This is a genomic window from Sorangium sp. So ce381 (assembly GCF_051473845.1).
Taxonomy (GTDB): domain Bacteria; phylum Myxococcota_A; class Polyangia; order Polyangiales; family Polyangiaceae; genus Sorangium; species Sorangium atrum.
The window spans coordinates 7020198-7077868 of sequence record NZ_CP150336.1; the positions used below are offsets into that span (position 1 = coordinate 7020198).

The 57671-nt window shown below is 71.8% G+C and carries 39 protein-coding genes (2 of these 39 cut by a window edge); 17 read left to right on the top strand and 22 right to left on the bottom strand.

The window, feature by feature from the left end; translation table 11 throughout:
* The 3 genes from WMF29_RS26195 to WMF29_RS26205 all read left to right on the top strand — a co-directional run.
* Window positions 1-344, top strand: partial view of a hypothetical protein gene (locus WMF29_RS26195; protein ID WP_437322869.1) — the 3' portion only. The gene continues 163 nt to the left of window position 1, outside the view; 344 of the gene's 507 nt are visible here — the last part of the coding sequence; its start codon lies off the left edge, out of view; it ends in the stop codon at window positions 342-344.
* Window positions 341-3208: an ATP-binding protein gene (locus tag WMF29_RS26200; RefSeq protein WP_437322870.1), complete on the top strand. Its 2868-nt coding sequence runs from the start codon at window positions 341-343 to the stop codon at window positions 3206-3208. The genes WMF29_RS26195 and WMF29_RS26200 overlap by 4 nt, the downstream gene beginning before the upstream one ends.
* Window positions 3209-3315: 107 nt before the next feature.
* Entirely contained in the window at window positions 3316-3492 is a 177-nt protein-coding gene (locus tag WMF29_RS26205; protein ID WP_437322871.1) for a hypothetical protein, read from the top strand.
* 23 nt (window positions 3493-3515) lie between these two features.
* On the opposite strand, the gene WMF29_RS26210 is transcribed toward WMF29_RS26205, so the two are convergent.
* The 7 genes from WMF29_RS26210 to WMF29_RS26240 all read right to left on the bottom strand — a co-directional run bounded on the left by WMF29_RS26210 (window position 3516) and on the right by WMF29_RS26240 (window position 15257).
* Window positions 3516-6017, bottom strand: coding sequence for a hypothetical protein (locus WMF29_RS26210; RefSeq protein WP_437322872.1), 2502 nt, complete (start codon window positions 6015-6017; stop codon window positions 3516-3518).
* Between the two features lie 21 nt (window positions 6018-6038).
* A complete protein-coding gene (locus tag WMF29_RS26215) occupies window positions 6039-10340 on the bottom strand; it encodes an RHS repeat-associated core domain-containing protein (protein WP_437322873.1) in 4302 nt (1433 codons plus the stop codon).
* A gap of 339 nt (window positions 10341-10679) precedes the next feature.
* Window positions 10680-12215 (bottom strand): sensor histidine kinase, encoded by a 1536-nt coding sequence (locus WMF29_RS26220; RefSeq protein ID WP_437322874.1) that lies wholly within the window; start codon window positions 12213-12215, stop codon window positions 10680-10682.
* Between the two features lie 12 nt (window positions 12216-12227).
* Complete coding sequence (locus WMF29_RS26225) at window positions 12228-12920, bottom strand: response regulator (RefSeq protein ID WP_437322875.1); 693 nt, start codon at window positions 12918-12920, stop codon at window positions 12228-12230.
* Window positions 12917-13606, bottom strand: a complete 690-nt coding sequence (locus WMF29_RS26230) for a hypothetical protein (protein ID WP_437322876.1) — start codon at window positions 13604-13606, stop codon at window positions 12917-12919. Before WMF29_RS26230 ends, WMF29_RS26225 begins: the two co-directional genes overlap by 4 nt.
* Window positions 13603-14541: a hypothetical protein gene (locus WMF29_RS26235; protein ID WP_437322877.1), complete on the bottom strand. Its 939-nt coding sequence runs from the start codon at window positions 14539-14541 to the stop codon at window positions 13603-13605. Before WMF29_RS26235 ends, WMF29_RS26230 begins: the two co-directional genes overlap by 4 nt.
* Complete coding sequence (locus tag WMF29_RS26240; protein WP_437322878.1) at window positions 14538-15257, bottom strand: hypothetical protein; 720 nt, start codon at window positions 15255-15257, stop codon at window positions 14538-14540. Before WMF29_RS26240 ends, WMF29_RS26235 begins: the two co-directional genes overlap by 4 nt.
* A 357-nt stretch (window positions 15258-15614) precedes the next feature.
* On the opposite strand from WMF29_RS26240, the gene WMF29_RS26245 reads away from it, so the two are divergent.
* The 4 genes from WMF29_RS26245 to WMF29_RS26260 all read left to right on the top strand — a co-directional run bounded on the left by WMF29_RS26245 (window position 15615) and on the right by WMF29_RS26260 (window position 20731).
* A complete protein-coding gene (locus WMF29_RS26245) occupies window positions 15615-16796 on the top strand; it encodes an LLM class flavin-dependent oxidoreductase (RefSeq protein WP_437322879.1) in 1182 nt (393 codons plus the stop codon).
* Window positions 16797-17059: 263 nt separating this feature from the next.
* Entirely contained in the window at window positions 17060-18751 is a 1692-nt protein-coding gene (gene leuA / locus WMF29_RS26250; protein ID WP_437322880.1) for a 2-isopropylmalate synthase, read from the top strand.
* A gap of 205 nt (window positions 18752-18956) precedes the next feature.
* Window positions 18957-19163, top strand: coding sequence for a hypothetical protein (locus tag WMF29_RS26255; RefSeq protein WP_437322881.1), 207 nt, complete (start codon window positions 18957-18959; stop codon window positions 19161-19163).
* Window positions 19160-20731 carry a glycoside hydrolase family 43 protein gene (locus WMF29_RS26260; protein WP_437322882.1) on the top strand — a complete coding sequence of 524 codons (1572 nt, stop codon included), beginning with the start codon at window positions 19160-19162 and terminating at the stop codon, window positions 20729-20731. The genes WMF29_RS26255 and WMF29_RS26260 overlap by 4 nt, the downstream gene beginning before the upstream one ends.
* Before the next feature lie 239 nt (window positions 20732-20970).
* Here the strand turns inward: WMF29_RS26260 and WMF29_RS26265 are convergent, their stop codons facing one another.
* The gene (locus tag WMF29_RS26265) at window positions 20971-23055 is read right to left on the bottom strand and encodes a TonB-dependent receptor (protein ID WP_437322883.1); all 2085 of its coding nucleotides are present in this window, start codon (window positions 23053-23055) and stop codon (window positions 20971-20973) included.
* 337 nt (window positions 23056-23392) lie between these two features.
* Here WMF29_RS26265 and WMF29_RS26270 point away from each other — a divergent pair, with 337 nt between their 5' ends.
* The 4 genes from WMF29_RS26270 (at window position 23393) to WMF29_RS26285 (ending at window position 28682) form a co-directional block, all read left to right on the top strand.
* Complete coding sequence (locus WMF29_RS26270; RefSeq protein WP_437322884.1) at window positions 23393-24139, top strand: RNA polymerase sigma factor; 747 nt, start codon at window positions 23393-23395, stop codon at window positions 24137-24139.
* Between the two features lie 28 nt (window positions 24140-24167).
* Window positions 24168-25229 carry a hypothetical protein gene (locus WMF29_RS26275; protein ID WP_437322885.1) on the top strand — a complete coding sequence of 354 codons (1062 nt, stop codon included), beginning with the start codon at window positions 24168-24170 and terminating at the stop codon, window positions 25227-25229.
* Window positions 25226-28102: a CHAT domain-containing protein gene (locus WMF29_RS26280; RefSeq protein ID WP_437322886.1), complete on the top strand. Its 2877-nt coding sequence runs from the start codon at window positions 25226-25228 to the stop codon at window positions 28100-28102. The genes WMF29_RS26275 and WMF29_RS26280 overlap by 4 nt, the downstream gene beginning before the upstream one ends.
* 349 nt (window positions 28103-28451) lie before the next feature.
* The gene (locus tag WMF29_RS26285; protein ID WP_437322887.1) at window positions 28452-28682 is read left to right on the top strand and encodes a hypothetical protein; all 231 of its coding nucleotides are present in this window, start codon (window positions 28452-28454) and stop codon (window positions 28680-28682) included.
* A 185-nt stretch (window positions 28683-28867) separates the two neighbouring features.
* Here WMF29_RS26285 and WMF29_RS26290 read toward each other — a convergent pair whose 3' ends face one another.
* The 5 genes from WMF29_RS26290 to WMF29_RS26310 all read right to left on the bottom strand — a co-directional run bounded on the left by WMF29_RS26290 (window position 28868) and on the right by WMF29_RS26310 (window position 41382).
* Window positions 28868-30523, bottom strand: coding sequence for a LamG-like jellyroll fold domain-containing protein (locus WMF29_RS26290; protein WP_437322888.1), 1656 nt, complete (start codon window positions 30521-30523; stop codon window positions 28868-28870).
* A gap of 260 nt (window positions 30524-30783) precedes the next feature.
* Window positions 30784-32265 carry a cytochrome P450 gene (locus WMF29_RS26295; RefSeq protein ID WP_437322889.1) on the bottom strand — a complete coding sequence of 494 codons (1482 nt, stop codon included), beginning with the start codon at window positions 32263-32265 and terminating at the stop codon, window positions 30784-30786.
* Between the two features lie 94 nt (window positions 32266-32359).
* A complete protein-coding gene (locus WMF29_RS26300; protein ID WP_437322890.1) occupies window positions 32360-33907 on the bottom strand; it encodes an SDR family oxidoreductase in 1548 nt (515 codons plus the stop codon).
* Between the two features lie 30 nt (window positions 33908-33937).
* Window positions 33938-34672: a 4'-phosphopantetheinyl transferase family protein gene (locus WMF29_RS26305; protein WP_437322891.1), complete on the bottom strand. Its 735-nt coding sequence runs from the start codon at window positions 34670-34672 to the stop codon at window positions 33938-33940.
* Window positions 34669-41382, bottom strand: a complete 6714-nt coding sequence (locus WMF29_RS26310) for an SDR family NAD(P)-dependent oxidoreductase (RefSeq protein ID WP_437322892.1) — start codon at window positions 41380-41382, stop codon at window positions 34669-34671. Before WMF29_RS26310 ends, WMF29_RS26305 begins: the two co-directional genes overlap by 4 nt.
* 413 nt (window positions 41383-41795) lie before the next feature.
* Between WMF29_RS26310 and WMF29_RS26315 the strand changes: the two genes are divergently transcribed.
* Window positions 41796-42317 carry a MarR family winged helix-turn-helix transcriptional regulator gene (locus WMF29_RS26315; protein WP_437322893.1) on the top strand — a complete coding sequence of 174 codons (522 nt, stop codon included), beginning with the start codon at window positions 41796-41798 and terminating at the stop codon, window positions 42315-42317.
* A gap of 60 nt (window positions 42318-42377) precedes the next feature.
* Here WMF29_RS26315 and WMF29_RS26320 read toward each other — a convergent pair whose 3' ends face one another.
* Window positions 42378-44264 (bottom strand): hypothetical protein, encoded by a 1887-nt coding sequence (locus tag WMF29_RS26320; protein ID WP_437322894.1) that lies wholly within the window; start codon window positions 44262-44264, stop codon window positions 42378-42380.
* A 518-nt stretch (window positions 44265-44782) separates the two neighbouring features.
* On the opposite strand from WMF29_RS26320, the gene WMF29_RS26325 reads away from it, so the two are divergent.
* Both WMF29_RS26325 and WMF29_RS26330 read left to right on the top strand, forming a co-directional pair.
* On the top strand, window positions 44783-45400 hold the full coding sequence (locus WMF29_RS26325) for an ECF-type sigma factor (RefSeq protein ID WP_272093784.1): 618 nt from the start codon (window positions 44783-44785) through the stop codon (window positions 45398-45400).
* A complete protein-coding gene (locus WMF29_RS26330; protein WP_437322895.1) occupies window positions 45384-46976 on the top strand; it encodes a serine/threonine-protein kinase in 1593 nt (530 codons plus the stop codon). The genes WMF29_RS26325 and WMF29_RS26330 overlap by 17 nt, the downstream gene beginning before the upstream one ends.
* An 87-nt stretch (window positions 46977-47063) precedes the next feature.
* Here the strand turns inward: WMF29_RS26330 and WMF29_RS26335 are convergent, their stop codons facing one another.
* The 8 genes from WMF29_RS26335 to WMF29_RS26370 all read right to left on the bottom strand — a co-directional run bounded on the left by WMF29_RS26335 (window position 47064) and on the right by WMF29_RS26370 (window position 55279).
* Complete coding sequence (locus tag WMF29_RS26335) at window positions 47064-48224, bottom strand: homogentisate 1,2-dioxygenase (protein ID WP_437322896.1); 1161 nt, start codon at window positions 48222-48224, stop codon at window positions 47064-47066.
* On the bottom strand, window positions 48224-49375 hold the full coding sequence (locus tag WMF29_RS26340; protein ID WP_437322897.1) for a 4-hydroxyphenylpyruvate dioxygenase family protein: 1152 nt from the start codon (window positions 49373-49375) through the stop codon (window positions 48224-48226). The genes WMF29_RS26335 and WMF29_RS26340 overlap by 1 nt, the downstream gene beginning before the upstream one ends.
* 37 nt (window positions 49376-49412) lie before the next feature.
* Window positions 49413-49535: a hypothetical protein gene (locus WMF29_RS26345; protein WP_437322898.1), complete on the bottom strand. Its 123-nt coding sequence runs from the start codon at window positions 49533-49535 to the stop codon at window positions 49413-49415.
* Window positions 49532-50509: a fumarylacetoacetate hydrolase family protein gene (locus WMF29_RS26350; RefSeq protein WP_437322899.1), complete on the bottom strand. Its 978-nt coding sequence runs from the start codon at window positions 50507-50509 to the stop codon at window positions 49532-49534. The genes WMF29_RS26345 and WMF29_RS26350 overlap by 4 nt, the downstream gene beginning before the upstream one ends.
* 291 nt (window positions 50510-50800) lie before the next feature.
* Entirely contained in the window at window positions 50801-52135 is a 1335-nt protein-coding gene (locus WMF29_RS26355; RefSeq protein WP_437322900.1) for a hypothetical protein, read from the bottom strand.
* Window positions 52136-52193: 58 nt separating this feature from the next.
* Complete coding sequence (locus WMF29_RS26360) at window positions 52194-52640, bottom strand: DUF3237 family protein (protein WP_272093791.1); 447 nt, start codon at window positions 52638-52640, stop codon at window positions 52194-52196.
* Entirely contained in the window at window positions 52637-53863 is a 1227-nt protein-coding gene (locus WMF29_RS26365; protein WP_437322901.1) for a flavin-dependent oxidoreductase, read from the bottom strand. The genes WMF29_RS26360 and WMF29_RS26365 overlap by 4 nt, the downstream gene beginning before the upstream one ends.
* A gap of 216 nt (window positions 53864-54079) precedes the next feature.
* Window positions 54080-55279 carry an MFS transporter gene (locus WMF29_RS26370; protein ID WP_437322902.1) on the bottom strand — a complete coding sequence of 400 codons (1200 nt, stop codon included), beginning with the start codon at window positions 55277-55279 and terminating at the stop codon, window positions 54080-54082.
* 346 nt (window positions 55280-55625) lie between these two features.
* Between WMF29_RS26370 and WMF29_RS26375 the strand changes: the two genes are divergently transcribed.
* The 3 genes from WMF29_RS26375 to WMF29_RS26385 all read left to right on the top strand — a co-directional run.
* Window positions 55626-55823 carry a hypothetical protein gene (locus WMF29_RS26375; protein WP_437322903.1) on the top strand — a complete coding sequence of 66 codons (198 nt, stop codon included), beginning with the start codon at window positions 55626-55628 and terminating at the stop codon, window positions 55821-55823.
* Window positions 55824-55948: 125 nt separating this feature from the next.
* The gene (locus WMF29_RS26380; RefSeq protein ID WP_437322904.1) at window positions 55949-56332 is read left to right on the top strand and encodes a hypothetical protein; all 384 of its coding nucleotides are present in this window, start codon (window positions 55949-55951) and stop codon (window positions 56330-56332) included.
* 689 nt (window positions 56333-57021) lie between these two features.
* Window positions 57022-57671 carry the 5' portion of a hypothetical protein gene (locus tag WMF29_RS26385; protein WP_437322905.1) on the top strand. It continues 1261 nt past the right edge of the window, so the window shows 650 of its 1911 coding nt (coding positions 1-650); its start codon is at window positions 57022-57024; the stop codon falls past the right edge of the window.

Here is a 57671-nt window from a genome sequence, read left to right on the forward strand (position 1 = left end):
TCATCGAGGTCAAGGACTACCGGATCCACGCGCGCACGAAGCCGTCCGCGCTCGACGACGAGGTCGCGGGCAAGGTCGTGGATACGCTCTCCGCGATGCTTCCGGCGAAGATCAATGCCAACGACGCCGAGGAGGCGGACGTGGCCAAGGCCGTGCTCGGCGCGAAGAAGCTGCGGGTCGTGCTCCATCTGGAGCAACCCAGCAAGCACTCGACGCTGCGACCGCGCGCCATCAATCCCGCGGATGTTCAGCAGGCGCTGCGGCGCCGGCTCAAACCCATCGACGCCCACCCCTTCGTGGCGGAGACGAGCCGCATGGGCTCCCTCGCCTGGAGAGTGACATGACCCCCACAAAGCCCTGGCGCGAAGTCGCGGTCCCCCACCCCGACGTGCTGCAAGGCACGTTTCAGCAATCCGAGTTCGCGGCGGACATCTCCGCCGTGCGTGACGGCAAGGCGTCACACGAGTACCAAAACGCGGCGGCATTCTTCCAGCGCACCTTCATCACGGAGGGCATGCGCCTCCTGCTCACGCAGGTCGCGCAGCGGCTGAACGGCAAGGGCGGCGAGCCCGTCATCCAGCTCCAGACCGCATTCGGCGGCGGCAAGACGCACACGATGCTCGCCGTCTACCACCTCGCCACGCGCCGCGGGCCCCTCAAGGAACTCGCCGGCATCCCCGCGCTGCTCGACCAGGCCGGGCTCATGGATGTGCCAACGGCCCGTGTCGCCGTGCTGGACGGGTCGGCTCGAGGTCCCGCAGAACCCTATACATGCGGGCAAACGCGCATCCATGCCCTCTGGGGCGAGCTCGCGTTCCAGCTCGGCGGCGACGACGGGTACGCCCTCGTCCGTGACTCCGATCTCTCCGGGACCTCGCCCGGCAAGGCGGCGCTGCGCGCCCTGCTGGAGCGGTTCGCACCGTGCGTCGTGCTCGTGGACGAGCTCGTCGCCTATATCCGGCAGTTCTCGGACGCCACACCGCTCGCGGGCGGCACCTACGACAGCAACCTCTCGTTCGCGCAGGCCCTCACCGAAGCGGCGAAGCTCGTGCCGACGGCCATCGTGCTCGCCTCGCTGCCCGAATCGGAGGTCGAGGCGGGCAGCTCGCGGGGCGTGGCCGCCCTGAAGGCGCTCGAGAAGACGTTCGGGCGTGTCCAGGCACTCTGGAAGCCGGTCGCGGCGGAGGAGGCGTTCGAGATCGTCCGCCGCCGTCTCTTCGAGCCCATCCGCGACATGGAGACGCGCAACGCGGTCTGTCGCGCGTTCTCGAACGCCTACGCGGCGGAGGCGAAGCTCCCCTCCGAGACGCATGAGGCCCGTTACCACGACCGGCTGGTGCGGGCCTACCCCATCCACCCGGAGGTCTTCGATAGGCTCTACGAGGACTGGACAACGCTCGAGAGCTTCCAGCGGACGCGCGGCGTCCTGAAGCTCATGGCGCGCGTCATCCATCGGCTATGGCAGGGGCAGAACCAGGATCTCATGATCTTGCCTGGCAGCATCCCGCTCTCCGACAGCGGCACACGCGACGAGCTGATGTATCACCTCCCGCCGGGATGGGATGCCGTCATCGAGCGGGACATCGACGGGTACGACGCGGAGACGGCGGCGCTAGAGCGGAGGGAGCCGCGCTTCGGCGCCGTGAACGCGGCCCACCGCGTCGCCCGGACGGTGTTCCTCGGCAGCGCGCCGTCCTCCGGAAGCACACACAAGGGGATCCGAGGCGTCGAGCGCGCGCGCGTGCTGCTGGGATGCCTCCAGCCCGGACAATCGGCGTCCACGTTCTCCGATGCGCTCAACCGGCTGTGCGACAGGCTGCATTATCTGAACAGCTCCGGAGACAAGGAGCACGACGCCACGCGGTTCTGGTTCGACACCCGAGCGAACCTGCGCCGGGAGATGGAGGACCGGAAGAACCGTTTCGACGATCGCGTGGAGGTGCGCGCTGCGATCGCCGAGGCCCTGAAGAAGCTCGTGGCAGGAGCGAGCCTCTTCGAGGCGGTGCACGTCTTCACGCCGAGCGGCGACATCCCCGACGACAGCGCCCTCCGGCTGGTGGTCTTGCCTGTCGAGAAGGCGTTCAGCAAGCAGGAGGCCAGGACGGCGGAGGCCGAGGTGCTCGAGATCGTGCGCACGAACGGCTCGAAGCCGCGCTACCGAGGCAACCGACTGGTCTTCCTGGCGCCGGACCAGGGCGCGCTCGCCCGCCTGCGCGACTGCGTTCGTACGGCGCTGGCCTGGAATTCGATCGTGGCCGACATCGGGGCGGGGCGGCTGAACATCGATCGCCTCCAGGAACAGCGGGCGAAGGAGGAGCTTCACAAGGCCGGGCAGGCGGTGCCGGGGGCGGCCCGGGAGTGCTTCAGGTGGCTGCTCTGCCCTGTGATGGCGTCGCCCACGGACCGGGAGGGCTCGGTCGAGGCGTACGCGCTCCCCACGAGCAGCGGCACGTTCGCGGACGCGGTGGAGCGGGTGTGCGGAGAGAACGAGCTCGTCATCTCGGTGTGGTCTCCGATCCACCTGCGGAGCAAGCTGCAGGAGCTGTACTGGAAGGAGGCGACCGTCGCGGTGCGCGCGGCCTCGGTCTGGGAGGATATGCAACGCTATCTCTACATGCCCCGGCTGAAGCGTCGCGCGGTGTTCGAGCAGGCGATCGCCACGGGCGCGGGAAGCAGAGACTTCTTCGGCACCGCGTACGGCCAGAGCGGAGACCAGCTGGAAGGCTTCAAGCTGGGTGACGCGAACGTGCAGTTCGACGATACGCTGCTGCTCATCGAGCCCGCGGCGGCCGTGGCGTACGAGTCGGCGCAGCAGAGGCCCGCCTCGGTCCCGCCAAGCGCAGGGGGCGCGCGCGGTCAGGGCGGCCAGAGCGGTGACAGCACGGCCACGGCGGGCGGTGGGAGCAAGACCTCCGGCACCGGCGGCGTAGCCCCACGGCCCGAGCCGGGCGGAGCGCAGCCAAGCCCCGCGGCCTCCCGGCCGAAGGCGTTCTTCGGATCGGTCGACGTGAACGCGACGACCGCGAAGATGAAGCTGGTCTCCATCGCCGAGGAAATCATCGCGGTGCTCGCGGGGGATCCGAACGCGAGCGTGAAGGTCACGGTGGAGATCTCCGCCGAGTTCCCGGCAGGAGCATCGGAACAGACGAGGCGCGCAGTCTGGGAAAACGCGACGGCGCTCGGATTCAAGAGCAAGTCATGGGAGTAGAGGCGTTGTTAGCCGCCACAGCGGCTAGCTCACCGGAGGGCGTCGACGACCGGGGCGGATTCTCGCATGGGGTCATTCCCGGCCCCCCCTGGAGCTAGACTCGGAGCATGGCCGAACCTCTGGAGCCTCCCGCCGAGGAGCGGGACGACAGCCCCTACGACAAGAACGGGGTAGACCGCTCCCTCGTCCGCTGGATGCTCAGCCTGTCCCCTACGGAGCGGCTGGCGCAGGTGCAGGGCGCGATCGATCTGATCATGAGCGTGCGCGAGCCACCCGCGCCCTGACCTGACCTCCGTATCCGGGGGCATCAAGCAGCGGACTCGTGTCGAAGGCCGACGAGCATGCGCCCGAAGTCGCAGAGCGCCGAGGCGCCGCCGAGGCGCAGGATGAGCTGGAGGACGGCCTCGGCGTGGAGGTAGTGCTCCGACGGCAGATAGGCGAAGAGGGCGGGATCGCTGACGTCGATGGTGCGTCGCCACGCGTCGGCGCGTGCGCGCGCCGACCAGATCGCCCGGAGCGCGGCGTCGGGTAGGCTCGCCATTGTGTCGCAGAGCACGCCATCCTTCGCGTCCGGCTGCGCGAGAACGGCGCGCACGGCGGCTTCGATCTCCGACGCGCTGGCCGCGCGCTCGGCCTCGGACAGCGACACCGCCACGCGAGCCCAGCCGCGGAGCCGCTCGTCGGGCGACAGTTCCCCTCCTCCCCCTCCGCCGTCCGCCGGGGCGTCGCTCGGACACTCCGCAGGGTCGCCCGCGCGCGAGGACGGGGCCGCCTCAACCTGCGCTTCGAGCATCGCGCGCACCTCGCGCGGCAACGTCTTCTGCATCCAGGACGTCCACTCGAAGAACTCCGCCCCTTCCTCCAGCGCCCAGCGCAATCCCGGCTCCCACCGGGACGCGGGCAGCATGGCCCACACGGGGTCGGGAATGGCCATCAGCCGATCGCCCGCCTGTGTCCTGCCGATTTGGCCTTCCGCAACCGCGTCGAGCACCCTCCCAGCGAGCGGCACGGCGCGCTCCGCCGGCACCAGCGGCAACACCGCCGCGATCGCCTCGACACGATCCTCTTCGTCGAGGTCGTCGCCCCCTTCCACCGCGGCCAGCGTCTCTTCGATGAGCGCCGCGCGCGGGTCGCCCTCGGCGAGCGTCGCAGCGGTGAAGATCCCCCTCAGCCGCACACGCCCGGCGCGCGCACGCACCTCGTCGAGGTAGAATGAGAGGAGAACGCCGCGCGGCGCGCCGTCGGCGAGCTGCGCGGCGCGCTCGAGCGTGTAAAGAATCTCCACGCTGACCGGCCGCTCGTAGCGCGCGAGCTCCGCCCGCAGGTGCTCCCGTTGCTCCTCCGGGGAGAATAGCTCGGCGAATCCGGGGGAGTCGTAGAGCACCCCGCCGCTCCGCAGCAATGCCCGCGCGAGCCGGGCGCGCCGCTCGCCCTGGAGCGTGCGCGCGAACTCCATCACAAGCGCAAGCTCGTCGCCAGCCGCGTGGTGCTCGGCGAAGTCCAGCAACGTGCCGAAGCCTCGATCCGTGGCGATCGCCGCTGCGTGCTTGGGGCCGAACAGCAGCCACCCAAGCCGCGACTCCACCGCTTCGACAGGTGGTGTCGTCCCACGCTCTTCGGCCGCAATCGCCGCTTGCGCCATGCGCCCGCCCAGCGCCGCGCGTTCGCCCTCCGTGAGCGATGGTGCGTGGTCCACTGCCCAGTCCGCAACCCACTCGAGCGCGTCCGAGGCGGCGTCGCCGAGCGGCTCTATCCGGCGAAACGCCTCGTGGAACAGCGCCGATACACGCGGCTCTCCGAGGTGCTCCGCGACGCGCAGGAGGGCGTCTGCACCCACGATCGGATCCCCCTCGCCGCGCGCGCACGCGATCGCCTCGTCCGCGAGCGCCGGACACACCGCCACGACGTCCGCGAGCGCCGCGGGCAAATACCGGCTCGTCCGGGCCCGCTCAAGCGCGAGCCGCGCGAGCCGCGCGCGCGACTCGCCCGGGTGCTCGCACGCCACGGACAGCAAGTCATCGACGTCCTCGAGCCCCTGGCACTCGGCCTCCGATGTCTCGAGCATCCCTGCGCTCACGAAGGCGTGTGCCGCACGCTTGCGCGCCCAGAGCCCGCCGGGCGACCCCTCCTCCGCCCCTCCGGCCTCCAGCGCCGCGCGCAGCCGTACGATCTCGCCGCGTGCCCGCTCGCGATCTCGAGCCGGCACGAGCGGCAGGAGATCGCACCACGCGAGGAGCGCCACGACGGGCTTCGCCCCGGGGATCCACGCTTCGAACTCCGACAGGGCGCGCGCGATCTCCGCCGCAGAAAGATACGGTGAGCACGATCGCAGCGCCTCCCCGCGGCGCGCGCTCAGCGCGCGGATCGCATCGAGCGCGGCGTCCTGCTGTCCGGCACGCGCGAGCCGTACAGCGACCGCGGCCACCGCCCCCTCGTCGACGAACCATCCCGATCCATCGCCTGGCTGAGGCCGCCCGATGAGCGAAAGCACGGCGCCGAGCGAGGCATCGGGAAATACCCCGAGGTGGTGGAGCACGAACGCGTGACGGCTTGCGAAGTCCACGCACCGGAGCCGCTCGACCGCTTCCTCGGCGCTCCACGACCCGAACTCCAGCGCCTTGGCGCGCAGAATGAAGGGGATCGCCCTCTCAGCCCAGGACGCCCGCTCCGCGATCTCCCTCGCACGGAGCTGCCGTATCATCGCCTCGGCGCGCGCCCGCTCGGCCTCGGCCTCATCGAACGACCGGTCTGCGAGGCGCCACTCGTCGAGCGAGCGTGCTAGCACATCTTTACCTGCCGAGATCTCCATGGGCGATTGCCTCCCGCGCGCCTACTTCTTCCGCTGGTGCTTGTCACGCGGGCCGATGTAGTTGCCCTGCTCGTCGTAATATGGATTGCCGCCGGAGCCCCCTCCTCCGCCGCCACCGCCGTCTCCCGGCCCCGGCCAGGCGCCCTTGGGTCCTTCCGGCGGATAGCCGCCTGGGGGCGGGTTTTCCGGCGGGTAGTACACCCCCTGGTTCTTTCCGGTCCTCGGATCTCGCTGCGTGACCTGCTTTCCATCTCCGTCGGTACGAGGCACGACGGCTGTCTCCGACGTCTCCGTCCTGGGGCTCCCCTGGCCATGCACCTTCTTGCCGTCCCACGGCGCATTATCGTGGTACACGCCGCCAGTGGCCTTTGGCTGCTCCTTGCCCTTTCTGACGTCCTTGTTCGGGTCCGCGTTGATATTGTCCGGGTGAATGCCAAGCTCGCGGAACACCTGCGCGCAGAACTTGCACGGCGGGATCGGGTTCCCTTCCTTGTCGTATGCCTGGATCTTCGCTCCCTTCCGGTACTGCTCGCGCAGTTCGTTGCGGACCTTGGCGTTTTGCTCCTCTTTCGAGAGCTTGTCCCACCCGGGCTTCTTCTGAAGATCGCCTCGGATCTCCTTCGCCTGCCTATCGAGCGCCTCGATCTCGGCGCACTTGCCCGCCGTGTTAGGGAGCCTCTCCTTGCTAGGATCCTTCAGCTTCCTGGTCTTCGGATCCTCCTCGGTGAACTTGCCCTTCGCGTTGTCGACCGCCTCCTGAATGGCAGGGTCGTACTTGGGGTTTCCTTGCGCATCGCGCGGTTTGTCGGGTTCATGCGGTGGTCGTGGCTGGCCTTCGGAATAGCCCCAGGTTTCCTTCTTCCTGTCGGCGCCCGGCTGATCCCAGATCTTGGCCTTGGCCATCAATCCTAGCGGATCGACGAATCGTGTAGGCTGACTTTCGGCATAGGCAAAGGCGTTGAATCCTGAGATCAACCCCACGGGATCGGCGCTGATGTAGCGCCCAGCCTCCGGATCATAGTACCGGTGCCGATTGTAAAACAGGCCGGTCTCTTCATCGTGATACTGGCCCTGATAGCCGAGCGGTGTGGTCGTGACGGCGCCGGGCGCGACCTCGAACCGTCCCCAGGCGCTACGCCGGATCTCGCAGACAACCGACCCGTCGGACGACACCAGCTTCTCCGGCGTACCGATATCGTCGGTCAGGTAGTGGTAATAGCCGCTCGCTGTTCGATGCCCACGCTCGACGCGCACATCCTTGTGCGCCCATGGGAAGCCCCGGTCGTCGTAGCAGTATGTCCGCTCTTCTACGACCGGGGCGTCGTGGCCAAACATACGCTGGGTGATCTCGTGCACGAGCTCATCGCCGTCCCACACGTACCGCGTGGTCGATTCAACGGACGGCTGCGCGCCGGGCGAAACACGGACCACCGTCTTTTGGACCCGCCGGGCGAACGGATCATAGGCGAAGGTGATGCGCACGCCGTCTGAGCGCTCCACGGCCTCGAGCAGGCCGTTCGCTGCCCAGCAATAGCGGACGGTGTGCTCGCCGTCGCCCGCGGCAGCGCGCACCTGAACGAGGCGAGCGTCGTCGTCAAAGGTGTAGTGCTTGCCACCGCGCTGCACGAGACGATTGCCCTGTCCGTATTGCCGCTCGACTCCATACCGCTCGTATAGGTTTCCGGTTGCGTCGTAGGCGAAGCGCTCGATGTTCCGCTCGTCGGTGCCGGCGGCGACCAGGCGCCCCACGGCGTCGTGCTCGAAGCGCCGCGAGCCGGAGGCACGATCGTACGCCTCCAGGAGCTCGGAAGCCGGAGAGTACCGGTACGCCTGCTCCACGGTCGGCGCTCCGGCTGGAGCGGCATGCCATGCAGGCTGCCCCAGCGTGGGTCTGCTCTCCGTGGTCACGCGACGCTGCACGAGACGATCACGCTCGTCGTAGGCCGCGTCGATCCGGCCGCCGGCGGGCAAAAGGCGCGCGACCTCGCGGCCGAGCACGTCATGGATCGGCTGAATCTCCTCGAGTTCGTCGAGCACCGCGCTCGTGCACTGACCCATGATGTCGCGGTGCCAGACCTGGGAGTGGCCCAGCGACGTCGAGCGCCGTACAACGTTCCCAACGAGATCGCGCTCGACGTCGATAACGACGGTCTGCCCGTTGACCGTCTGGCTCTCGCGCACGACCCACCCCAGCGCGTTCCTCTTATACTCGAATGCGCCGCTCGGTCCGTCCGCCCACACAACCCGACCGAGCTCGTCGTACTCGAATTTCTCTACCCGATCATCGTCGTAGCGTTGCTCGATGAGCTGGCCCGCCAGATCGTACTCGTACCAGGTCTTCTGGCGAAGCCCGTTCTCGGCCATGATGAGCCGACCCTCGGAGTCGTACTTGTAATGCAGCTGCCGGCCGTCGAACGTACGCTCGGAGAGGACCATGCCGGCTAGATTCAAGCTGATGGAGTGGACCTCTCCCTTCGGGTTGATCACTTCCACAAGCCGGCCCTCGCGGTCGTACTTCATCCGCGTCGTCGACCCGTCCGCCTCATGTATCTCGCAGAGCTTGCGGAACCCGCCATGCACATAGCGTGTGATGCGCCCGTTCTCGCCCATCACGCTCGTCCGCTGCCGGATGCCGTCGTACTCGTACCGGACAACGCTGCCGTCCGGTTTGCGCTCGGAGAGCAGATCGCCCCGCACACTGTAGGCGTAGTAAAACGTGGCACCGGTCGGGTCCTGCTTGGCCGTGCACCGGCCCCAGTAGTCGTAAGCCCAGCGGGTGACGTGACCGAGCGCGTCGACCGTCTCCACCAAGTTGCCGTGGCTGTCGTGGCGGTACTGAGTGCGTCCCCCGTTCGGACCGATCGTCTCCACGACGAGACCACGGTCGTCGAAGCGGCTCTCGAACGACGCGCCGATCGGATCGGTCCAGGCGATACCTCCGGCAAAGCGCACCACGCTGGTCACTCCGCCAGCGGCGTCGACTCTCCGGCGGATGTGCCCGTCCGCATCGCGCTCGTAAGTCGTCGAGCGGCCGAGCGGGTCGATCTCCTGGACTACGCGGCCGCGGGGGTCTAGCTTCCACTGGGTCGTCGCGCCGAGCGAGTCGGTGTACGAGACGAGATTCCCGCCCTCGTCATACCGGCGCTCGACCACCGCGCCAGCCGAGACGGCCTTGTCAAGCTTGCCGTGCTCGTTCCCGAAGTACCGGTGAATGGTGATAGAGTCGATCGCCTCGGAGTAGCCGTTCCCATCGTAAATGAACTTGCAGTGATAGATCCCTTTCGCACGGGTCTCGCCGTCAGCCAGGAGCGCGGGAACGCCGGCCGAGAGGCTCCTGTCCTCGGCGCCTTCGTACGCTCCCCACGTCTCTACGCAGCGCTTCTGCTCGTCGTAACGGAAATGGAAGGTGAGGCCGACGGGCGAGGTATGCGCGAGCAAGAAGTGGTCTTCGTCGTAGGCGTACCGGGTGACGTAATCCTCCGCGTCGCGCGCCTCGATCAGGTTGCCGCGCTCGTCGTAGGCGAAGCGGCCGAGGGCGACCCAGCGGCCCTGTTCCGGCGCGTTCTTCAGCTCCCACGCAGCGATGCGGCCGTCGTCATCGCGGCGAACCCTCACGACCCGTCCGACGCTGTCGTGCACCTCAGCGAGCCGCCCGCCGGCGTAGACGAGTGAGATGGTCTGGTCGAAGGTATCGCGGATGGCCGACAGGAGCCATCGCTCCTCATGGCGCGCCTCGAATACGAGCCACCTGCCCTCACCGGTGTCGAGCACGAAGCCCTTTGCGCCGCGCACGAGAACCATCCCTTCGGGCCCTGTCGTGCCTTCGCCCTCCTCGATGAGGTCGAACTCCAGGCCGAGGCCCTGGTCGCTCCACACGGTGATGGATCGCCGGCCGATCTCGACGTCCCACGCCAGCGAGTGGCACCACCCGAAGCCGAGGCCGACGTCGCGCTCGGTCGACGTGGAGTAGTAGGCGCGCGCGATTTCGAGCGGGAGCGGGCCCGGAAGATCGACGTCGAGCACGGGATTCGTGAAGACGTTTCCCGTGACGACATCGACCGGATCGCCCTTGGAGGCCTTGCCGCTCTTCTTGCCTTTGTGGTGCTTCGGGCATGAGCCGCCATTAGGATCACCGGTCCCATTGCCGCACGCGCCCTTGCCGCCGCCGCCCGCGCCCTTGCCGCCGTTCTTACCCTTGGCCTTCTGGTTGCCCTTCCCGCCCTTGCCGCCGCTGCCCCCTCCGCCTCCGCCGCCGCCGAGGACGAAAACGCCGGGGTTCATCCCGGGAATCGCAGGGATATTGGGGACAGGTGCCGTGCGCATGCGCTCCCGCTTACGGCAGCACGCGCCGTGCGTCAAACCACCCGCCGGCGCGCGAACCCGAGCCGCAAGGCTGCACCCCCCGCAGATCTTCGGTACGGAACTGGCTTGCGTCCGGTCTCGATCCGTCGAGTGCGCGCCGCGTATCGCCGGGAGGCTTTCTTAGCCCCTGTCTCCGCCCCGCTGTCGACGAGCGCCAGGCACGTGGACCAAACGACGTGGGCAGCGTCGAACCGTTCCCCACCCAAGGATCGGCTCGACCGGGAATGGGAAAGCCGCCGGATGCCGCTCGCGAATGCGCGTCCTCGCGGCGCGGCACGAGCATCCCTTCCCCGCCCCCTCCTACTGCCGCACCGGCAGCTCCACCACGAAGCTCGCCCCCTCCCCCGGCGCGCTCTCCACGGTCACCGCCCCGCCGTGCGCCTCGACGACGCTCTTCACGATCGCCAGCCCCAGCCCCGTCCCGTCGCGGCCCTCGTCGGTCGTGAAGAACCTGTCGAAGATCCTCGGCAAGTGCTGCGGCGGAACCCCCGGCCCCCTATCGCGCACCGAGATCCTCGCCGTCCTCTCCCCTTCCCGCCCCTCCCCGCCCTCGACGGTCACCACCACCGGCTCCCCCGGCGGCGAGAACTTCACCGCGTTGTCCACGAGGTTCAAGAGCGCCGTCTCCAGGTCCGTCTGCCGCGCCCGGAGCAGCCGCGTCGGCATCTCGTACCGCAGCACCACCGGCTGCCCGGGGCTCGCGCGCCGCTCCACGACGCGCGCCACCAGCGCCTCCAGATCGAGCACCGTCATCGCCTCGCTCGAGGCCTCGATCCGGCTCAGCTCCAGCAGCCGCGACACGAGCCGGTCGAGCCGCGCCACGTCGAGCTCGATGTTCCGCAGGAAGCGCCGCCGCGCCTCGAGATCGTCCGCCGCCCCCTCGTCGAGCAGCTCGGCGGCGCCCCGGATCGACGTCAGCGGCGACTTGAACTCGTGCGCCACGTCGGCCGCGAAATCCGAGATGTACCGCAGCCTCGCCCCCAGCCGCTCGTTCATCGCGGCGAACGACTCGCCGAGCTCGCGGATCTCGCCGGTCCCCGACACGGGCACCACGACGTCGCGCTCGCCGGCCGCGATCCGCTTCGCCGCGCGCGACAGCTTGCCGAGCGGCCTCGAGATCGACCACGCGAGCGCCAGCGTGACGAGGCCGGTGAACAGGCTCGCGACCACGAGGACCTTGGTGAGTCCCGAGCGGATCCGGTAGAGCTCGACGAGCACCGGCTGCGTGGAGCGGACCACGTAGACCGCGCCGACCACCTGGCCGCCCCACCGGATCGGCTCGGCCAGGAACAGGAACACCGCCAGCTCCTGCTGCCGGACACGCGTCCGCGCCGCGCGGCGCCCGGCGAGCGCCTCGCGCACCTCCGGACGATCCGGGACCTCGGACCAGCGCTCGCGCGCGCCCTTTCCGATCGGCTGCACGTTGTCGGCGAGCTCCCGGAAGTCCGCCGAGCTCGGGCGACGGCCTGCCGTCGGCATGAGCGCGGGGGCCGCCGGCTCGGGCCCCTCGGGCGGGCCGTTCTCGTGCGAGTCCACGACGACCGCGCCCGCCCTGTCGAGGATCCGGACGCGCGTGCGCGTGTGCGTCGCAGCCTGGGTCAAGACGTAGCGGTGATCGAGCGCGCCAAGCTCGACACCCCGGTCGAGATCCGACCCGAGCATCGCCGCGACCAGGACCGCCTGGTTCGCCATGTCGCGCTCCAGCGAGCCGAGCAGCTGCCGCTCGTAGAGGCGCGCGAACTCGAGCCCCGCCACCGGCACGAGCAGCACCACCAGGTTCACGACCAGCAGCCGGACGCGGATCCGGCCGAGCTCCCAGCGCAGGCGCTCGATCATGGCGAGACCCGGTTACGCCCCCTGCAGCTTGTAGCCGACGCCGTGGACGGTCGCGATCGGATCGCCGCCAAGCACGCGGAACTTCGCGCGAATCCGGCGAACGTGCGTGTCGATGGTGCGCTCCGTGATCAGGTTGTCGTAGCGGTAGGCCCGCTGCATGAGCTGCCCGCGCGAGAGCACCACCCCGGGCCGCTCGAGCAGCGCGCCGAGCACGCCGAGCTCCGTCGCCGTGAGCGACACCGGCTGGCCGAGATACCGCGCCTCGTGACGCTCGGTGTCGACCTCGATCGGGCCGTGGCGGAGGACCGCGGCGCGCGCGTCCACCGGCGCGGGCGGGGGCGCCTCGGTCCGGCGGAGCAGCGCGCGCACACGCGCCACGAGCTCGCGCGGCGAGAACGGCTTCGTGAGGTAGTCGTCGCCGCCGAGCTCCAGGCCGACGATCCTGTCGACCTCGTCGGCGCGCGCCGACAGGAACAGGATCGGCGTCCTGCTCCCGGCGCGCAGCCGCCGGCACACCTCGAGGCCGTCGAGCTCGGGGAGCATCACGTCGAGCACCACGAGGTCCACCGTGCCCGCCCCCGCCGCCTCGACGGCGGCGCGCCCGTCGGCCACCGCCGTCACGGCGTACCCCTCCTTTTGCAGGGCGTAGAGCAGCACCTCGCGGATGCGCGCCTCATCGTCGACGACCAGGATGTGCTTGCTCACGTCGCGATCGGTCCCTCTGTTCCGGCGCCGTGCGCGTCGATCGCCGCGCCGAGGCCCTCCACGCGCGCCCAGACCTCGGACACGATACCACCGACGCCCTCGACCGAGGATCCGGCGAAGCGCGCCAGCACGAGCTGCGTGCGCAGCGCCTGGACGAGATCCGCGAGCTCCTCGAGGGCGCGGGCGTCGCGGTCGCGCATCGCCCGCAGGCGCCGGATGTTCTCGAGGTGGAGGTGCGCCGTCGCCAGCGACCGCGCGCCCGCGCCGCCGCCCCGCTCGATCTCCGCGACGCGCGCCGCGGCGGCGCCCTCGTCGAAGCCGCTCTGGCGCAGCAGCGCGTCGAGCTCCGCGTGCCGGGCGGCGGCGCGCGCCACCTCGGCCTCGATCCGCGAGGCCGCCTCGCGCGACAGGAGCGCCTCGAACGAGGTGCCGGCGCAGGCGCTGACCCCCTCGCGCAGCGCGCCCTGGACGCGAGCGGCGGCCTCGCCAGCGGCGCCGCTCACGCGCTCGCCTCCCTCCCCGCGGCCCGCCGTGAGCGCGATGGGCGCCCAGATAGGCCAGAGCGGCACGCAGAGCGCCGCGGAGAGGGCGGCGCGGCGGCGTCCTTCGGGGGAAGCGCGGTACACCGCGACGGCGCACGCGAGCCCAGCGATCAGGTACAGCACCGAGAGATCGCGGAGGCTCATTGCGCCTCCTTCACCCGGTCGCCGCGCTCGGCGCCCCGATCGAGGCCGTCCAGGCCCGCGCCGTCCACCGACCGGATCTCCCGCCGGGTCGCGCCATCCGCCGGCGGGACCTCCCGCCGGGTCGCGCCGTCCGCCGACGGGATCTCCCGCCGGGTCGCGCCATCCGCCGGCGGGACCTCCCGCACGGTCGCGCCGTCCGCCGGAGGGTCATCGACCGGAGCCACGCCATCGCGCCAGGGTCCCTCCCATGGGCGCAGCCCGCCGTGCGAGCGCAGATCGTCGTCGTAGGTGAGCGCGGAGCGGAAGCTCCTCACGAGCGCGTCGGAGAAGCTCCCCTCGCGGGCGCGCAGGAACGGGACCTCCTTCTCGCTCGGCCGCCCGAGGTAGGGCCGGAGGATCCACGCGGCCTGGCCGCCGACAGCGAAGAAGACCGCCATGAAAGCGGCCGCGGTGAGCCAGCGGCCCCGGCCCGCGCCGATGCCCCGCACGAGCACGCCGAGCGCCGCGAGGCCCGCGACGGCGTAGGCGAGCCAGGCGGCGACCGACGACGCGTGGTAGCCGAGCCCCACGTCGATGGCCAGCCAGAGCACGGGCGCGAACGCGAGCAGCACCAGCGACGAGCGGCCCGCCGACGCGAGCGCGAGGGCGATGACGGACCGCATGGGCCACGGGCGCCCGAGCACGGCCGAGAACGCGTGGAGCGCCGGGACCGACAGCGCGAGCGTGATCAGCATCGCCAGCGGCACCTTGACGGCCGCAAAGACGATCTGCTCGCTGCCGCGGAAGCTCCCGATCACGCCGCCGAACACGGCCGAGCCGAGGGCAATCGCGCCGAGCGACGCGAGCGCGATGGCGCGGATGTCCCTGTCTTCTCGGCAGCTCGCGGCCACCTCGGAGGGCGCCCGGAGGAGACGGCTCAGGACGGAGGCGCTCACAGGGCACCCCCCTTCAGGATCGGGAGCATCCCCCACCACACGCGCAGCGCGAGCACCACGGCGAACGCCGCGAACACGACGAGCGCCGCGGTCGACCGGGACACGCCGGCGAGACCGCCCTCGCGCTGGAGCACCGCGCCGAGGTCGCGCAGCAGGATGCAGATGCCGACGGCGCCGCCCACCGCGAGGCCGAGCAGCCCCATGAGCGCCGCGGTCGCGTCCGCCCCGCTCGTCACGACGAAGAGCGCCGAGGCGGGCGCGAGGCCGCCGAGCACGAGGCCCGTCGCAGCGGCGGCGCGCGCCGTCGCCGACAGCGCGCGCGGCGGGTCGAGCGGCGCGTCGAAGAGCGTCAGCACGATCGTGAGCGCCGGAACGCCGACGCAGGCGACGGCGATCATCGCCGCAGGGACGCCGGCCGCGTGGCGGACGAACGACACCCCGCCCTGCCGCGCGCCGAGCGAGAGGCCGTACAGCGAGGCAAGGCCGAGGCCGACGCCGAACCGGGACAGCTCCTCACGGAACGAGACCGAAGGCCGCTCCGCCAGGAGGGCAGCCGTCCAGCTGCGGTGTCCGGCGCCTCCGGTCGGCTCCGCGGCGGGGCGGGGCACGGGGGCCGCGGGGGCGTCGTCTCGACGCGCCGCGGGCTCTTCTGCGCCGGCGTCCGTGCCGGCCTCGGGCGATGACGTTACGGGGAGACAGGTAGCTTGCGCCTGCACGAGGACCTCCATCGGGGTGAGCGCTGCGCGGCCTGGTCACGGCCGCCGCAGACCTCCATGGGCGTACCCCCCGGGTGAGGCGCACCCGCGCGCCCGACGAGGAACAAACACGGAGAGGTTGTGGCGAAGATGTGGCGGTCGCCCGCGGCCTCCGGAGCGCCCCGTGGCCCGGTTCGCCGGCCCCGAGGAGCCCTCAACAGGAGGTCTCCCGCGACGGTCTACACGCACATCACAGCTCCTGGGCGCCCGACTCCGGCCATCCATCGACATGTACATCAGTGTGCGGCAAACCACACATTGCCGTTTTGTACGCGACGGATCGATGCTTGGCGCGCAGCAATCGCGAGGGAGGAAGTAATGAAGATCGACCTGTTCACAGAGATGCAGAGTCCCCGTCCGTGGTCGGAGGACCACGAGCACCGGGTCATCATGAACACCCTCGAGCAGGCGAAGCTCGCCGATCGGCTCGGGTACGGCTGCTGGTGGCAGGTCGAGCACCATACGGCCGAGGAGTTCAGCTACTCGTCGGCGCCGGAGGTGATGCTCGCGGCGATCTCGCAGCACACGACGTCGATACGGCTCGGGCACTCCTCGGTGCTGTCGCCGTTCCGGTTCAACCACCCCATCCGCGTCGCCGAGCGCGCGGCGATGCTCGATCACCTGAGCGGCGGGCGCCTGGAGCTCGGCCTGGCCCGCTCGACCATCCCGGAGTGGCGCACGTTCAACATCCCTCCGGACCGGACGCGCGATCAGATGCAGCAGGCGTTCGAGATGATCCCGAAGATGTGGACGCAGGAGCGGTTCTCCTGGAAGAGCGAGGACGCCGAGATCAACAACGTGCCCATCATCCCGAAGCCGTACCAGAAGCCCCACCCGCCCCTCTGGCAGGCCTGCTCGAGCCTTGCCTCGTTCGAGCAGGCCGGGCGCAACGGGGTGGGCGCGCTCGGCGTCACGCTGTGGGCGCCGCCCGACCAGGTGAAAGAGTGGATCGGCATCTACCGCGAGGCCATCCGCCGGTGCGAGCGGCCCGTGGGCGCCTTCATCAACAACCAGGTCGGGTTCTTCACGTTCGCTCACTGTGCCGAGACGGACCAGCAGGCGATGGAGAACGGCGCCGCCTCCGCGGCCGCGTGGTACACGAACGGGTCCTTCACGTTCTTCGAGGCGAAGGAGCACTTCCTGCGGACCCACGCCGAGGAGCAGGCGCTGGCCAAGGACCCGGCGGGCGGCGGCCTCGTGGGCCAGCTCCTCCGCGACCGCGCGGGGAAGACGCCGGCCGAGACCAAGGCCAACGCGGTCCTCGCCCGCATCATGCAGAACGAAGACGTCCCGAACGAGGAGGTGTTCGACGCCCTGAAGGAGCAGAACTCGCTCATCGTCGGCAGCCCGGAGACGTGCCGGCAAAAGATAAAGTTCTACCAGGACCTCGGCATCGATCGCCTGCTGAGCTTCCAGCAGGTCGGGCGCCTGACGCACGAGCAGGTCATGAGCAGCATCCGCCAGATCGGCAAGCTCATCCCCGAGTTCGACAAGCCCTGAAGCGGCGGTCACCCGCTCTCCTCTCGTATCGCGGCGCTGGACAGGCGCGCGAATGTTCGCTAGGCTGCACCTCGATGTCCGTCCCTCGCGCGCGCTCCCTACGCCCCTGCCTAGGCCTACGGCCCGGGGGCCTTTGCGCGCGCTGCTGACGACGTCGCTCCTCGCAGTACGGCCCCCCTCGGTTTTCTTGGTCCCGATGGGGGTCCCCCGCATCGTCGTCGTGTCGTGACGACTCCCATCGCTAGCTTTCAGGGAGTCCTGTCATGTCCACGATGCCTGTCCACAAGTACAAGCCCTTTCAGCCCATCCATCTGCCCGATCGCCGCTGGCCCGGCCGCATGATCGAGAGAGCGCCGCGCTGGTGCAGCGTGGACCTGCGCGACGGCAACCAGGCCCTGGTCGAGCCCATGGGCCTCGAGCGCAAGCTCCGTATGTGGCACGAGCTGCTGCGCATGGGGTTCAAGGAGATCGAGGTGGGCTTCCCCAGCGCGTCTCAGCCCGACTTCGACTTCGTGCGCTGGATCATCGATCAGGGGCTCATCCCGGACGACGTGACGATCCAGGTGCTCACCCAGGCGCGCGCCGAGCTGATCGAGCGCACGTTCGAGGCCATCCGCGGGGCGCGCCGCGCCATCGTCCACCTCTACAACTCCACCTCCACGCTCCAGCGGCGCGTGGTGTTCGGCCTGGACCGCGCGGGCATCGCCGAGATCGCCGTGCGCGGGGCCCGGCTGGTGAAGGAGCTCGCGGCGCGGTTGCCCGAGACGGAGGTCGTGCTGGAGTACTCCCCCGAGAGCTTCACGGGCACCGAGCTCGATTTCGCGAAGGAGATCTGCGAGGCCGTGATGGACGTCTGGGAGCCCACCCCATCACGGAAGATCATCCTGAACCTGCCCGCCACCGTCGAGATGTCGACGCCCAACGTCTACGCGGATCAGATCGAGTGGATGCACAGGAACCTGAAGCAGCGCGACAGCATCGTGCTGAGCGTGCACCCGCACAACGACCGCGGCACCGCCGTGGCCGCGGCGGAGCTGGCCGTGATGGCGGGCGCCGATCGCGTCGAGGGCACGCTGTTCGGCAACGGCGAGCGCACGGGCAACGTCGACGTCGTGACGCTGGCGCTCAACCTGATGTCCCAGGGCGTGGATCCCGAGCTCGAGATCCATGATGTCCAGTCGATCAAGGAGACGGTCGAGCACTGCAACCGCCTGCCGGTCCACCCGCGCCACCCGTACGTCGGCGAGCTCGTGTACACGGCCTTCTCCGGCTCGCACCAGGACGCGATCAAGAAGGGGTTCAAGGCGCTGCGCGAGGGCGGGAGCCCGCTCTGGGAGGTGCCGTACCTGCCCATCGATCCGCAGGACGTCGGGCGCAGCTACGAGGCGGTGATCCGCGTGAACAGCCAGTCGGGCAAGGGCGGCGTGGCCTACGTGCTCGAGCACGACCACGGCTACACGCTGCCGAGGGGGCTCGCCGTCGAGGTGAGCCAGGCCGTGCAGCGCAGGGCGGAGCGGACCGAGGGCGAGGTGCAGAAGGCCGAGATCCTGGCGATCTTCGAGCGGGAGTACGTGAACCGCGCGGGGCCGCTCCGCGTCACCCGGCACCGGCGCGTCGGCCAGGGCGCGGACGAACGACACGAGTTCCATGTGCAGATCCGAGGTGTCGCCCACGCGCTGAGCGCCGCCGGCGGCACCCCGGTCGAGGCGTTCGCGAGCGCGCTCTCGCGCCACGCGGGGATCGCGATCGCGGTGGACGAGCACGCGGCGCACGCGCTCCCGAGGAGCGCCGGCGACGAGACGGCGGCGTATGTGGCCATCTCGGTCGGGCGCAAGCGCAGCTTCGGGGCGGGGACGCACAGGGACGCCGACATGGCGTCGCTCGCCGCCGTGGCGTCCGCGTGGAACCGCGCGCGGCCGGCGGACGCGGCGCAGCTCGCGACGGCAGCGGAGTGAGCTGGCGCGCGGTCGCTCGACGCGCTCGACGCGCTCGACCCCACCGGAGGCGCCCGCGCAGCAGGACGAAGCGTCTGGACGTGGGCGCGCACGGTGCTACCCTCGCGCGCCGACGGCGGAGCTCCTCCGGCGGGTCCCGCTGCGCGGCCACGGACCGCAGATGCGGGAACCAGCAGGGGCGACGTTGCAGACGCCACGTTCCCCTATGATGCCTTCTCCCCCCACGCCGCATCCCGAGCTCGCGCTGCACCCCGAGCTGCCTGTGGCCACGCACCTCCTGTGCCTCACGCCGACGCGCGAGCGGTGGGGCATGGGCGGGGCGCGTCCCCACGATGCCGAGCGTATCCGTCGAGCGCTGGAAGCAGGACTGGCTGCGCTGGAACACAACGAGACAATCAAGGTGAGTGAATGAGCAAGGTTGAAAATCCGGCACTGAGAGGGTTCAACCCCGATCCGTCGATCGTGCGCGTGGGGGACGACTACTACATCGCGACCTCGACGTTCGAGTGGTTCCCGGGCGTCCAGATCTCCCATTCGAAAGACCTCGTCAACTGGCGGGTGGTCGCGCGGCCGCTGGAGCGGTACTCGCAGCTGGACATGCGCGGCAACCCGAACTCCGGCGGGATCTGGGCGCCGTGCCTGACCTACGCAGACGGCTTGTTTCACCTCATTTACACCAATTCGCGACGCTGGGCGTCGTCGTTCAAGGACGTCCACAACTACCTGGTCACCGCGCCTTCCATCACCGGTCCGTGGTCGGAGCCCATCTACCTGAACAGCTCAGGGTTCGATCCTTCGCTGTTCCACGACGACGACGGCCGCAAGTGGCTCGTGAACATGGTGTGGGATCACCGGCCGGGCAACAACCCGTTCGGTGGGATCTTGCTCCAGGAGTACAGCCCCAAGGAGCAGAAGCTCGTGGGGCCGGTGGAGAACATCTTCCGAGGCACCGCGCTCGGGCTCGTGGAGGGGCCGCACCTCTACAAGCGAGATGGCTACTACTACCTGCTGACCGCGGAGGGGGGCACGTTCATCACGCACGCCGCGACGGTGGCCCGCTCTCGCTCGATTCACGGCCCCTACGAGGTCATGCCGAACAATCCGCTCATCTCCAGCGCGTCCCGCCCCGATGTGCGGCTCCAGAGCGCCGGCCACGGTAGCTTCGTGGAGAACAAGGACGGCTCGTGGGCGTTCGCGCACCTGTGCCGTCGCCCGTTGCAGAATGGCCGGTCGACGCTGGGGCGTGAGACGGCGCTGCAGGGGATCACGTGGGTCGAGGGGTGGCCGCGGCTGACGTCGGGCGGGCAGGTTCCGCTGGACGTTTACGAGGGGCCGAACCTGGCTCGCCACGAATGGCCGAAGACACCCGAGCGCGACGACTTCGATAAGCCGACGCTGGGCATCGAGTGGCAGTCGCCGCGCGTGCTGCCGGCCGACGTGAGCAGCCTCGCCGCCCGACCCGGGTACCTGCGCCTGATCGGACGCGAGAGCATCACCTCGAACTTCGAGCAGAGCCTCGTCGCGCGGCGCCAGCAGGCCAAACATGTGCAAGCGACGACGTGCATGCAGTTCGCCCCTCAGCACTTCCAGCAGATGGCGGGCATCGTTGCGTTCTACAGCACGGACTCGTTCTACTATCTCTACGTCTCACGGGCGGATCACGCCGAGAAGGCCCTGGCGCTCATGAAGTGCGAGCGGGGGAACCTGACGTTCCCGATCGAGAAGGAGTACGTGCTGGACGGGGCCGAGAACATCTACCTGCGGCTCGAGATCAAGGACGATCGGATATCGTTCTTCTACTCCCGGGATGGCGTCACCTTCCACGCGGTGGGGTGGGAGCACGACGCGTCGATCCTGTCGGACGAGCACGCGGTGCCCTGTGGGTTCACGGGCAATTTCGTCGGGATGGCGTGCCAGGACCTGGCCGGAACACGCCTGCACGCCGACTTCGATTGGTTCGATTACCGCGAGATCGGGTGACGTCCGAATAGGGAAACAGCCTGAGGAATCGCCTCTAATTCTTCAGAAAATTCACAGGGAGGCGGGGAGACGGGGAGTATTTGAAGATTTCCCTCCCTGTCTCCCCGCCTCCCTGTTCAATTTCTCCGCTGAAAAGGGCTGTGAAATGAGGGAATTCCTCCGAGAGACAGCAGCAGCCTCGCGCGGGGCTAGCGGCTGAGCCCGTATCCCACGAACCTGCACCCCGCTCCGGCAGCCGGCTAATAGGCCGGCTCCGGCTCGCGCTCCTTGCCGCGGAGGTGAATCTGGAGCGTCAGCATCCACGCGATCGGCGCCGCGACGAGCACGTGCGGCGACGGCAGCGGGGGCGCGCTGTCCTTCACGAAGCTCGAGGCGTAGACGTACTGCGCGTCATAATACTGGAGGCCCAGGAGGTTCGTGCCGTTCAGGGCGAGCTCCATGCCGCGCCACCCGACCGCGGCGACGGCATCGAGGCTGACCGCGTCCTTGCCGTCCCGCCCGCCCGGGAGGGAGCGACCCGCCATGCCCTCGACGCCGGCGCCCACGCGGACCGTCACCTCCTTGCCGGAGAGCCGGCCGACGACCCCCGAGGCGAACACGTCGTCGCGCAGGACGAACGCCGGCGCGTAAGGCACCGGGTCGCCCTCCGCGAAGCGCGCGTCGGAGCCGGTGAAGCGAGCGTGGGTGTACGTCCCGCTCAGGTGCGCGCCGAACGGGCCGGAGCGCGCGCTCATCACGACCTGCGCGCCGGCGCGCACCGACGGCGGGGCCTCGATGTTCTGCCGCGACGCCGCGTCGAACACGCGGTCATTGCCGAGCCATGAGCCGAACCCCACCACGGAGCCCTGGAAGGTCTTGCCCTCCTTGAGCCGGACGCCGGCCTCGACGCTGCGCACCTTGGTGAACGGCACGCGCTCGCCCTCGTCGAGGTCGCGCGCCTGCGGGGAACGGAACCCCTCGCCGTAGCTCGCCACGAGGTGCACGCCGCCGCTGACCGCGATGTCGGCCATGGCCTTGCTCGACACGACGAAGCCCTGCGCGGTGCGCTCGAGCCCGGCGTTGCTTGTGCGATCCCGCACGCTGTACGAGAGCGAGTCGAGGCGCGCGCCGCCACGGACGACCACGCGCCGGATCGGGTAGAGCGAGAGATCGGCATAGGCGGCGACGTTCGTGGCGTCGATCGTCGCGTCGACGAGCGCGGCGTTCTTCGTGCCGTCCTCGAACAGGCGGGTGTCGGTCTGGTCGACCGAGTCCACACGCGCGTAGGCGCCCATCTCGATGGAATCGCGCTTCGACGTGATCTCGACGCCATGGCGGTAAAGCACCGTGAGGCCGAACGTCGAGGCGTCGTTCACCATCTCGCTGTCGTCGCTCTCGACGATCGGCTCGCCGGCGAGCTGGTCGAGCGCGTACCCGGTGAGGTTCTGGTGAAACGTCGTCTTGGTCTTTCCCGCGAAGCCGCCGATGCCCATCGTGCCCTCGCCGAGGCTCCACAGGACATCGGATCCTACGAGCGCCTGCGATGTCCTATCGCGGCCGAGCGGCCGCTGCGCCGCGTAGGGGTAGGCGCCCCGCTCCACGGGGCCCTGCGGCAGGTAGCCGGGAAAGTCGAAGCGCGCCGATCCGATGGCCACCGTCGCGCGGAACTGGACCTGGTTGGTGCCCCCGCCGAGCTGCCCGACGAAGGAGCTGCGCTCGCCGCCGCGCGCGCCGCCCGGCCCGTCCATGGCGTCGGTCTCGAAGGCCGCGAACGTGTCCATCATGTCGTCGTGCTCGGGCGCAAACGCGATGAGGAGACGCCTCGTCCCGAACGAGCCGACTCCCCCCTTCAACCAGAAGCCCGGCGCCTCCAGGCCGAGATCCATGTGGAGCGAGCCGGCGACGCCGAAATCGCCTTGCCTCGGATCGTGAGGGCCGCTGGCGATCCGGATCGACCGGACCACCTCCGGCATGATGAGGCGCATGTCGGCATAACCAGGAGCACGGATGTGCGAGACCTGGTTCATCGGGATGTTGCCGGCGAAGATCTCGACGTCCTGACCCGAGGTGCCATCGAAGCCACGCAGCGACAGGTGCGGCGCGCGACCGGGCAGGCCGCGATCGCTCACGAAGACGCCCGGGAGGACCCGCAGCACGTCGGCGCCCGAGCCGTGCGGCGCCGCGGCGAGGACCTGCGCGTCCGCCTCGACGTCGGAGGCGCTCCGGGCCGGCGGCTTCGCCCGCACCCTCACCTCGATGGGCTCATCCTTGGGGGCGCAAGCGTCGATCTCGGCCTGCGTCGCCGCCTCGCGGACGCACCGCTCGTAGCTGTCGGCGCGGGCCACCGCCGGCCATGACGAGGCACAAAGGAGCGGGACGGCGGCGGCCAGCGGTCCTGCCGGCCCGAGCCGCCGTGATGGCCATCCCCTCGAGCCCCGACCCCGGCGGTGCCGCATGAGGAGATGATACAGACAGCGAGGCCGGAACTTGGGTGGGAAGCGTGGGAAGCGTGGGAAGCGGGAAGCACCCGTCGTGATCTTGCGACCTTGCGCTTCGCCCGACGTCGCGGGTGGAAGCGTCGGACGGCGGGCGATCGATTGATTTTCGATATCGGCTGACAGCCGGCGCGGCGAAGACGTGGCCGGATTGACGGGCGTGTGGCGCGCGTTTATCCGTGCCCTGATGGCCCCGAGCTCTCCCTTGCCCGCGCAGCCGCGGACGATCGATGAGGACGCGCGGCGGGGATCGGCGGGCGCCGCTGCCCCGAGCCCGGAGGCCGCGCTCATCGCGCGGGCCGTGGCCGGGGAGCCGGCCGCGGTGAGGGCGCTCGTCGATCTGCTGACGCCCACCATCCAGGAGCGGGTGATGCGGCCGCTGCTCCGCCGGCGGCGCGCGGCGGGGCACCGCGACGTCCGGCAGGAGGTCGAGGACCTGACCCAGAGCGTGTTCCTCGCGCTCTTCGCGGACCGCGGGCGCACGCTGCGCCAGTGGGACGCCGGCCGGGGGCTGCCGCTCGCGAGCTTCGTGGGGCTCGTGGCGGAGCGTGAGGCGTGCTCGATCCTGCGCAGCCGCCGCCGGAACCCCTGGACCGAGCAGCCCACCGAGGACGACGCGCTCGAGCGCGTGGACGGCGCCTCCGTGTCGCCGGAGCCCGCGGCGATCTCGCGCGAGCTGCTCGCGGCGATCGCCCGGAAGCTCCGCGATCGCCTGAGCGAGCGCGGGGTGGAGCTCTTCTATCTGCTGCTCGTCGACGAGCGCTCCACCGAGGAAGCCTGCACCATCACCGGCATGACCGCGGACGCCGTGTACGCGTGGCGGAGCCGCATCGCCCGGCTCGTCCGGCAGATCGCCGCGGAGCTCGCGGCCGAGGCGGAGCCGAGAGGACACGGCGCCTCGCCGAGCGCCGCGAGCCCGGGAGGGGGACGATGAAGAGCGCTGCGAGCCCCGGAGGGGGACGATGAACGACGACGATCTGCTGAAGGCGCTGGCGCGCGTCGCGCGCGAGCAGGACCGGGCGAGCGATCCGCGCTGGTCGGCGAGGGCGCTGGGGACGCTCGCGGCCGGCGAGCGCGATGCGCTGGAGGCGGAGGCGCCGCGCACCCCGGAGGACCGCGAGGCGTGGGAGGCGTCACGCCCGCTGGACGGCGAGGCGCGAGCGCGGATCGCGGACCGGATCCTGGCCGGGCTGCAGGGGAGCGCGGGCGAGCGAGGCGCGGAGACGGCAGGCGCCGCCGCGGCGACTGACGCGGAGACGGCAGGCGCCGCCGCGGCAACTGGCGCGGGGACGGCAGGCGCCGCCGCGGCGGCTGGCACCACGGCGGCAAGCGCGGAGGCGGCAGGCCCGCCACCTCCGGGACAGCACACGGCGGCGGCGCGCGGCGGCGAGGTGCTCCCGCTCCCGCGAAAGCCGGGCCGGGCGCCCTGGCGGACCGCCGCGACGGCCCTGGCCGCGGCCGCCGCGGCGGTCCTCGTCGTGCGGCTCTCGCTGGAGGGCGACAAGCACCACCCGCGCGGCCTGCTCGACGATCCGGGCGCGCTGGCCATGCTCCCGGTGCCCACCTACGCCATGACGCTCGCCGGCGGCGAGGTCAGCGAGCGCTCCGCCTCCAGCGGCGCCGACGCGACCGCGCGGCTCGGGCCCGGATCGAGGCTCGAGATCACCCTGCGGCCCGCAACCCGGGTCGACGGCCCCGTCGCGGTGCGCGCCTTCCTGATCCAGGGCGAAACGGCGCGCCCCTGGGACGTGCACGCCGACCTCTCGGAGCAGGGCGCGGCCCGCATCGAAGGCGACACGGAGACACTCTTCCCCGGAGTGCCCGAGGGCGAGTGGGAGATCGCGATCGCGATCGGACGGCCAGCGGCGCTGCCAGACAGCGCGGCCGGGCTGGCGGACCCACGGCCGTCTGAGAAAAAAGATAAACCATTCCGAATCTTACGCTTCAAAGTGCTCCTCCTGCCGCGCGCAGCGCCGCTCCCCCTCCCCACCGCCCGACCCGCAGCGCCCTCCAAGGACCCGTGACGCGCTGGCGAGCGCTCCGGCCCGCGCTGGGCGCAGCGATCCTCGGCGCGGCGGCGCTGGCGCCGGGATGCGACGCGCGACGCCCGACGGGGACCTCAGCCCCGGCGACCTCGGGGGCGTCCGTGGCCCCGGCGACCGCCGCGGCGCCCGCGCCGCCCCTCGAGGTGGAGTTCGCCGGCTGCAGCGCCGTGCACGCCGGCCCCGCCTGCGCGCTGCCGGACGACCGGACCCTCCGCATCTGGGTGAAGGCCCCCGCGGACGCCCGCGTCGCGATCGCCGTCGACGCGGCCGTCGTCGCGGACGCCCCGCTCGCCTCGCTCGATGGAGCGCGCGTCCAGGGAGGCGTGCTGGCGCGCGTCCCCGTCGCCGAGGGCGCCCGCGCCCTCTCCGTGACCGCCGAGCGGGGCGGCGGGCGCGCGTCGCTCCGCCTGGAGCTCCGCCCGGCCGTCGACGCGCCCCGGCTGAAGGAGGCCGAGGCGCTGCGCCGGCGCGGCGATCTCGACGCGGCGTCCTCGGCGCTCGACGCGCTGGCGTCCGACGCGGACCCCGCCGTCCAGGCCCTGGCGATCGGCAAGCGCGCGCGCGTGGACCTCGCGCGCGGCAGGATCCCGGAGGCGATCACGGGCTTCGAGGCGTCGATCCGGGCGCACCGGGAGGCGGGGCGGATCTCCGACGAGTTCCTCGACCGCTTCGCGTTCTCGTACGCGCTCCTCTTCAACGGGCGCAGGTTCGCGGAGGCGCGGGCGGCGCTCGACGCGCTCGGGCCGCTCGAGGCGAGCTACCCCGAGGGGCGCGCGGTGAAGCCGTACTACGCGGCGCTGCTCTCGTCCGAGGCGGGCGATCTGCGCGCGGCGCTCCGGCAGCTGGACGCGTCGGCGGCGGGCGCGGAGCGCCTCGGCCTGAGCGACCACCGGCTGCACGTGCTCCAGGAGCGCGCCGACGTGCTCCAGACCCTGGGGCGACCGCTGGAGGCGCGGGCGCTGCTGCGCGATGTGCAGGCGTCCTCCCCCGCCGGGAGGGCCCCGTGCGAGCGAGCCTCCCTGCTGAACGACCTCGGCTGGAACGCCCTGCAGGTCGCGTGGGCGAGCGGCGGGTCCAGCGAGCCGCGTGCGGGCGCCGAGCGGCCTCGAGCCCTCGCGGACGCCGAATCGCCGCTCATGGCCGCGCTCGAGCTGTACGGGGCCGCGTGCCCGAAGCCGGCGAAGCGCGCGAACGCGCTGACGAACCTGGCCCTCGCCAAGCTGGAAGCCGGCCAGGCGGACGCGGCGCGCGCCCTGCTCGACGAGGCCCGGCGGACGGACGCGCGCCCCGACGCCGGCGTGGCGATGTACTGGCTCGAGATCGAGGGGCGCGTCGCGCTGGGCAGCGGCGATCCCGCGAGAGCGCTCCAGATCTACGGCCGGCTCGCGCGGCTCGCGGACGCGAGCGAGCTGCCGGAAGGACGCTACCGCGCGGCGCTCGGCCGCGGGCGGGCGCTCGAGGCGATGGGGAGGCTCGACGCGGCCGCCCTGGCCTACGAGCAAGCGGAGGAGCTGCGGGGCGATCTCGGCGCGCTCGTGCCCCTCGGGCAGGGCCGCGGCGGCTACCTCGGGCGCCTCGAGGAGAGCGCGCGGCGGCTCGTCGACCTCCTGCTCCGGCGCGATCCGCGCCGCGCCGTGCGCGCCGCCCGACAGTCGCGCGCGCGGGCGCTCGCGACGCTCCGCTGGATCGACCGCATCGAGGCGCTCGGCAGCGAGGAGAGGGCGCGCTGGGAGCGCGCCCTCGCGGCGTACCGCGACGCGCGGGCGGCCTTCGACGAGGAGGGGCGCGACGACTGGCGGCTCTCGTCCGACGAGCTCGATGCGGTCCGGGTGGCCCGAGCTGCGCACGGGCGGTCGATCCGCGCGCGGCTAGAGGAAGCGCTGCTCCTTGTGCGACAGGGGGAGCCCGCGGCGGTGGAGGTCGAGGCGGCGCCGGCGCTGGAAGAGGGCGAGATGATGCTCGTGCTCCATCCGATCCCCGAAGGATGGGCCGGCTTCGCAATCACCCGCGACGGCGTCGTGGCCCAGCGGCTGCCGGCGCTCGACGCCTCCGCCCCGGCCGCGACGCTGGCCCCGCGGCTGCTCGCGCCGTTCGACGCGCAGCTGCGCGCCGCGACGCGCCTCCGCGTCGCCGCCCATGGCGAGCTCGCTCGCGTCGACTTCCACGCCCTGCCCTGGGACGGCGCGCCGCTCGTCGCGCGCATGCCGGTGACGTATGGCCTGGATCTCCCCAGGCGCGGCGCGCGGCCCGCCGAGGGCGCCGGCGCGGGGCAAGCGCCGGAGCGCGCGCTCGTCGTCGCGGATCCGCGGCGCGATCTGCCGGCCGCGCGGCGCGAGGCGGACGCTGTCGCGGCGGCGCTCTCCGGGAAGGGGCTGCGCGTCGAGCGGCTGTCGGGCGGGCTCGCTACGCGCCGAGCGGTCGCCGACGCGCTGGAGGAGCCCGAGCTCGCGCTCTTCCACTACGCGGGCCACGGCGTCTTCGGGGGCCTCGACGGCTGGGACAGCAGCCTCGCGCTCTCCGGCGGGAGCGAGCTCGCCGTGGGCGACATCCTGGCGCTGCGCCGGGCGCCCGCGCGGGCGGTCCTGTCCGGCTGCGACACGGCGCGCACGGAGGCCGCGTCCGGGGCGCGGGGGCTCGGGCTCGGCCTGGCCCAGGCGCTGCTGATCGCCGGCGCGCGCTCGGTGATCGCGGCGACGCGCCCGGTCGACGACGCGCTGGCAGAGCGGGTGATGGCCGCGCTCTACGCCGGCGAGCGAGGAGAGCCGGGCGAGCAGCTCCGCGAGGCGACCCTCGCGGCGCTGCGCGCGGATCCGTCGAGCGACTGGGCGAGCTTCCGGGCGCTCGTCCCCTGACAGATCGGGCGAGGGATCGAGCTCTGTCTGTCAGAGGCCGGAAGACGACGGCGAAGAACAGATCGACCCCGGAAACGGTATACGGAGGATCTGAACGATGCGTACCTCGATTCTTGGTCTGAGCGCCCTTGTCCTCACCGCGTGCGGTCCCTCGATGGATGCCACGCCTGTCGAGTCGGCCATGGAGACCGGCCAGGCGGCGCAGGCGCTGTCATCCGGTATGCGGCCGCGGCCGCAACGCCGGATCAAGGACGAGCCCATGCAACCGGCAGATCCTCAGTGCGGCGCGTGCGCGGCGTACGTCCTGAGCACTAGGACGCTGTACCTGTTCATCGCTCAGAGGGAGTCGATGCCCAACGTCTCGATGACGCTCTACTCGACGAGGGGCGTACCGCTCGCGACCTACAAGGTCGCTCCGAGGCCCGACGGCTCCGCGAAGGCCATCTACGCCTTGGACCAGGGGCTCGCCAAGGACGTGGGATGGGCCAGCGTGCGATGGATGGACCAGGGCGCAACACAGGAGCTCCGCGCAGGCGTGCAGACGACGTGGAGCGGGTGGGCCGTCCTGGGCCAGCAATGAAGGTCGGACGCTGAGGAGAGGGCGGGCGCAGGGCCGTCGGAGCGACGACCGACGGCCGGCGCCGCATCGGCGCTGCGCGAGAGACGGCGACGGCGCCTGCCACGGTCGGCGGGCGCCGTCGCTCGGGGCGGCCAGCGATGACGCCGCTCGTCACCGCGGCGGCGTCACCTCGAGGACCTCACCCTTCAGGGATAGAAGTTCACCGGCACCTTGTTGCTCGCGCCGCCCCCGTCGCGCACGCGGATGTACCCCGGGCCGAGGCCGTGCGGGACCTGCACCGTGAGGCTCGTCGCGCTGATGCTGATCGGGTTACGGATGTTGGCGTTGTTGGCGCCAACGAACTCGACCTGCGCGCCGGGCCCGAAGCCCGAGCCGGTCAGGCTCACCGTCGTGCCCCAGTGCATGACGTCGGCGTTGTTGAAGTCGAGCCAGAGCCCGCCGCGCACGAACACGCCGGACGAGAGCATCGGGCTCTCCTGGAGGATCATCTGCTCGTGATCGAGGAAGTCGGTCGTCGGATAGTCGCCGTGCCACGCCATGATCGTCGTGCCCGAGTAGCCGTCCGGGTGGTGCAGGCCGAACGAGTGCCCGAGCTCGTGGGCGACGGTCCCCTTCGGCACGCCGCCGCTGCACTGCCACGTGGCGTATCCGCAGTGGAGCGCGAGCGGCTCACGCACGCCGGAGAGGGGCTCCAGCACCCAGTCGCCCACGAGGGCATATCCGGTGTTGTCGCCCTGGAGGTTGGCGCCCGCCCAGCCGCCGCCGCCCTGCCCGAAGACCAGCGTGGACTGCCGCGCAGGGAAGCCGCCGACGGCCTGTGACACCGCGTTGAGCCAGTTCGGGAGCTCCTGCGGGTTGCTCTGGCAGGCGCTCGTCGGCGTCGGGCCGCAGCGCATGGTCAGGTAGCTCTGGGACGAGCGCACCGGCTGGACGAAGCCCACCAGGTGGAACGAGCCGCCCGACTCCTCGCGGTACCAGCCGCGCAGCTCGTCGAGGTACGTGTTGATGGCGTCGACGTACTCCTGGTGATACGGCTGGTCGCTCGGATAGACGTAATACGCCCTCACCGGGTAGACCTCGCCCGCCGCGAGCTGCGCCACCTGCGCGTCGCTCAGGGACTGCTGGTAGAGGCGGACCTCGTCGATCAGGCCATCGTACGCGTTCCAGCTGGGGTGTCCGCCGATGACGATCGGACGCGTCGATTGCTGAAGCGCGCCCGACGCGGGCGTCGACGCGCGGAGCACGCCGTTGACGTAGAGCTTGAGCGCGGCGCCGTCGTACACGCCGGCGACGTGCGCCCACGCGTTGGCGACGGCCGGGGCCTGGACGATCGCGCGCCGGCCGGCGCCTCCGTCGGGGAAGGCGACGGAGAAGAAGTACTTGCCGTTGTCGATGCCGAGCAGGAACGAGTCCGCGGCGTACCACTGGTTGACGATGGTGCGGCTCCCCGTCACGCTCCGCGGGTTGACCCAGGCCGCCGCCGTGATCCGGTCCTGGAAGTGGAGGTAGCTCCTCCCCTCGCTGCTGATCTCGACCCGATCCCCTGCCCCGTCGAAGTCGCCGGCCGACAGGGACCATCCGGGGCTGCAAAGGCGGCGGCCGGACATCACGCCGAACGCCCCCCGGCCCGAGTCCTCGCGAACGCGCGTGATCGCGCCGGCCGCGCAGGTGTCGAAGCTCCAGTAGGCCGCCGGCGTCGGCAGGCTGGCCCGGTCCGCCACGAGCGGGCCAGACGCCGCGGCGATCGCCTCGTCTTCAGGCTCGTCCGCAGGGCCGGCCGCGACGCAGCCCGCGAGGCTCGCCGCCAGGGTGAGGACGATCGATCGAGATACCGTGTGCATGGGAGTCCGCATGTAAATGGATGCCTTTCTCGCCTGGCGCGCGCGCTCCTCGCCGGAATGCGCAGCGCGCCGGCCGTGCCAGTGCCGTGGAAGAAGGCAGCGCTCAGGGGTTCGTCCCGAGCCGTCCGCCTGCCTGCCTGTTACTTCGCCGCGGCTCGTCGGGGTCTGACATGGGCCGAGAAAAAAATGATGGCGGGGCTCCGCCCGGGAGGAGAGGCCGGGTGGTCGCGCCGCCGGCCAGGTGCGCCGAGCCCGGGCCCTCAGGCCCGGGCGCTGTACGGGCAGCCGTGAGCTCTCATGGCGGCCGCCACGGGCTCGGTCACCACAGGCTCCGCCGCCGCGGGCTCCCCCCGCCCCGCCGGGACCGCGCGTACGGCGCTCGACGGATCCCGCCGCTTCAGGATCATGCGCATCCCGTTCACCGGCTGCAGCGAGATGAAGCCGCGGCAACGCGGGTCGAAGCCGGGGACCAGCCGGAGCCGGTAGCGCTGCAGCGCCATCGCGACCATGATCTTGCCCTCGAGCTGCCCCATGAACTCGCCAAGGCAGATCCGCTGGCCGGCGCCGAAGGGGATGAAGGCGAGCTTGTCGTCCGCGCTCCGCCGGTGGTTCGCGAAGCGCTCGGGCTTGAACTCCAGCGGATCGCTCCAGAACTCCGGGTGCCGGTGCGTGACCCACGGGACGATGGCCACCGTCGACCCCGCGGCGACCTGGTAACCACCGATGACGTCGTCCTCGAGCGGGCTGCGGAGGATGAACGGCACGGACGGCAGGAGCCGGAGGCACTCGTTGAAGACCATGGTGAGGTAAGGCATCGACTCGATGTCCTTCGCCGTCGGAGACCGGCCGCCGAGGACGCGGTCGATCTCGTCGGTGAGGCGGGCGTACACCTCGGGGTGCTGCGCGACCTGGTACAGCGCCCACGAGGCGGTGACGCTCGATGTCTCGTGGCCGACCATCAGGATGGTCTTGATCTCGTCCCGCAGCTGCGCGCGGTCCATCTTGGCGCCGGTCTCGGGATCGACCGAGTTCATGAGGCGGACGAGCACGTTGTCCTCGCCGCCGGCGCCGCGCTGGTAGCCGTCGATGATGCCGTCGATCACGGCGTGCACGCGGTCCATGGCCCGGCGGAAGCGCAGGTGGCTGGGCAGCGGCCAGGAAAGGGGCGGGTTGACCAGGGAGTACATCCGCTTGAGCGCGATCGACAGCGCATATTTGAACGCCTCGCGGACGGTATCCGTGTGGGCCTCCAGCGCCGCGCCGAAGAACGCCTCGCCCGCGATACCGAACGTCACATCCATCATGTCGTCGTTGATGTCGCGCTCGAACTCGCCCGGCTGAGCATCCCAGCGCCGCAGCACCGCTTCCATGTGTTCGACGATGATGGGGACGAACTTGAGCGTGTTGGCGTGGTTGAACTGGGGCTGGACGTGCCTTCGCTGGCGCCGCCAGAGCTCGCCCTCGCTGTTCACGAGGCCCCATCCGAGCACGGGGGCGAGCTCGTGGTAGCGCTTCCCCTTGGGGTAGTTCCGGACGTTCGTGCGAAGGACGTGCGCGATGTCGTTCGGGTGAAACGCCATGACGAAGTCCTCGGCCCCGGGCGCCCGCAGGCGCACGACGTCGCCGTACCGCGCGAAGAGGTCCTCGTAATGACGCATGTTACCGGTCCTGAAGTTCGCCAGGTACCGCAGGCTGGCGAGCGGGCCAGGGCCCGGGGGCTGTCGATCGAGCGTGGCACTCATGATTCCTCCTTCTTCGCGAGCTCCAGGGAAGCTGACGTGAGCTGGTCAGCGCGGGCCTGCGCCGAGCGCACCCCGACGCCGCCGATCGCCGCGGTCAGATGCACAGCGAGCCTCCGCCGTCGACGGTGAGGGTCGCGCCGTTGATCCTCCGCGCGCCGTCCGAGAGCAGCAGCAGGACGGCCTCGGCGACGTCGTCCTCGGTGCAGAGCCGGCCGCCCGGCGTGCGCGACTCCCAGTACGGGAGGATCCGCTCGTGATCGGGGTAGTTGCTCGTCACGTGGCCGTAGATCGGCCCGGCGGAGATGCAGTTGACCTGCACGTTGCGCGGGGCGAGCTCGACGGCGAGCGCGCGCGTCAGCGACTCCACCGCGGCCTTCACGGCGCCCATGGCGCCGAAGTGCTCGAGGTACCTCGACGAGCCGTTCGACGAGAGCGCGACGATGCGCCCGCCGCCGTGGCGCTCCATCAGGCGCGCCGCGCGCATGGCGCACAGGTGGTAGCCGATGACGTTCGTGCGGAAGGCGAGCTCCCAGTGCTCCGGGGTCGTCTGCTCGAGGGGGCCGAACCGGCCGTTCGACGCGTTGCTGACGAAGTGGTGCAGCTCGCCGACCTCGCGCGCGATCGAATCGAAGAGCCTGTCGATGTGCGCGGGGTTGGCGACCGAGCCCCAGACGTGCACCGCGTCGCCGCCGGCCCCGCGGATCTCGTCGGCGACCGCCTCGCCGTCGTCCCGCGAGTGGAAGCTGTTGACGACGACCCGCGCGCCGGCGCGCCCGAGCTTCGCGGCGATGGCGCGGCCCAGCCCGCGGCTCGATCCGGTCACCAGGACCGTCTTGCCCGCGAGCGCCGCCCCGGGGGCAGGGAGCGCCCGCTGCGCCGCACGGGCCGCGGGCGCGCGCGCCGCGGCGACCTGCGCGGGCGGCGCGGACTCGACGAGCCGCGCGAGATCGCCGACCGTGCGGGCCTCGTCGAGCGCCGCCTCGAGCACGGCCGGCTGGGCGCCGCGCTGCCAGAGGAGGGCGCGGAGCTCGTCGCGCCGGCGGCGGTCGACCCCGAGGTCCTCCTCGAGCCGCGCGTCGGGGACGAGCAGATCGACCGGGTGGCGGGTCGCGTCCGCGAGCGCCTGGACCACGACATGGAGCGCCTCGCCGGCGTGGCCATTGGCGTGGTTTCCGGCCTCGACGTGGCCATTGGCGTACCTTCCGGCCTCCCTATGGCCATTGGCATGCCCTCCGGCTTCCACATGGCCATTGGCGTGCTTCGCTGCCTCCGCATGGCCATTGGCGTGGCTTCCGGCCTCCACGTGGCCATTGGCGTGCTTCGCCGCCTCCGCATGGCCATTGGCGTGGCTTCCGATCTCCACGTGGCCATGGGCGGGCTCTCCGGCCTCCGCGCTGGCCGCGATCGTTCGCGACAGGAACTCGCTGACGCGGGCCACCGTGCGCAGCTCGTCGGGCGCCGCCTTGAGGGCGTTCGGGAGACCGAAATCCGCGCGCAGCGTCGCGAGGATCTCGCCGCGCTTCACGGAGTCGATGCCGAGGTCCTGCTCCAGGTCGGCGTCGGCGACGACGACCTCGTCGGGGTAGCGCGTCATGCGCACGAAGACGGAGCGGACATGGTCGAGAAGATCATGAGATTGCATCGTCGAAACCTCGTGTTTGGTGAGTTCCATTCATCCGAGAGCCGCGACCGGCGGGACGGGGACGGCCGCGACGAGCGCGAACGCACCGGTCAGCACGGCCCGGCCAAAGAACTGCCCGCCCCGCGCGCCCAGCGCGAAGGAGCGGACCGAGGGCTGCGCCAGGCGCGCGTCCGCCGGCGAGAACGCGACGTCGATGTCCCGGAACGAGAACCGCGCCGGCAGCCCGAGCGCCCCCGTCTTGTAGAGCGCCTCCTTGGCGCTCCAGAGCAACGTCTCGAGCGCGGCGCGCGGGGCGCCCGCCGCGGCGCCGCGCTCGAGGCCCTCGCGCTCGCGCGGGGTGAAGTGCTCGTCGGCGAAGGCCGCCGCGCGCGCCTCGACCCGCTCCACGTCGACGCCGACCGCGCGCGCCGTGGTGACCGCGGCCGCCGCGAGCTCGCCCGCGTGCGAGAGCGACAGCGCGAACGCGCCGTCCTCGAATCGCGGGCGACGGCCGCACGGTCCCGTCACCGCGCAGGCGAGGTAGTCCGCGCGCGGGTGCGCCTCGAGCGCGGCCGCGTCCAGCGCGACGAGCGGCGCGCCGCGGCCGGCGGCGAGCTCGAGGCGCAGCCACTTCGCCGCGACGCGCGCGCACGCGGACTGCGCCCGCCGGGCCGCGACGCGCTGCGCGGCGCACGCGCGGCGCTCGCTGGCCGTCAGGTAGGGCTCGACGCGCGCCGCGGCCTCGGCGTCCGCCCGCGCGACCGCGATCGCGAGCGGCGGCGTCACGGCGCCCCCAGGGTCAGCGTCGCCGTGCGGGCGTCCGCGGCCACGCGCCCCATGACGAGCCCCCCGAGCCCCTCGACCTCCAGAAGCACGCCGCCCGAGGGGTCGAGCGCCTGCGCCCACGCGCCGAGGACGCGGTCGCCGGCCGCGGTCGGGACCGCAGCGACGAGCCGGATGGGGACGCCTGCGTCGCGGAGCGCGAGGTCGTTGGCCGCCGTCCCGAAGCGGATCCGGTCGACGCCGCCCGCGGCGCACACCGGGAACGCGCCCGCCTCGTCGCGGCGCAGCGTGCCCAGCGACAGGAGCGCGTCGAGCAGGAGGAACGGCGTGGCGGCCGCGCGCTGCCGCGCGAGGGCGCCGTCGGTCGGGAGGCGGAACCGGGCCTCTTTGAGCGCGGCCCCGAGCACGAAGGTGCCGAGGTGATCGAACCAGCCCGCGTGCCGGACCGGCGAGCCAGGGCTCGCGTACGGGTCGCGCACCAGGGGCCCGTCGATCCGCCCGGCGTGCCGCGGAGCGAGGCCGTCACGGCGGACGTGGCTCGGGCCGAGCTCGACCACGCACGTCGCAAAGACCACGCCGGCGCGGAGGGTCACGCCCGACCGGTGGACGAAGTCGCCGCGCACCTCGACGGCGCACGCGAGGCAGCCGCCGGCGAGCTGCTCCCGGCGGGTCGTCACCGCGCGCACGGCGCGCGGCGCGTCGTCGGCGAGGCGCAGGAACTCGAGGAAGCGCACGTCGCGGACCTCGCGGACGAGCGCCTCGCCGCCGGAGGTCGCGAGCGCGTGCCGGACGGCCAGGTCGACGAGGAACGCCCCGGCCGCGACGGCGCTCGAGCGCGCCCTGTGGTCGGAGAGCCACGGATCGACGCGCGGATCGAGCGTCCACACGCTCGCGGGCGCGCTCCCCGGCGCGCCGTCCGCCGCGTCCGCCGCGACGATGCGCGGGGCGAAGCGCTCGATCTCGCCGTCGCTGAGCAGGACCTGGGCCGCGCCGGCGGGCGGCTCGGCGACGAGGTCGAGGAAGATCCGCCTCCCCTCCTCCGGCTCGACACCCCGGAGCCCGCGCGCCGCGCCGAGCGCGCTGTACTCGGACCCGGCGGTCATGCCGACGCCGTTCCAGCCGAGCCACGCGATGCTCGACCACGGGCCTGCGCCCGCCTCGGCGGCGAAGTACGCCGCGGCGCGGTTCATCGCCTCGTTGGCCGCGCCGTAATCCGGCTGCCCGTCGTTGCCGAGGACGCTGAACGCCGACGTGACGAGGTGGACGTGCGGGCGCGCGTCGGGCAGGTGGCGCGCGAGGGCGCGGCGGAGGTGGGCGAGGCCGGCGAGCTTCGTGTCGACGATCCGCTCGAACAGCTCCAGCGACTTCGACGTGAGCCGGCTCGACACCTGGATGCCGGCGCCGTGCACGACCAGATCGACCCGGCCGTACGCCGCCGCGACCGCCGCGACGGCGCGGTCGACGTCCGCGCCGCGCGTCACGTCGACGGCGTGGTAGTCGACGACGCGGCCGCCCGCGCCCCCGGCGCGCAGCTGGGCGAGGACCCGGTGCGCCTCGCGCGCCGCGCGGAGGCGCGCGTAGCGCTCGCGCAGGACGCCCATCCGCAGGCCGGGGGTCTCGCGCAGGGCCTCGGCGTAGAAGTCTCGCTCGTACGCGTCGAACTCCGCGTCGGTCATCGCGAGCGCGCGGGCCGAAGCGTCCTCCAGCCGCGAGCGGCCGAGGAGCACGGCGCGGCAGCCGAAGCGGTCGAGCAGGCCCTCGACGAGCTCCGCCGTGATGCCGCGCGCGCCGCCCGTCACGAGCACGACCGAATCGGCGCCGAGCTGCGGCACGGCGCGCGCGCGCGGCCTCGCGGAGGCGCGGGCGAGCTGCACGGTGTGCCGCGCGCCGCCGAGATCGACGACCTCCTCGGGAACGGCCGGCCGGGCGCGCCGCCACTCCTCGGAGAGCGCGCCGAGCGCGGCCGCGACGTCGCGCGCGTCGGTGTGGACGACGCGCACGTCGCCGCCCGGGAGCTCGCGCGCCAGGGACTTCACGAAGCCGCCGACCGCGCCGCTCACGGGCGCGAGCCGCCCGTGGAGGTCCACGGCGGAGGCGACGACGGCGGCGAAGGCCACCTCGCCGCGCGCGATGGCGTCGTGGTAGCGGCGCGCAGCGCCGAACAGCGCGCGCAGCACGGGCCTGTACGAGCCCGGCGCGCCGTCGACGAACGCGAGCGCGTCCGTGGCGCGGGTGAGCACGACGACCGCGTCGACGTCCTCGGGGGCCAGGGCCGCGAACGACGCGCCGAGCCGCGCTTCATCGCGGGCGTCGAGCGAGGGCGCACCGCCGGACGCCTCGGCCCCCGGCGCCGCGAGGTCGCGCGGGCTACCGGGCTCGGCCGTGTCGGGCGCATCCTCGACGGCGAGCGCGAGGATGCGCGCGCGCTCCTCGTCGGAGCGAGCGGCGCGCCGCACCTCCGCGGCGAGCGCCGCGTCGGTGCAGACGTAGAGGACGCGGGACGGGACGCGCGCCGCCGGCCCCGCCGCCGGCGCGGGGGCGATCTCGGGGACGAAGCCGTGGATCGGCGTGCCCGTCGCGAAGCCCGAGGCCGCTCGCGCCGGCGCGACGGACGCGGACTCGGGGGGCGTGACCTGGACGGCGCGGGGATCGGACGGCCAGCGGACCAGCGCGGCGCCGTGCGCGCGCGCGCCGCGGATGGCCGCGTGGAGCTCGACGGCGCCCTCGGCCCCGCGCAGCCGTGCGCCCGATCCGCCGACCGCGAGCTCGCGGGCGGAGGGGCCGCGCCCCGCCGCGCCGGCGACGCCATCCGCCGCGCCGGCGACGAGGTGCAGGCGAGCGAGCACCGGCCAGGCGTGGCGCGCGGCGGTGTCCTCGGTGCACAGCGCGACCAGCAGCGCCGCCTCGCCCACCGGCCGCGGGTCATGGGTAGCGGACGCGCCCCGCGCGACGTCGTCGCTGAAGGCGTTGACGGCCCCCGCGAGCACGACGTCGCAGTCGTCGTCGAGCACGAGATCGGCGGCCGCGAGGGCGTCGAGCAGCGAGGTCGCCGAGGTGTCGACGACGAAGTTCGGCCCGCGCAGGCCGAAGACGTTGGCGACGCGCCCGGAGATGACGTTGGGCATGTTGCCCGGCTGCGTGTACGGCCCCGTCGCGGGCGAGCCCGCGCGGAGCGCGTCGGCCGTCGCGGAGGCCAGCGCGGGGCTGACGCCGCGCGCGCGGAGCGCCCGCGCCACGCGGTCGGCGAAGATGCGCTCGTTGGCGCGGGCGCCGCGGCGCGTCTTGCCCTCGTGGCCGACGACGACGCCGATGCGCTCGCAGAGCTCGCGCGCGGGCAGCGCCGCGAGCGCCTCCTCCGCGGCCATCGCCGCGAGCAGCTGCGTCGGGTCCATGGCCTCGAGGGCGTCCGGGAGGACCGGCGCGCGGGCCGGCAGCCGGAGCGCGCCCTCGTCGAACGCGAGCACGTCCGAGGGGGCGCCCGCGGGCGCGCCGCCTGTGGCTGGGAACACGGCCCCGAGCCCGACGACACACAGCCCGCGGCATCCTCCGCGCGGGCGCGGACGCGCGGGGTGGCGGTCGGGGCGGTGCTCCTCGACGACGAGGTGGGCGTTGGTGCCGCCGAAGCCGAAGCTGTCGAGCGCGGCGCGCAGCGGGGCGCCGCCCTCGGAGGTCCAGGGGGCGGCCGCCGTCGGGATGGCGAACGGCGAGCGCGCCAGATCGATGCGCGCGCTCGGCGCCTGGAACCCGTGCTGCGGGAAGAGCGTGCGCTCGCGGATCGCGAGCACGACCTTGATGAGCGACGCGACGCCCGCGGTCCAGCCCGTGTGGCCGAGCAGCGACTTGACGCTGCCCAGGGTGATGCGCGGGGCGCCCGCGTCGCTCGCGAACACCTCGGCGAGCGCCTGGAACTCGGTGGCGTCGCCGACCGGCGTCGCCGTGGCGTGCGCCTCGACGTACTGAACGCTCCGCGCCTCGATGCCGGCCCGCGCGTGGGCGCGCCGCATCGCCAGGGCCTGCCCGCGGCGCTGCGGCACCGTGACCGACGGGCTCGGGCCGTCGCTCGACAGGCCGCTGCCCAGGAGCACGGCGTCGACGCGATCGCCCCGCGATCGGGCGTCGTCGAGCCGCTCGAGCACGACGACCGCGGCGCCCTCGCCGAACACGACGCCGTCCGCGGACGCGTCGAAGGGGCGGCTGCCGGTCGCGGAGAGCCCGCCGAACTGCGAGAACTGGCACGCGTTCGTCGGGCCGGGCTGGTAGGCGCCGCCGGCGATCACGACGTCGGCGAGGCCGCGGCGAAGCATCGCGGCGCCCAGGTGCACCGCGTGCATCGACGACGCGCAGGCCGCGTCGACGACGACGGTGCGCGCGCCCTCCCCCACCACGTCGCGCACGACGCGCGCGAGCGGCTCGAGGTGGCCGCGGCACGCCGCGCGCCGCCCGGCGTCGAGCCCGAGCTCGGCCGCCAGCGCGTCCGCCGCGGCGGCGCGGGCCGCCTCGTCCGCGGCGGCGCGGTCGAGCGCGCGCTCGACGCCGAGCAGCAGCGTGGCCTCGTCGTGCTCGATCGAGCCGTCGGCGGTGGACCCGAGGAGGCACACGATCCGCGGGGGCGCGCCGTCCCGGAGCACGGCCGCGTGTGATCGGGCCTCGGCGAGCGCGCACGCCAGCATCCGGGCCGTCTTGGGCAGCCGCTCGAGCGTGCGCGCGTCGTAACCCGTCTGCTCGGCGTACGGGCCCAGGGCGTCGACCGTGCCGACCAGCAGGCTGTACGTCTTGTCAGCGGCGCGGCCGCGGCTCAGGAAGTCGGTCGCGAGCTCCGGGTGCCGCTCGCCGGTGTCGGCGATCCCGCACGTGCCCGCGAGCAGCTGCGCGAGGTAGGCGTCGACGCCGCCGGCCCCCGGCAGCACCGCGCCCATGCCCACGATCGCGATCGGCGTGGCACCCGCAGCGGCGGCGTCGTCCTCGCGCGGGCTCGCGGCGGCGGGGTTCGCGGAGCTCGCGGCGGCGGCGGGGCTCGCGGCCTCGCGCGGGCGGCGGCCGTCCGCCGCCTCCTCCGGGAGCGGCGCGACCGCCGTGAGCGCGCGCCCCGCGGCGCGCAGCGCGTCGATCACGCGCCGGTGCTCGGCCACGACGTCCTCTCCGGCGCGGAACGTCGAGATCACCCGCAGATCGGGCCCGGGCGGCGCGCTCCGCCGCGCGAGCGCGGTCAGGGCGCCGCCGCCGCCGCACTCGACGAAGGTGCGGACCCCCGCCGCGTGGAGGTCGCGCACGGCCGCCTCGAAGTCGAGCGGCGTCACGAGGTGCATGGGGAGCAGGCGCGCGGGCGCGAGCGGGCCGTCGCCGTAGTGGACGCGATCGATCGGCGAGTACGTGGCCACCGCGGGCCGCGCCGCGCCGGCGCCCCGGAGGGCGCTCGCGAACGGACCGACCGCCGGCGCGAGCAGCGGCGAGTGGAAGGCGTAGCGGCTCGCGAGCACCGTCGCGCGAACGCCGGCGCCCGCGAGCCGCCGCTCGAGCGCGGCGATGCCGTCCGCCGTGCCCGACGCGACCGCCTGATCGGCCGCGTTGACCACCGCGACGAACACGTCGTCCCGGCCGAGCGCATGCACCTCGTCGCGCAGGCGCTCCGCGCCGGTGTGGGCAGCGAGCATGCGGCCGGGCGGAGCGCCGCGGAGGGCGAGCACCCGGCGGCACACGACCTCGGCGGCCGTCGCGAGGGGAAACGCGCCGCCCGCGGCCAGCGCGGCGATCTCCCCGAGGCTGTGCCCCGCCACGACGTCCGGCTCGAGCCCGGCGGACCGGAGCAGCGCGACGGCGATGTGGTCCTGGACGACGATCCCGAGCTGATCGAGGTCGACGCACGCCTCGAGGGCGGCCCGCGCCTCCGCCTCGCCGGCGGTCACGAGCGCCGCGAGCGAGGCGCCGAGCAGCTCGCGCGCCGCGGGCTCGGCCGCGGCGACGGCCTCGCGCGCGGCGTCAAAGCGCGCGTGGAGCGCTCGCAGGAGCCGGAGGTCGAACGAGCCCTGGCCCGGCAGGAGCAGCGCGATCTTGCCGGCGACGCCGGCGCCGTCCACGCCCGCCGCGGCCTCCCCGGAGCGCCCCGCCGCGGCCTCCTCCGAGCGCCCCGCCGCGGTCGCCGCGTCCTCCGCGCCCCACCGCGCCCGGTGCGGGCGCGCCTCGTGGAGCGGCCCCCGCGCGACCTCGGCGGTGTGCCGGAGCAGGCGCTCGGGGAAGAGCTCGCGCAGCGCGGAGCCGCCGCGCAGGCAGAGCTCGACGAAGCGCTGGTGCGGCACGCGCTCGTCGAGGGCCCCGACGTGCGCCGTCACCGATCTGGGCAGCGGCGCGAGCTCGTCGCTCGCCGAGGAGACGGCGACGATGCGCTGGTAGCCGCACGCCACGGGCTCGCCGTCGAAGCGGACCGTGCGGAAGTAGCCGTACGCGCTCGAGCGCGTCACGGCGCCGAGGGTCATGAAGATCGCGACGCGCTCGCCCACGCGCACCGGCGCGAGGTTCCGGCTGTACCCCTCGGTGGTGAGCAGCCGGATCGCGGCGCGATCCTCCTCGTGCGGGAGCGTGCCGTCCGCGGCCTCGGCGAAGTAGAGCGTCTCGCGCGCGATGCACTGGAAGCGGAAGTTGGTGAGGTAGTGATGGCTGCCATAGGCCATGCTGTCCTCGAACTTCACGCAGTACGGAACGACGAAGAACTCGCCCATAGATCCTCTCCACGCAGCCCGCCCACGCGCGGCGTCGACGCACGCCTGGCACCGCGTGCCAGCCGATGCTCCGTGCGCTCCTCACCGTTGCGCCGCTCGGGCTGTTCGAATAAGTGTACCTACACGTAAATGCGCAGAGCGCGCCGCAGGCCCATGGCCCCCGTCCGCGCGGGTGATGCCGCGATGCTCGCCTCAACGCCGCCATGGCCCAGGCGACTGCCGACCGATCGATCGATGGATCGGCCAGCGCGCGCCGGGGCCGCCAGGACCGCCGACGCCGAGCAGGCGGTCGAGCAGACGAGGCGGATCCACGTCGTCGAGGACGAGATAGGTGTAGCTACACCTGAACGGATGTCAAGACGCGATCCTGGCCGCGATTTGACGGACCCGGTCGAAACGGTGTAGATACACTGGTGACTGATTTTGCCCGCGCCGCCCAGATCATCGCGAGCCAGTGCGCCCTCGTGCGTGTCCGCCGCGCGTCGCGCGCGCTGACGCGGCTCTACGACGACAGCCTGCGCGCGGTGGGGCTCCAGTCGACGCAGCTCACGATGCTCGCCGCGGTCGCGACGTGCGGCGACGGGGGCGTGCAGCTCAGCGCGCTCGCGGACGGGCTCGTCATGGATCGCACGACGCTCACGAGGAACCTCGTGCCGCTCGAGAAGGCGGGCCTTCTCCGCGTGGCGCGGGCGCCCGACGACGCGCGCGTCCGGATCATCTGCCTGACGCGCCAGGGCGAGCGCGCCATCGAGGCGGCGTTCCCGCTGTGGGAGCGGACGCAGAAGCACGTCCGGGAGCAGCTCGGCGAGGGCAGGGCCGACGCGCTCCGCGAGGAGCTCGGCCGCGTCGTGGCCCTGGCCACGCGGCCCGAGAAGGCGCCGGCGCACGAGCGGACCGAGCAAAAGTCGCGGCAGGGCAAGCGCAAGGCGAAGTGACGATCACCGGCGGCGCGATGAGCACGGCGAGGCGCCGATGGAGCGCCGTACGACGCGCGCTCAGCGCGCCTTGAAGGCCTGGAAGAAGACGTCCGCCTGCGAGTGCGTCTGACCCGCGATCGGGTCCGCGGGGCTCCTGGGCTCCGTGATGAGATTGCGCAGGTCTCCCCAGGCCGAATAGAGCCTCTGCCGCTCCGACGTGACGTCGAGATACTCGCCGAGGTTGTAACAGGGCGCGACGACCCGATCGAAGTTCGTCGTCGGGTAGTTGGCACCGACAGGCACGTCCAGCGGGATGTTCGTCGGCGAGAGGCGGAAGGAGGTGTCCGTCACCTGTTGCCTGTCGCCCTCGCCGAAGGATTCCCCGTATTCGAACGAGCTCGCCATCTCCACGTCAACGGACCTGTCGCGGTTCTGCGTATAGTAAACGATGTGCACGTCGCTCCGGCGCTTGCCGATGGTCACGGCCGGGAGCACGTGATGGATGTTCTCCCCGGCCCCGGAGGTGACGGGGATCGGCGACGTCCACGTCCGCCCGCGGTCATCCGAGCGAATGAGGAAGACGTTCGAGCCCGATCCCGCTTCGCCGAAGATCTCGCTGGTGGAGGCCGACCAGGCCAGGTAAACGATACCGCGGCGCACCGCGAGCGTCGGCTGAACGATGAGGCGCGAGGCGTGCACGTAGGTGGGCAGACCGAATCGCCCCCTGCGGCGCGGCCCGTCGGTGATGGCCAGGCGGGGACCGCCGACGTTGCCGCAATCGATGAGCTCGCCGGGCTGAACCACGGGCAGGAGGGTCGGGTCCGGGGCTCCCGCGAGATTGAACTCCACAAACTCGAACGTCTCGCCGGCGTCACGGGACACCAGCATCCGGATGAAATCGGCGTCCGAACCGCTGTACTGAAGGAATGGCAGGTAGAGCGTGCCGTCGTGGCGATCCACGACGGGGTTCGTGAACTGGATCGCGTTCTGCGGCAGCGTGGGATCCGGGTTCGCTTCGGGGGCGAAGACGACCTTGGATGTCCAGGTCTCACCGCCGTCGGTCGAGCGCGCGAAACGGAGCTCGGTCCGGACGGGCGCCTCCGGGGGCTGGTAGCTGGTCCAGGTCACGTAGAGGTTGTCCCGGCGCCGGCGCACCGGGTCGGGGCCCACGGCCAGCCAGCTCTTGTCGGCGCCGTCGTCCTGGGCCACGAGCACCGCCTCGCTCCATGTTCGGCCGCCGTCGGTCGACCTGTTGGCCTGCACACCCAGCCGGCCCTCCGCGTCCGCGGTGAGCCCGGCGAAATGGAAGACCCCACGGCGATCCTCGCGCACGACAGCATCACCGAGCGTGGTCGTGCTCCCGGGCAGCGGAGGAATGAAGCCGCTCTTCCAGGTCACGCCGCCGTCGTTCGAGGTCGAGAAGCCGGAGCCAAAAAAAGTTTTGGGCACGATGGTGTTGTCGACCAGAACAGGCGTCACGCCGGCGGACGTGTTGTAGGCAACAACGATGTTGTGGTCATGCGCGGCGATCGAGGTCTCGCTCTGGGTCACCAGGACGAAGGGGCGTGTCGGCGGGTTGGTGCGAAACTTATAAATCTTGTCGAGCGCCGGATCGTTGACCTGAACGTTCTCTCCGATCGTCCGGATCGGCGGCGCGTATTCCGACCAGAGGGCCATCGGTCGCTCGGCGATCGTCGCCCGCGCGCGGTCTTCGAGCGTCGCGGGCGCGCCGAGGCCCGCGGCGCGAGTCGACAGCGCGACTCCACTCTTCACCACGCTCCCGAGCGCGCGATCGTGGCCCTCGGCGAGCGGCGCCAGGTCGAGCTCCGGTCCTTGCGAGCACGCCGAAAGCGCGGTCAGGGCAGCGAAGAGTGGTGCAATATAAACGATGTTCGCTCGTAAGGAACGCATCCTACCTCCTTGGGCTGGGCGCTCCGTCGAGCACACGCTCGCGCTCGCGCTCATCGCCCGCGTCGAAGCGGCAACGCGGAGCTGCCGCCAATAGAGCGTTCCGCGGCAATCTGCGCTCGGCGACGGCTCCTCGCCCGGCCGAGCGATCGCGAGCTCGCGGAAAGCCCTGCTTACTACTCCGCACGGCGGAGTCGCGCAACTCACAAAACACGCGATATCCATCTTCGATTCGGACACTCGCTGAAGCGCGGACGCTCCTGGAGGGTCGCTGCGCAGGGATGAACAGACTGAAGATCTCGTCGCACCCGATCATCGACGCTGCGACGCCGAGCACCTCCAGCGTCGAGGTGACCGCGACGTCGAGGGGGCCACCGCGGCGCCGCCCGGCTTGGCCGCTGGGGCGGGGCTCCGCGGCGGGCGAGCATGGTCCCTTGACGGCTGCCGCCGGTCGGCCGGCGGGACGGCGCGGCGCGCCGGCGTCCCGCCCCGGACTGTTGTCACGGCGCGGCGCGCGGTCGGGCTCGTCGGCCCGGCCGTATGGTGTACGCTCCGGCCTGAGCGAGGCGCCCCCCATGAACGCGAGCGATCGACGCGCCCCCGGACCGAGCGCCGGCGAGGCCATCACGGGCCTCCTGCACGCCGCCCAGGAGGGCCAGAAGGACGCCGCAGACGCCCTCCTCCGCGCCGTCTATGCCGAGCTCAAGACGATCGCGCTGGCCCGCGTCCGCCACCTCCGCGCCGGGCAGACCCTCGGCCCCACCGCGCTCGTCCACGAGGCGTACGAGAAGCTCTTCCGGGACGGCGAGGCCCGCTTCCAGAGCCGCGCTCATTTCTTCGGCGCCGCCTCCCAGGCCATGCGCGACCTCCTCGTTGATTATGCGCGTCACAAGGCCGCCCGGAAGCGGGGCGGCGATCGGGAGCGCGCCCCCGAGGAGGACATCCACGAGCTGCCCCTCGCGCTCGATCTCCCCGTCGAGGACCTCCTCGCCCTCGACGAGGCCCTGCGCAAGATGAGCCAGGAGCACCCGCGCAAGGCCGAGATCGTGATGCTGCGCTACTTCGCGGGCCTGACCGAGGACGAGATCGCCGAGCTCTCGGGCGTGACGACGCGCACGGTCGAGCGCGACTGGCGCTTCGCGAAGGCGTGGCTCTACCGGGCGCTCCACGGCGGAGATGAGCCCGCTCCTTGATCCGAGCGAGGTAGAGGCGCTCTTCGAGGCGGCGCTCGACGAGCGCCACGACCGCCGCCGGGCGTTCCTGGAGGCCCGGTGCGCGGGCCGCCCTGAGCTCCTCCGGGAGGTGTGGAGCCTGCTCCGGAGCGACGGCGCGCAGCCGGACGGGTTCTTGAAAGGCGCCGCAATCGCCCTCCCGGACCGCGACGAATCGCTGAGCCCCGGCGCGCGCATCGGGCGGTTCACGGTGCTCGCCAAGGCCGGCCAGGGCGGGATGGGCGTCGTCTATTCGGCCTACGACGCGGAGCTCGACCGCCGCGTCGCCCTCAAGCTCATCGCGCCGGGGGGGTTCGATCCCGAGGATCGGGCCCGCCTCGTGCGCGAGGCGCAGGTGATGGCCAGGCTCTCGCACCCGAACGTCGTCCCCATCTACGAGATCGGCGAGCACGAGCGGGGCGTGTTCGTGGCGATGGAGTTCGTCGACGGCCGGACGCTCCGCGACCTGCGCGGCGAGCAGCCCCGCGCGTGGGAGGCCGCGCTCGCCGCGGGGATCCAGGCCGGCCGCGGCCTCGCGGCGGCGCACCAGGAGGGGCTCGTCCACCGCGACGTCAAGCCGGACAACATCCTGATCGGCAAGGACGGCCGGGCGCGCATCGCCGATTTCGGGCTCGCGCGCCTCCATGTCGAGGAGGACCGGCCCCTCTCCGGCGGGGGCTCCGGCGCCGAGATCCCCGGGGAGGACGCGCTCCGCGCGCAGCTCACGGCCGGGAGCGCGTTCATGGGGACGCCCGCGTACATGGCCCCCGAGCAGGCCGAGCGGAGGCCGGCGACGGCGAGGAGCGATCAGTGGAGCTTCTGCGCGACGCTCTACGAGGCGCTCTACGGGGAGCCGCCGTTCGAGGGGGAGGACGTCCGAGCGCGGCTCGACGGGGCGCGGCGCGATCTCCTGAGGCCGGCGCCGGCCGGCTCGAAGGTACCGGCGCGGGTCCGGGGCGCGCTCGCGCGCGGGCTCCGCGCCCGGCCCGAGGAGCGGTGGCCGAGGCTCGACGATCTGCTGAGCGTCCTCGCCGATGAGCTGGCGAGGAGCTCCGAGTTCGATCTCACGGTCTCCAGGCGCGAGCGCATCCGCTTCGGCCTCCTGATCGGCGCTCTCGGCGTCGTGATGGCGACGGTGGGCATCGGCCGCGTCGTCCCGGTGGTCCGCCCCGTGGACCTGTTCGCGATGGGCTGCGTCACGGCGCTCGCGGGGCTCACGCTGCTCCGGGTGTTCCGCCGCCCTCTCTCGAAGAGCGCGGTGAACCGGCGGATCGGCCACGTGGTGAAGGTGCTGCTCGTCGCGATGCTCCTTCACCGGGCGCTCGCCGTGATCACGGACGAGCCCGTGGAGCGCGCGCTCGCGACGAACCTGCTCCTCTTCGCGACCGTCCACGCGACGGCCGCGCCGAGCCTGCCGAGGGCGAGCTGGATAGCCGCCGCCCTCTGCGCGGCGTGCTCGGCGGCCGCCGCGGTCTTCCCGGAGCACGCCGCCGCGATCTACGTCACGGGCGTGCTGGGCTCGCTGACGCTCGCCATCGTGGTGTGGCACCGCGAGTAGCGCGTCATCGCCTGTCCCTGTCGATTCACGGCGTCCGGCTCGTGCTAGAATCCAACGAGAAGGTCGTCGGCCGAGCGCGTGACCCCGCTATGGGCCCGCGATGAAGCTGTCCTGGTAGCCCGGCTCCTCCACCGCGAGCGCGGCCGCGGTGGCCGAGAGCGGGCGGATCGTGTCGAGCATGACCGCGAGCTCGCTCGTCTCGCGGGCCCCGAGGCTCGCCTCGTACGCGCCGGGGTGCGGACCGTGCGGGACGCCGGCGGGGTGGTGCGAGATGCTGCCGGGGCCGACGCCGCGGCGCGAGGTGAAATTGCCGCGGCAGTAGAACAGGAACTCGTCGCAATCGACCGACGAGTGCGGGTACGGGCACGGGATCGCCTCCGGGTGGAAGTCGACCGGGCGCGGCACGAAGCTGCAGACGAGGGCGCCCCGCGCGGCGAACGTCCCGTGCCAGTCCGGAGGCAGGTGCACGAGCCCGACGCGCGCCTGGAAGCGCAGGATCGGGAACGCGAACGGGTACACCGTCCCGTCCCAGCCCACGACGTCGAGCGGCGAGCGCTCGAGGGCGAAGCCGTGGAAGGCGCCGCCGCGCTTCACGACGAGCGCGCGGATGCCCTCGTCGAGGGGGCCGACGAACGTGGGCCGCCGGAAATCGCGGTGGGAGTACGGCGCGTCCATCCGCAGCTGGCCGACCTCGTTGCGCCACTTGCGCGGGATATGGATGTCCTCGGCCTCGATCGAGAGCCAGCGCTGGGGCGCGGCGTCCGGGAGGAAGCGGTAGAAGAGCCCCTTCGGGATGACGACGTAGTCGTCCTGCTCGAAGCGCAGATCGCCGAGCATCGTGCGCAGGACGCCGCCCCCGTGGAAGATGAAGAACAGCTCGTCGGCGTCGGCGTTCGCGAAGTACACAGGATCGGCCGCGTCCGGCTGGACGAGCCCGATCACCACGTCGTCGTTGAAGAGCAGCGGCACGCGGCGGTCGACAGCGGGCCCGCCCCGCCGCGGCAGATCCTGCGACCGGTAGTGCCGCTTGGCGAGCGGCCGCGCCGCCGCGGCGACCGGCAGCGTGAAGCCGTGCGCGGCCTCCGCGACCCGGTGCTCGTGCGGCCGGCGCTCGTGGTAGGCGATCGTGTAGGGGCCGTCGAAGCCCGCCCGCGTCAGGCACTCCTCGTAGCGGAGATCCCCCGCCTCGCTCCGGAGGGCGATGTGGTGCTTGGGCGGGACGATCCCGGCGACGACGCGATCGAGCATCAGCCGCTCCCGTCCGCTCTTTGCTGCCGCTCGATGCTCTCGAACAGCGCCCGGAAATTGCCGGCGCCGAAGCCGCGATCCCCCTTCCGCTGGATGAGCTCGAAGAAGAACGGCCCCGCGTCGGGATCGCGGTGCGTGCCCGACGACTCCTTCAGAAAGATCTGGAGGAGATAGGACCGCGCGCCGTCACCGTCGACGAGCACCTCGAGCTCCCGCAGCGCCGCCGCGTCCTCGTCGATCTGCCCGATGCCGAGCTCCCGCAAGCGCTCGGGCAGCATGTCGTAATAGGCGGCCGGGGTCGGCATGAACTCCACGCCCCGCTCGCGCATCGCACGCACGGCGGCGAGGATGTCCTCCACGGCGAGCGCCACGTGCTGCACGCCGTCGCCGCGGTGCTCCTCGTTGAAGACGTTGATCTGCGAGCTCTTGAAGTAGGGCCGGTAGGGCTCGTTGTTCGCGAACTTCACGCCCGAGGCCGGGTCCCACATCACGGCCGAGCGCAGGCCCGAGCCGTGATCGGCGCCCTTCGCGACGTCGTTCGTGTGGAACGCGATCTTCCAGAACGGCTCGAGCCCGAGCACCTGCTCCATCCAGAGCAGCGCGGGCGCCATCGTCTGGAAGTTCGAGGTGATGTGATCGAACCGGGTGATCCCGAACCGGTTCTCGCCGCCGCGCGGTGCGTCGTAGGCCACGCAGCCGGGGAACAGCGCCCGATATCCGCGCCGCTCCACGAAGCGAAAGGTGGTGTCGCCGAACGGGGTCGTGATCGAGAACGACGCGAACGCGCCGCCCTCGTCCGTCGCCCTGTGGATCTCGTCGATCGGCGTGCCCCCGCGGCCGTCGAGCAGCCGGAAGGCGCGGTCGATGTCCTCCACCTCGAAGATGACCGTGCCCACGCCGTCCGGGTGCTTGCGCAGGTAGCGCCACGCCCGCCCGCCCTCGCCGATCGGCTGCGAGCACACGACCACGCACTCGCCGGCCTGGAAGACGACCGACTGTTGCGCCGCCGCCGCCGTGAGCTCCGACGAGCTCGCGGCGATCTCCTGAAAATCGAGCTTCTCCGTGTAAAACTTCCGGCTCCGCTCCAGGTCGCGCACGTAGTAGTGCAGCGCCTCTACCCGCTTGATGCCGATCGACTCCACCTTGGCCATTCGAATCCTCCGTCGCGAGGGGGTAACGCAGGGCGAGCTAGGCGACCGGATCGACCTGGCGGTCGGCGTGGACCGCCTGGAAGGCGGGCAGCGCCATGCGCTCCGCCTCGATCCGCAGCAGGGTCGAGAGCGGCGCGAGATCGAGCTCGCAGGCGCTCATCCGGATACCACCCGCTGCGCGATGCGCCCGAACAGGCTCTCTCCCGCGCGATTCAGCATCTCGATCATGATCGTGTCTCCTGCCTTCATGAACGGCGTCGTGGCCGCGCCGTGCGCGAGGGTCTCGAGCATGCGCTTCTCGGCGAGGCACGACACGCCGCGCGCCGGATCCCGGTTCGAGACGGTGCCGCTGCCGAGGAGGGTCCCCGCCGTGAGGCTGCGGGTCCTGGTGACATGCTCGATGAGCTCGAAGAACGAGAAATGCATCTCCGGGCCGGCCTCGGGATCACCGATGAGCGCGCCGTTGTAGGTCGAGCGGAGCCGCAGGTGGACGCGCCCGTCATCGAACGCGCCGCCGAGCTCGTCGGGCGTGATCGCGAACGGCGAGAACGCGGTGGCGGGCTTGGAGCAGAAGAACCCGAACCCCTTCGCGAGCTCGGCGGGCACGAGGTTGCGCAGCGTCACGTCGTTGGCCAGCAGGAACAGGCGGATGTGCCGGTGGGCCTCTTCGCGGCGCGTGCCTTGCGGGGTGTCGCCGAGGACGACGCAGACCTCGGCCTCGAAATCCAGGCCCCACGCCTCGTCGCGCAGGACGATGTCGTCGGTCGGGCCGAGGAGGACACCGGAGCCGCCCTGGTACACGAGCGGATCGGTCGTCAGCGTCTCGGGGGGCTCGGCGCCGCGCGCCTTGCGCACGAGCACGATGTGGTGGATGTACGCCGAGCCGTCGATCCATTCGTAGGCGCGGGGAAGCGGCGCGGCGAGCGCTTCCACGGCGAGCGGGGTCACCGCCGCGCCGCCGCGCTCGATATCGTCGGCGATGCGGCGGAGCGCGGGCTCGGCGCGCTCCCAGTCGTCCAGCGCGGCCTGGAGCGTGGGGAAGGCCGCGCCGGCGGGCGCGTAGGCGAGGCCGTCGCGGCGGACGACGACGAGCGTGCCATCACGGCCGGGGCCGCGGAGAGAGGCGAGCTTCATGCGAGAGAGAGCTCCTCTCGGCGCCCCGGCAGTCTCTTCGCCTCCGCTGGACGAGCAGGAGCCCCTTCGCGCCTGCCAGGGCTCGTCCTCGTTTGCGCGCTGTGCACCGAGTAACCGGTTGAACGGATCCGCATGGACACCGGATTGGATGTTTTCACGACGCCCCACGATCTCGCGCAGCGCGCCATGGAGGTGATTGCAACGATCTCTTACCCGATCCCTCTGACTCGCGGCATAGGCATACTCACCTATGCCGCGGATCGTGGGCGCGGAACCCCACCGCCTCGGGGATCACTTCTGCAGCTGGACGCCCAGGAACAGGGCGTTCCCCTTCGCCCCCGACAGATCGCTTCTTTGATAGCCGAGCGCGACACGCGCAGCGTGCCCCTCGATGATGTAGCCCAGCTGGGCATCGATGAGCAGATAGGAGTCGGCGTTCTTCGGCTTCGCTTGTTGCAATCGGACCAGAGGCTGCAGCTTCCCGACGCCGATGTTGCTCGGCGTGAGGTAGCTCGCGAGCGCAAAATAAGAATGGTCGAACCTCTCGAAGTCGCCGAAGTACTTGTAAAATGCGCCCTCGAGCGTGATGGTGCCCGCCGTCCCGAGGTTCTTCTCGAACAGGAGGTCGGCGTTGACCTCGCCATAGGTGTCCTTGCGCGGGGTGCCTGGGGGCTCGCCCGCCGCAGGGGGCGGCAAAGGCTCGACCGAACCTTCCTTCTGCACCTCACCCGCCACGCCGAGCGCGAGGATGCTCTTCTCGCCGAGGTACGTGGCTTTCTGGTAATAGGCCGGCTCCGGGTCGAGCAAGCTCAAGTTGAGCCTCGCCGTGTAGAGCGGGCTCACCGAAGAGTCATGCAGGTTGAAGGCCCCCACGTAGTACTTGAACAGGCCGCCTGCCGCCTTGCCCCAGGCGGTTACCCCGTCGTTGCGCCCGAAAGGCCCCTGCCTCGGCCCGATCGGCGGCGCATAGGGCTCGAAGAATCCGGGATAGTTCCACGGCCCCATCGACCACGGCCCGGAGAAGGCGGAGCGATCCGACGGCACGATCATTCGACCGATCCAGACGTTCAGCAGATCATGGAACTGGAACTTGGCGATGACGTCACGGATGGTCACGCTGCCCGTGATGTTGCCCCCGGTCGGGGTCGGCCCGAACTGAGCGACGATCGCGCCCTGCAGGCCGATGAATCGGTTGATTTCGCCTGAAAACGACAGATCCAGCTCTCCGTCCCCGAGCAGCCGGTCCATCTTCTCGCGCGCGCCGGGGTTCTGTAAGCGACCTCCGATGCGGGCCCAGGCCGCGACGCTGACCGGCTTCTTCCATGGCTCCTTGTCCGCCGGCGGTGCCGTCGAAGCTGCACCGGGCCCGGCGGCGCTCTGCGGCGCCGGCGCGCCGGCGTGGGCTTCCGCAGGCGGCGCTGGCGCCGCGCTCGCGTCTGCGGGAGGGCCCGCGGGTTCGGTCGCGGGGGCCGCGCTCGTCGGACCTTCGCCCGTGGGCGCCGGCGGCGCCTCGGGCGGCGGTTGTGCCCCTGCCGGGCGATGGAAGGAAGTGATGCCGAGGATGACGGCCAAGAACCCTGCGCCGACATCGCCCCGGCGTGTCGCCGCTCTCGTCTGTTTGCTCATGCGTTCTCCGTGTCAGGCCATCCGAGATCTCGACGATCTCGGCCACGCTCGCGCCCCCCTAGCCGATCTCGTACACCGTGAGCCGCACCCGGTCGGCCAGCCGCTCGCCCACGGACAGGGCCAGCACGGCGTTCAGCCGCAGAAGCCCTGGCGCCGAGGTGCGCATACGGATGGCGGTGCGGAAGTAATAGAGCCCGGGGTCCACCGCCTCGCCGCGCCCGAGCGCCGCCAGCACCTCCGGCGGCCCGGCGCGGACGCCCTCGGAGACGATCTCCACCGTTCCATGGCCGGCGATGTCGAGGATGTAATGGGCGGAGATGTCCATCCGCCCGTCGGCCCAGATCGTCTGCCAGTCGCCGCCCGGCAGCACCCGCCCCTCGAGGCCGCCGGCCACCGTGCCGCCGACGATCGGGATGAAGCGCCGGCCGGGCGAGCTCGGATTGACGGTGACCGGCGGGTCCACAGCCACCTCGAGCGTCATCAGGGGGACGAGGGGAGGGCTCACGCGCGGGGCTCCGAGGCGCGCTTCAGGCCGGTCAGCACCTTGTAGCGGGCGGCGATGGCCTCCAGCTCGCCGGGGGCGAAGACGTCCTCGATGCGGTCGAATCCGTCGGGCGCGCGGTCCTGGGCCATCTGCATGCACTGCTCAGGACCGTTGCCGCGATTGGCCGCGACGATGGCGGCGGTGGCGGGCAGGCGCTCCGCCTCGTACGCGGCCAGCGCTTCCACCGGATCGGCGTGGGCGGCGAGCGCGCGGACCAGCGCGCGGGCGTCCAGGATGGCCTGACTCGCCCCGTTCGAGCCGATCGGGTACATGGGATGGGCGGCGTCCCCCAGCAGCGTCATGCGCCCATGGCTCCAGCGCGGCAGCGGATCGCGGTCGACCAGCGGGAACTCGTAGATCGCCTCGGCGCCCCGGATCAGGCCGGGCACATCCAGCCAGTCGAAGCGCCAGGCCTCGAACCTGGGCAGGAAGTCGGCAGGATCGCCCCGCCGGTTCCAGTCCTCCCGTCGCAGGCTCTCGGCGACGGTGAGCTCGGCGATCCAGTTGATCGTCTGGCGGCCGTCCGGCCCCGGTGGGGAGATGGGATAAGCGACGAACTTCTGGTCCTGATGCCCGGCCATGATCATGCTGGCGCCGGTGAGGAAGGGCGCCGCCACGCTGGTCGCCCGCCACAGGATGCGACCGCCGTAGACCGGCGGCCCCTCGTCCGGATAGAGGCTCGCGCGCGCCGCCGAATGGATGCCGTCGGCGCAGATCAGGAGATCGGCGGACACCTTCGAGGCCACGCCCTCGCGGTTGACGAAGCGCGCCGCGATGCGGCCCTCGCCCTCGTCGTGGTCCAGGAGGCGCCGGTCGCAGATCACCCGGTGGGGGCCCAGCCGCTCGACGGCGGCGTCGAACAGCACGCCCTGCAGAGCGCCGCGGTGCAGGGAGATCTGCGGCGCGGCGTGACCGGCGAAGCGGCCGCGCGGCTCGCCCCAGATGCGCTGGCCGAAGCGGTTGAAATAGACGAGCTCGCGGGTCGCCACCCCGTGGGCCATCAAGGCCTCGACCAGGCCCAGCTCGTCCAGCACCTCGCCGGCGTGTGGCAGGAGGTTGATGCCGACCCCGAGCGGCAGGATGGTAGGCACGGCCTCGAACACCGTCACCTCATGGCCCGCGGCGTGTAACGCCAGAGCTGCGGCCAGGCCGCCGATCCCGGCGCCCGCGACGATTACCTGCATGAGTCCTCCCGCAGACATGCGGCTCGACGCCGCCCCTCGTTGAAGCTGCCTCCGCGCGGGCGAAGCGCGCGACGAACAGCACCGCCAGCGCCAGCAGCAGCCAGTCCTCTCGAACGATCCGGCGGGCGGCGCCCCTCGGGACCGCGCAGGCCGAAGGCCCCGCCTCCCGGAGGACGCCCGGCGCGCGGCCGGGCGCCGATCGCCCCCGCCATTCCCTCAATCACCTGCGTAGCGTCCGCGAATGGTCATCACCGCCGCGGCCACCCCGGCCGACAGCACCACCGGCACCATGGCCATGGCCACGCCGGCGGGGCCCCAGCCCTGGCCCAGCAGGTGGCCCGCCACCAGCGGCCCGCCGATGGAGCCCAGCCGGCCGGCGGCGATGGAGGCGCCCGTGGCCAGCCCGCGCGCCCGCGCCGGGTAATAGAGCGGGATGACGCCATAGAGCGAATATTGCGCGCCTAGCAAGAAGAACCCCGCCAGGCCGGCCAGCGCCAGCACCGGAAGCAGGCTGTTGGCCCCCGCCAGCCCGAACAGCGACAGGGCCAGGGCGGGATAGGCCGCGATGATGGGAGCGCGCGGCCCGAACCGGTCCACCAGCAATCCGATGACCCAGCAGCCGACGACGCTGCCGGCATTGAACGCGAAGGCGGCGCCAGCCCCCCCCTTTCCGCCCAGGCCCTTGGCCGCCACCAGCGATGGCAGCCAGTTGAGCAGCAGATACAGCACGAGCAGCGTCAGGCCGAAGGTGAACCAGGCCAGCAGCGTGACCAGCAGCCGGCCATGGCCGAACAGCGCCTGCCCCCCGCCCTGCTGCTGGGCGCCGCCGGCCGCTGCCGTGCGGCTGTCGGGCATCAGGCGCGCGATGGCCGGCAGCAGCAGCAGCGGCAGCACGCCGCCGGCCAGGAAGATGCTGTGCCAGCCGAACCGTGCCAGGAAGCCGGCCGCGAACAGCGCCGCCAGCGCGCCGCCGGCCGGCATGCCGCTGAACATCAAGGTGGTGGTGCGAGTCCGCCGATCGGGCGGGGCGATTTCCAGGGCGACGGCCACCAGGGTGGGCATCGCCGCCCCCAGGCCTGCCCCGGCCAGGAGCCGGTAGATGCCGAGCGACAGAGGTCCACCCGCCACGACGGTGGCCAGCGTGAACACGCCGAACACGCCGACGGCCATCATCAGCAGCGGCTTGCGGCCCATGCGGTCCGCCATCCAGCCGCCGGCCAGCGCGCCGCAGACCAGCCCGACCATGCCGGCCCCGAACACGACGCCCGCCTGCCCGGGCGTCAGGCCCAGGGCGGGGATCAGCAGGGGGGCGGCCACGCCGATGGCCTGGATGTCGAACCCTTCCAGCAGCGCGATCAAGAAGCACAGCGACAGCGTGACGGCGCCGCGCGGCGCGTGAGGGGGCGATGCGCCCATGGGGAAACCTCCCGTTTCCTTCCCGTTGCCCGGGATGGTTGCAGCTGGCCGCAGCCGAACAGATGCGGTGATTGAGCGTTCTGGTCCGAGTTCGCCGTCCGTCCTCGCATCACACGATGCAGGTGACTGCAACGACTTCGTACCCGAGCCCTCTGGATCGAGGCATAGGCATACCCGCCTATGCCTGGGGGCGAGACGCTGTCAGGCGACAGAGGCCGCCGGCGGCCGTTGCTCCGCGACCTGCGCGGCGAGCAGCCCCGCGCGTGGGAGGCCGCGCTCGCCGCGGGGCTCCAGGCGGGCCGCGGCTTCGCTCTCGAGGAGCGCGGCGAACCGGCCGATCGGCCACGTGGTAAAGGTGCAGTGCGTCGCGACGCTCCTTCACCGGGCGCTCGCCGTGATCGCGGACGAACCCGTGGAGCGCGCGCTCGCGACGAACCGGCTCCTCTTCGACCAGCGCGCTGTCGCCTGTCCCGTGGTCGCGCGTGAGCGTGAGGTCCTGCGGGAATCGAAGGGGTCGCCCACGCAGCCTGCGGGCTTCAGGTGACCTTTGCGCGCCACGGGCAATCCGCGTCATGACCATCACCAAGGACATCGGCGGTGCGCGCCGCGAGATGGCCCCTACCCCCCCGATTGACGCCTTCTCCTGACCATGATGCGTTGCGGAACGGCATGATCATCCGTCGTGAGCAAAAGACCGCGCTGGCCGAGCGGCAGCGCCGGGCGCAGTGCGACCTCGCGCGCGACTACCTGCGCGCCGAGCTCCGGGACCTCGTGGCGGACCTCGGCGACGACGCGTTGTTCGAGCATTGCCGCGAGTCGATGGAGATCGGCCTCGCCTTCGGCCTCTCCGACCACCGGTCGGTTGTATGGCTGGCCGCCATGCGCGTCCTCATCCACCCCCGCTTTCACGAGCACCCGCGCCTGCGCGCGCTCCTCGCGGATCCGCGCGTGCCGCCTGAAGCGCGTATCGATCACGTCCTCGCGGAGGCGACCGAGCTGGATTTTCACGAGGCCGCGATCGTCGGGCCAGGCATCCCGCTCGCGGAGCCGTAGCCTATTCGCGGCACAAGGACGAGGCCGTCATGCCCCAATGTCAATTCCCCGACTGCGGCACCCCCTTCACCGTCAAGAAGTGCGACGGCTGCAAGAAGCATTTTTGCACGGCGCTGGCGCACCTTCACAACCACAATTGCAAAGAGATCTGCGGCGCCTGCAGTCGGGACAGCGTGGTCGTGCAGAAATGCGCTGCGTGCGCCAAGGTCCTGTGCCACGAATGCTCCATCCCGCACAACAAATACAATCACCCCTCGTGCGGCGCCTGCGGAAAGCCAGGAGTCCGCTGCTCTTGCGGGAAAAGCTATTGCAGCCATCACCTGCTCCGCCACCAAAACAGCGGCGCGTGTGGCCAGACTTGTATTGTCTGCCACGGCACCGCCGCGGCTCCATGCCCCAAGTGCAGCCACTTCCTTTGCATCAAGCATCATAATCACATCGATTCCCCGCACTGCGCACAGCCGCGCTGTCCCACGACGGCGACGAGCTCGTGCCGCCTCTGCGGCCAGATTCATTGCGCGCCCCACGCCCGCGACCACGCGCACGCGCACGCGCCGGACGACGTGAAGCAGTGCGTCCATTGCGACGCGCTCACGGCGCTCTCCTGCGATCGCTGCCACGAGCCCCTATGTCGACGCCATAAAAGCTCCGCATCGCACGATTGCGTCAACAGGGGACAATGCTCGGTCTTGACATGCCGCGAGCGCACCCCCTTCAAATGCACTACCTGCAAGACCTTCGTCTGCGACGACCACCGCGACGAGGCCGCGCACCCCTGCGGAAGATGCGCCTTCGTGCTGGGCGCCAGCAGCCGGCCGTGCACGAACCCTGCCGTCGCGCAATGCGCGAAATGCAATCGGTGGTTCTGCTGCAAGCGCGCAAAGATCGGCAAGGAAAAGAGCCACCTGGGCGCCCATGGATGCGACCTCGCCGTGATCGAGCAACTGCAGGCCGTCGGCCGGTTCCCCATCTGGACGTTCCAGTACGCGGGTGGCCACCTCCAATTGCCTCGGCTCGTCGAGCCACCCGACGAGGACGACGATGACTTCGAGCCCATGCTCCGTTCCGAATACATCCACGGCATGATGAGGATCATCGGCGCTCCGCCGCCGGCGGCGCTTCAAGAGATGGTCACCAATCTGTTCGGCTCTACCCTGGGCGCATCGTCCCCCAATGACCTCCTCGCGATGCTCCTCGCGTTGAAGGAGGCCAAGCACTGGCACGAGCTCTACGACGCCTTCCGGAGCTCCCCCCAGATGAAGTTCGCCTGCTGCCAGATGCTCAATTCACAGATCCTCCACGTCAAGGACGTCCTCCACGTCCACAAGAGGGACCTCTT

Bases quoted from the DNA above. Each gene is read 5' to 3' on its own strand.
- WMF29_RS26200 (WP_437322870.1), top strand. From the start codon at position 341: ATGACCCCCACAAAGCCCTGGCGCGAAGTCGCGGTCCCCCACCCCGAC.
- WMF29_RS26205 (WP_437322871.1), top strand. From the start codon at position 3,316: ATGGCCGAACCTCTGGAGCCTCCCGCCGAGGAGCGGGACGACAGCCCC.
- WMF29_RS26210 (WP_437322872.1), bottom strand. From the start codon at position 6,017: ATGGAGATCTCGGCAGGTAAAGATGTGCTAGCACGCTCGCTCGACGAG.
- WMF29_RS26215 (WP_437322873.1), bottom strand. From the start codon at position 10,340: ATGCGCACGGCACCTGTCCCCAATATCCCTGCGATTCCCGGGATGAAC.
- WMF29_RS26220 (WP_437322874.1), bottom strand. From the start codon at position 12,215: ATGATCGAGCGCCTGCGCTGGGAGCTCGGCCGGATCCGCGTCCGGCTG.
- WMF29_RS26230 (WP_437322876.1), bottom strand. From the start codon at position 13,606: ATGAGCCTCCGCGATCTCTCGGTGCTGTACCTGATCGCTGGGCTCGCG.
- WMF29_RS26245 (WP_437322879.1), top strand. From the start codon at position 15,615: ATGAAGATCGACCTGTTCACAGAGATGCAGAGTCCCCGTCCGTGGTCG.
- leuA (WP_437322880.1), top strand. From the start codon at position 17,060: ATGTCCACGATGCCTGTCCACAAGTACAAGCCCTTTCAGCCCATCCAT.
- WMF29_RS26255 (WP_437322881.1), top strand. From the start codon at position 18,957: ATGATGCCTTCTCCCCCCACGCCGCATCCCGAGCTCGCGCTGCACCCC.
- WMF29_RS26260 (WP_437322882.1), top strand. From the start codon at position 19,160: ATGAGCAAGGTTGAAAATCCGGCACTGAGAGGGTTCAACCCCGATCCG.
- WMF29_RS26270 (WP_437322884.1), top strand. From the start codon at position 23,393: ATGGCCCCGAGCTCTCCCTTGCCCGCGCAGCCGCGGACGATCGATGAG.
- WMF29_RS26275 (WP_437322885.1), top strand. From the start codon at position 24,168: ATGAACGACGACGATCTGCTGAAGGCGCTGGCGCGCGTCGCGCGCGAG.
- WMF29_RS26285 (WP_437322887.1), top strand. From the start codon at position 28,452: ATGCCCAACGTCTCGATGACGCTCTACTCGACGAGGGGCGTACCGCTC.
- WMF29_RS26290 (WP_437322888.1), bottom strand. From the start codon at position 30,523: ATGCACACGGTATCTCGATCGATCGTCCTCACCCTGGCGGCGAGCCTC.
- WMF29_RS26295 (WP_437322889.1), bottom strand. From the start codon at position 32,265: ATGAGTGCCACGCTCGATCGACAGCCCCCGGGCCCTGGCCCGCTCGCC.
- WMF29_RS26300 (WP_437322890.1), bottom strand. From the start codon at position 33,907: ATGCAATCTCATGATCTTCTCGACCATGTCCGCTCCGTCTTCGTGCGC.
- WMF29_RS26310 (WP_437322892.1), bottom strand. From the start codon at position 41,382: ATGGGCGAGTTCTTCGTCGTTCCGTACTGCGTGAAGTTCGAGGACAGC.
- WMF29_RS26320 (WP_437322894.1), bottom strand. From the start codon at position 44,264: ATGAGCGCGAGCGCGAGCGTGTGCTCGACGGAGCGCCCAGCCCAAGGA.
- WMF29_RS26325 (WP_272093784.1), top strand. From the start codon at position 44,783: ATGAACGCGAGCGATCGACGCGCCCCCGGACCGAGCGCCGGCGAGGCC.
- WMF29_RS26330 (WP_437322895.1), top strand. From the start codon at position 45,384: ATGAGCCCGCTCCTTGATCCGAGCGAGGTAGAGGCGCTCTTCGAGGCG.
- WMF29_RS26335 (WP_437322896.1), bottom strand. From the start codon at position 48,224: ATGCTCGATCGCGTCGTCGCCGGGATCGTCCCGCCCAAGCACCACATC.
- WMF29_RS26340 (WP_437322897.1), bottom strand. From the start codon at position 49,375: ATGGCCAAGGTGGAGTCGATCGGCATCAAGCGGGTAGAGGCGCTGCAC.
- WMF29_RS26345 (WP_437322898.1), bottom strand. From the start codon at position 49,535: ATGAGCGCCTGCGAGCTCGATCTCGCGCCGCTCTCGACCCTGCTGCGG.
- WMF29_RS26350 (WP_437322899.1), bottom strand. From the start codon at position 50,509: ATGAAGCTCGCCTCTCTCCGCGGCCCCGGCCGTGATGGCACGCTCGTC.
- WMF29_RS26355 (WP_437322900.1), bottom strand. From the start codon at position 52,135: ATGAGCAAACAGACGAGAGCGGCGACACGCCGGGGCGATGTCGGCGCA.
- WMF29_RS26365 (WP_437322901.1), bottom strand. From the start codon at position 53,863: ATGCAGGTAATCGTCGCGGGCGCCGGGATCGGCGGCCTGGCCGCAGCT.
- WMF29_RS26370 (WP_437322902.1), bottom strand. From the start codon at position 55,279: ATGGGCGCATCGCCCCCTCACGCGCCGCGCGGCGCCGTCACGCTGTCG.
- WMF29_RS26380 (WP_437322904.1), top strand. From the start codon at position 55,949: ATGATCATCCGTCGTGAGCAAAAGACCGCGCTGGCCGAGCGGCAGCGC.